Source organism: Nocardioides sp. FY1077 (genome assembly GCF_058681775.1).
This window is the reverse complement of the sequence record NZ_JBZWDB010000003.1, coordinates 342,482-400,152: the sequence shown is the minus strand read 5'-3', so window position 1 is coordinate 400,152 and position 57,671 is coordinate 342,482. Positions and strand designations below refer to the sequence as shown.

At 73.8% G+C, this 57,671-nt stretch carries 50 protein-coding genes and 1 tRNA gene; 46 read left to right on the top strand and 5 right to left on the bottom strand.

Translation table 11 applies throughout. From position 1 onward, the window contains the following. The first annotated feature begins 227 nt into the window (after nt 1-227). The 24 genes from AC4OR8_RS11400 (at nt 228) to AC4OR8_RS11285 (ending at nt 27,166) form a co-directional block, all read left to right on the top strand. Nucleotides 228-365, top strand: a complete 138-nt coding sequence (locus tag AC4OR8_RS11400; RefSeq protein ID WP_492165674.1) for a hypothetical protein — start codon at nt 228-230, stop codon at nt 363-365. Nucleotides 366-373: 8 nt separating this feature from the next. Continuing rightward, the gene (gene rsmH / locus AC4OR8_RS11395) at nt 374-1,363 is read left to right on the top strand and encodes a 16S rRNA (cytosine(1402)-N(4))-methyltransferase RsmH (protein WP_492165673.1); all 990 of its coding nucleotides are present in this window, start codon (nt 374-376) and stop codon (nt 1,361-1,363) included. After that, nucleotides 1,363-2,106, top strand: coding sequence for a cell division protein FtsL (gene ftsL / locus AC4OR8_RS11390; RefSeq protein WP_492165672.1), 744 nt, complete (start codon nt 1,363-1,365; stop codon nt 2,104-2,106). The genes rsmH and ftsL overlap by 1 nt, the downstream gene beginning before the upstream one ends. A gap of 99 nt (nt 2,107-2,205) precedes the next feature. Then, nucleotides 2,206-4,032: a peptidoglycan D,D-transpeptidase FtsI family protein gene (locus AC4OR8_RS11385; protein WP_492165671.1), complete on the top strand. Its 1,827-nt coding sequence runs from the start codon at nt 2,206-2,208 to the stop codon at nt 4,030-4,032. A 32-nt stretch (nt 4,033-4,064) separates the two neighbouring features. Continuing rightward, complete coding sequence (locus AC4OR8_RS11380; protein ID WP_492165670.1) at nt 4,065-5,603, top strand: UDP-N-acetylmuramoyl-L-alanyl-D-glutamate--2,6-diaminopimelate ligase; 1,539 nt, start codon at nt 4,065-4,067, stop codon at nt 5,601-5,603. Between the two features lie 156 nt (nt 5,604-5,759). Continuing rightward, nucleotides 5,760-6,836, top strand: coding sequence for a phospho-N-acetylmuramoyl-pentapeptide-transferase (gene mraY / locus AC4OR8_RS11375; protein WP_492165669.1), 1,077 nt, complete (start codon nt 5,760-5,762; stop codon nt 6,834-6,836). Continuing rightward, nucleotides 6,818-8,365 carry a UDP-N-acetylmuramoyl-L-alanine--D-glutamate ligase gene (gene murD, locus AC4OR8_RS11370; protein ID WP_492165668.1) on the top strand — a complete coding sequence of 516 codons (1,548 nt, stop codon included), beginning with the start codon at nt 6,818-6,820 and terminating at the stop codon, nt 8,363-8,365. The genes mraY and murD overlap by 19 nt, the downstream gene beginning before the upstream one ends. A gap of 35 nt (nt 8,366-8,400) precedes the next feature. After that, on the top strand, nt 8,401-9,723 hold the full coding sequence (gene ftsW / locus AC4OR8_RS11365) for a putative lipid II flippase FtsW (RefSeq protein ID WP_492165667.1): 1,323 nt from the start codon (nt 8,401-8,403) through the stop codon (nt 9,721-9,723). 64 nt (nt 9,724-9,787) lie between these two features. Continuing rightward, nucleotides 9,788-10,912: an undecaprenyldiphospho-muramoylpentapeptide beta-N-acetylglucosaminyltransferase gene (murG, locus tag AC4OR8_RS11360; RefSeq protein ID WP_492165666.1), complete on the top strand. Its 1,125-nt coding sequence runs from the start codon at nt 9,788-9,790 to the stop codon at nt 10,910-10,912. Further along, nucleotides 10,909-12,342, top strand: a complete 1,434-nt coding sequence (murC, locus tag AC4OR8_RS11355) for a UDP-N-acetylmuramate--L-alanine ligase (protein WP_492165665.1) — start codon at nt 10,909-10,911, stop codon at nt 12,340-12,342. Before murG ends, murC begins: the two co-directional genes overlap by 4 nt. Further along, nucleotides 12,339-13,124 carry a cell division protein FtsQ/DivIB gene (locus tag AC4OR8_RS11350; protein WP_492165664.1) on the top strand — a complete coding sequence of 262 codons (786 nt, stop codon included), beginning with the start codon at nt 12,339-12,341 and terminating at the stop codon, nt 13,122-13,124. The genes murC and AC4OR8_RS11350 overlap by 4 nt, the downstream gene beginning before the upstream one ends. A 308-nt stretch (nt 13,125-13,432) precedes the next feature. Continuing rightward, entirely contained in the window at nt 13,433-14,692 is a 1,260-nt protein-coding gene (ftsZ, locus tag AC4OR8_RS11345; RefSeq protein WP_492165663.1) for a cell division protein FtsZ, read from the top strand. 16 nt (nt 14,693-14,708) lie between these two features. Then, nucleotides 14,709-15,410 carry a purine nucleoside phosphorylase YfiH/LACC1 family protein gene (locus AC4OR8_RS11340; protein WP_492165662.1) on the top strand — a complete coding sequence of 234 codons (702 nt, stop codon included), beginning with the start codon at nt 14,709-14,711 and terminating at the stop codon, nt 15,408-15,410. Next, a complete protein-coding gene (locus AC4OR8_RS11335) occupies nt 15,407-16,108 on the top strand; it encodes a YggS family pyridoxal phosphate-dependent enzyme (RefSeq protein WP_492165661.1) in 702 nt (233 codons plus the stop codon). The genes AC4OR8_RS11340 and AC4OR8_RS11335 overlap by 4 nt, the downstream gene beginning before the upstream one ends. 80 nt (nt 16,109-16,188) lie before the next feature. Next, the gene (locus AC4OR8_RS11330) at nt 16,189-16,701 is read left to right on the top strand and encodes a cell division protein SepF (RefSeq protein ID WP_492165660.1); all 513 of its coding nucleotides are present in this window, start codon (nt 16,189-16,191) and stop codon (nt 16,699-16,701) included. A 48-nt stretch (nt 16,702-16,749) separates the two neighbouring features. Continuing rightward, nucleotides 16,750-17,046, top strand: a complete 297-nt coding sequence (locus AC4OR8_RS11325; protein WP_492165659.1) for a YggT family protein — start codon at nt 16,750-16,752, stop codon at nt 17,044-17,046. A gap of 149 nt (nt 17,047-17,195) precedes the next feature. Beyond that, a complete protein-coding gene (locus AC4OR8_RS11320) occupies nt 17,196-17,975 on the top strand; it encodes a DivIVA domain-containing protein (RefSeq protein ID WP_492165658.1) in 780 nt (259 codons plus the stop codon). Nucleotides 17,976-18,202: 227 nt separating this feature from the next. Beyond that, nucleotides 18,203-18,634, top strand: coding sequence for a TraR/DksA family transcriptional regulator (locus tag AC4OR8_RS11315; protein ID WP_492165657.1), 432 nt, complete (start codon nt 18,203-18,205; stop codon nt 18,632-18,634). Continuing rightward, the gene (lspA, locus tag AC4OR8_RS11310; RefSeq protein ID WP_492165656.1) at nt 18,607-19,227 is read left to right on the top strand and encodes a signal peptidase II; all 621 of its coding nucleotides are present in this window, start codon (nt 18,607-18,609) and stop codon (nt 19,225-19,227) included. Before AC4OR8_RS11315 ends, lspA begins: the two co-directional genes overlap by 28 nt. Next, nucleotides 19,224-20,159, top strand: a complete 936-nt coding sequence (locus AC4OR8_RS11305; protein ID WP_492165655.1) for an RluA family pseudouridine synthase — start codon at nt 19,224-19,226, stop codon at nt 20,157-20,159. Before lspA ends, AC4OR8_RS11305 begins: the two co-directional genes overlap by 4 nt. Further along, complete coding sequence (locus AC4OR8_RS11300) at nt 20,146-20,985, top strand: GNAT family N-acetyltransferase (protein WP_492165654.1); 840 nt, start codon at nt 20,146-20,148, stop codon at nt 20,983-20,985. The genes AC4OR8_RS11305 and AC4OR8_RS11300 overlap by 14 nt, the downstream gene beginning before the upstream one ends. 165 nt (nt 20,986-21,150) lie before the next feature. Then, the gene (gene dnaE / locus AC4OR8_RS11295; protein WP_492165653.1) at nt 21,151-24,702 is read left to right on the top strand and encodes a DNA polymerase III subunit alpha; all 3,552 of its coding nucleotides are present in this window, start codon (nt 21,151-21,153) and stop codon (nt 24,700-24,702) included. Further along, complete coding sequence (locus AC4OR8_RS11290) at nt 24,687-25,289, top strand: hypothetical protein (RefSeq protein ID WP_492165652.1); 603 nt, start codon at nt 24,687-24,689, stop codon at nt 25,287-25,289. Before dnaE ends, AC4OR8_RS11290 begins: the two co-directional genes overlap by 16 nt. Nucleotides 25,290-25,420: 131 nt before the next feature. Then, nucleotides 25,421-27,166, top strand: a complete 1,746-nt coding sequence (locus tag AC4OR8_RS11285) for a hypothetical protein (RefSeq protein ID WP_492165651.1) — start codon at nt 25,421-25,423, stop codon at nt 27,164-27,166. 76 nt (nt 27,167-27,242) lie between these two features. On the opposite strand, the gene ybaK is transcribed toward AC4OR8_RS11285, so the two are convergent. Both ybaK and AC4OR8_RS11275 read right to left on the bottom strand, forming a co-directional pair. After that, a complete protein-coding gene (gene ybaK, locus AC4OR8_RS11280; protein ID WP_492165650.1) occupies nt 27,243-27,731 on the bottom strand; it encodes a Cys-tRNA(Pro) deacylase in 489 nt (162 codons plus the stop codon). An 8-nt stretch (nt 27,732-27,739) separates the two neighbouring features. Beyond that, entirely contained in the window at nt 27,740-28,405 is a 666-nt protein-coding gene (locus AC4OR8_RS11275; protein WP_492165649.1) for an LON peptidase substrate-binding domain-containing protein, read from the bottom strand. An 83-nt stretch (nt 28,406-28,488) separates the two neighbouring features. Here AC4OR8_RS11275 and hisD point away from each other — a divergent pair, with 83 nt between their 5' ends. The 20 genes from hisD (at nt 28,489) to pyk (ending at nt 53,615) form a co-directional block, all read left to right on the top strand. After that, nucleotides 28,489-29,820, top strand: coding sequence for a histidinol dehydrogenase (hisD, locus tag AC4OR8_RS11270; RefSeq protein ID WP_492165648.1), 1,332 nt, complete (start codon nt 28,489-28,491; stop codon nt 29,818-29,820). 6 nt (nt 29,821-29,826) lie between these two features. After that, nucleotides 29,827-30,960 carry a histidinol-phosphate transaminase gene (locus AC4OR8_RS11265; protein ID WP_492165647.1) on the top strand — a complete coding sequence of 378 codons (1,134 nt, stop codon included), beginning with the start codon at nt 29,827-29,829 and terminating at the stop codon, nt 30,958-30,960. Next, complete coding sequence (gene hisB / locus AC4OR8_RS11260; protein WP_492165646.1) at nt 30,960-31,568, top strand: imidazoleglycerol-phosphate dehydratase HisB; 609 nt, start codon at nt 30,960-30,962, stop codon at nt 31,566-31,568. Before AC4OR8_RS11265 ends, hisB begins: the two co-directional genes overlap by 1 nt. Then, entirely contained in the window at nt 31,565-32,212 is a 648-nt protein-coding gene (gene hisH / locus AC4OR8_RS11255) for an imidazole glycerol phosphate synthase subunit HisH (protein WP_492166413.1), read from the top strand. Before hisB ends, hisH begins: the two co-directional genes overlap by 4 nt. 77 nt (nt 32,213-32,289) lie before the next feature. Then, nucleotides 32,290-33,039 (top strand): bifunctional 1-(5-phosphoribosyl)-5-((5-phosphoribosylamino)methylideneamino)imidazole-4-carboxamide isomerase/phosphoribosylanthranilate isomerase PriA, encoded by a 750-nt coding sequence (gene priA / locus AC4OR8_RS11250; RefSeq protein ID WP_492165645.1) that lies wholly within the window; start codon nt 32,290-32,292, stop codon nt 33,037-33,039. Then, complete coding sequence (hisF, locus tag AC4OR8_RS11245) at nt 33,036-33,797, top strand: imidazole glycerol phosphate synthase subunit HisF (protein WP_492165644.1); 762 nt, start codon at nt 33,036-33,038, stop codon at nt 33,795-33,797. The genes priA and hisF overlap by 4 nt, the downstream gene beginning before the upstream one ends. 285 nt (nt 33,798-34,082) lie before the next feature. Beyond that, nucleotides 34,083-35,408 (top strand): HNH endonuclease signature motif containing protein, encoded by a 1,326-nt coding sequence (locus AC4OR8_RS11240; protein WP_492165643.1) that lies wholly within the window; start codon nt 34,083-34,085, stop codon nt 35,406-35,408. 852 nt (nt 35,409-36,260) lie between these two features. After that, on the top strand, nt 36,261-38,144 hold the full coding sequence (locus AC4OR8_RS11235) for an ABC transporter ATP-binding protein (protein WP_492165642.1): 1,884 nt from the start codon (nt 36,261-36,263) through the stop codon (nt 38,142-38,144). Beyond that, nucleotides 38,141-39,991, top strand: coding sequence for an ABC transporter ATP-binding protein (locus AC4OR8_RS11230; protein ID WP_492165641.1), 1,851 nt, complete (start codon nt 38,141-38,143; stop codon nt 39,989-39,991). Before AC4OR8_RS11235 ends, AC4OR8_RS11230 begins: the two co-directional genes overlap by 4 nt. 65 nt (nt 39,992-40,056) lie before the next feature. After that, nucleotides 40,057-40,419 carry a phosphoribosyl-AMP cyclohydrolase gene (gene hisI, locus AC4OR8_RS11225; RefSeq protein WP_492165640.1) on the top strand — a complete coding sequence of 121 codons (363 nt, stop codon included), beginning with the start codon at nt 40,057-40,059 and terminating at the stop codon, nt 40,417-40,419. Continuing rightward, on the top strand, nt 40,412-41,074 hold the full coding sequence (locus tag AC4OR8_RS11220; RefSeq protein ID WP_492165639.1) for a Trp biosynthesis-associated membrane protein: 663 nt from the start codon (nt 40,412-40,414) through the stop codon (nt 41,072-41,074). The genes hisI and AC4OR8_RS11220 overlap by 8 nt, the downstream gene beginning before the upstream one ends. 80 nt (nt 41,075-41,154) lie before the next feature. Beyond that, nucleotides 41,155-41,352, top strand: coding sequence for an HGxxPAAW family protein (locus AC4OR8_RS11215; protein ID WP_492165638.1), 198 nt, complete (start codon nt 41,155-41,157; stop codon nt 41,350-41,352). Between the two features lie 74 nt (nt 41,353-41,426). Then, entirely contained in the window at nt 41,427-41,783 is a 357-nt protein-coding gene (locus AC4OR8_RS11210) for a DUF2752 domain-containing protein (protein ID WP_492165637.1), read from the top strand. A gap of 53 nt (nt 41,784-41,836) precedes the next feature. Beyond that, nucleotides 41,837-42,619: an indole-3-glycerol phosphate synthase TrpC gene (gene trpC / locus AC4OR8_RS11205; RefSeq protein ID WP_492165636.1), complete on the top strand. Its 783-nt coding sequence runs from the start codon at nt 41,837-41,839 to the stop codon at nt 42,617-42,619. Beyond that, nucleotides 42,616-43,950, top strand: a complete 1,335-nt coding sequence (gene trpB, locus AC4OR8_RS11200) for a tryptophan synthase subunit beta (RefSeq protein WP_492165635.1) — start codon at nt 42,616-42,618, stop codon at nt 43,948-43,950. The genes trpC and trpB overlap by 4 nt, the downstream gene beginning before the upstream one ends. Beyond that, complete coding sequence (trpA, locus tag AC4OR8_RS11195; protein WP_492165634.1) at nt 43,947-44,753, top strand: tryptophan synthase subunit alpha; 807 nt, start codon at nt 43,947-43,949, stop codon at nt 44,751-44,753. The genes trpB and trpA overlap by 4 nt, the downstream gene beginning before the upstream one ends. Then, entirely contained in the window at nt 44,743-45,747 is a 1,005-nt protein-coding gene (gene lgt / locus AC4OR8_RS11190; protein ID WP_492165633.1) for a prolipoprotein diacylglyceryl transferase, read from the top strand. Before trpA ends, lgt begins: the two co-directional genes overlap by 11 nt. A 227-nt stretch (nt 45,748-45,974) precedes the next feature. Further along, nucleotides 45,975-50,519, top strand: a complete 4,545-nt coding sequence (gltB, locus tag AC4OR8_RS11185) for a glutamate synthase large subunit (RefSeq protein ID WP_492165632.1) — start codon at nt 45,975-45,977, stop codon at nt 50,517-50,519. A gap of 62 nt (nt 50,520-50,581) precedes the next feature. After that, nucleotides 50,582-52,048 carry a glutamate synthase subunit beta gene (locus AC4OR8_RS11180; RefSeq protein WP_492165631.1) on the top strand — a complete coding sequence of 489 codons (1,467 nt, stop codon included), beginning with the start codon at nt 50,582-50,584 and terminating at the stop codon, nt 52,046-52,048. 100 nt (nt 52,049-52,148) lie between these two features. Continuing rightward, nucleotides 52,149-53,615, top strand: a complete 1,467-nt coding sequence (pyk, locus tag AC4OR8_RS11175) for a pyruvate kinase (RefSeq protein ID WP_492165630.1) — start codon at nt 52,149-52,151, stop codon at nt 53,613-53,615. A 49-nt stretch (nt 53,616-53,664) separates the two neighbouring features. Here pyk and AC4OR8_RS11170 read toward each other — a convergent pair whose 3' ends face one another. The 3 genes from AC4OR8_RS11170 to AC4OR8_RS11160 form a co-directional block, all read right to left on the bottom strand. After that, nucleotides 53,665-54,231, bottom strand: a complete 567-nt coding sequence (locus AC4OR8_RS11170; protein WP_492165629.1) for a hypothetical protein — start codon at nt 54,229-54,231, stop codon at nt 53,665-53,667. Between the two features lie 43 nt (nt 54,232-54,274). Beyond that, nucleotides 54,275-54,979: a transcriptional regulator gene (locus AC4OR8_RS11165; protein ID WP_492165628.1), complete on the bottom strand. Its 705-nt coding sequence runs from the start codon at nt 54,977-54,979 to the stop codon at nt 54,275-54,277. A gap of 142 nt (nt 54,980-55,121) precedes the next feature. Next, nucleotides 55,122-55,204, bottom strand: a tRNA-Leu gene (locus tag AC4OR8_RS11160). A 104-nt stretch (nt 55,205-55,308) separates the two neighbouring features. Between AC4OR8_RS11160 and AC4OR8_RS11155 the strand changes: the two genes are divergently transcribed. Together AC4OR8_RS11155 and AC4OR8_RS11150 are read left to right on the top strand one after the other, a co-directional pair. Beyond that, nucleotides 55,309-55,926 carry an ANTAR domain-containing response regulator gene (locus tag AC4OR8_RS11155; RefSeq protein ID WP_492165627.1) on the top strand — a complete coding sequence of 206 codons (618 nt, stop codon included), beginning with the start codon at nt 55,309-55,311 and terminating at the stop codon, nt 55,924-55,926. A gap of 274 nt (nt 55,927-56,200) precedes the next feature. Next, complete coding sequence (locus tag AC4OR8_RS11150) at nt 56,201-57,511, top strand: ABC transporter substrate-binding protein (RefSeq protein WP_492165626.1); 1,311 nt, start codon at nt 56,201-56,203, stop codon at nt 57,509-57,511. Nucleotides 57,512-57,671: the final 160 nt, after the last annotated feature.

The window sequence follows — 57,671 nt, the reverse complement described above, 5'->3', positions numbered from 1 at the left end:
GCCACAACTGCACAACGGATCCGCCGGACCTGGTCCCCGTCCGCCCCCCGGCCCTGAGGCACCTTCCCCTGCCGCAGGTCCACCCGGCCCTGGGACACCTTCCCCGGTTCCAGGACCACCGTCTCTTCCGGGAGCGGCCCGGGACCAGGTCCTGCGGATCCACCGTGCACCCCGCCCCACCCCCACCCGGCACCACCCGGCACCACCCACGAGCAGGGGTCGACCTGATGAGCACCACCCACGAGCCCGCGCCGCCGCGGGTGCGCCACCAGGCGCGCGACGCGGTGGTGCTGATGGCCTTCTCGGCCGCCGTGTCCCTCGGTGGCGCCACCGCGCTCCTGCTGCTCGCCAGCCTGGGCCGCTGAGGTCCACGATGGCCTCCCCGAGCCACGTCCCGGTGCTGCTCGACCGGGTCGTCGACCTCCTCGCGCCCGCGCTGCAGCGCGACGGCGCCGTGCTCGTCGACTGCACGCTGGGCCTCGGCGGCCACAGCGAGGCCGTCCTCGAGCGGCTGCCGAAGGCCCGCGTCGTCGGCATCGACCGCGACCCCGCCGCGCTCGACCTCGCCCGCCAGCGGCTCGCACCCCACGGTGAGCGGTTCACCGCCGTGCACGCGGTCTACGACGAGATCGCCGACGTGGTGGCCGACCAGGGCCTCGACGAGGTGGCCGCGGTGCTCTTCGACCTCGGCGTCTCCTCGATGCAGCTCGACGTGCGCGAGCGCGGGTTCGCCTACGCCGAGGACGCGCCGCTCGACATGCGGATGGACTCCTCCGCCGGCCCGACCGCGGCCGACGTGCTGAACACCTACCCCGCCGCCGAGCTCACCCGGGTGCTGCGCGACTACGGCGAGGAGAAGTTCGCCCGCAAGATCGCCGGTGCCGTCGTCCGTCGTCGCGAGAGCGAGCCGTTCACCACCTCCGCCGCCCTCGTCGAGCTGCTGTACGCCGAGATCCCGGCCCCGGCGCGGCGCACCGGCGGCCACCCGGCCAAGCGGACGTTCCAGGCGCTGCGCATGGAGGTCAACGACGAGCTCGCCGTGCTGCGCCGCGCCGTGCCGGCCGCCATCGACGCGATCGGCGTCGGGGGGCGCGTGGTCGTGGAGTCCTACCACTCCCTCGAGGACCGCCTGGTGAAGCAGGCCTTCACCGCCGCGACCCGCTCCACGGTGCCCGAGGACCTGCCCTTCGTGCCGGCCGGCAGCGAGCCCGCGCTGCGCCTGGTCACCCGCGGCGCCGAGAAGGCGAACGCCGCGGAGGTCGACGACAACCCGCGCGCGGCCTCGGTGCGGCTGCGCGCGCTCGAGCGGGTGCGCCCCCGCGACGCCCACCACCCGCACGCCCACCGAGGGGGAACCACCTGATGAGCAGCAGCCCGGCCCGCGCCTTCCCGACCCGTCTGCCGCGCATCGCCGGGGCGGCGGTGGAGCGCGCCCGCCTCACGGTGGTGCCCCGGGTCCGGACCCGGGCGGCCCGGATGCCGTTCGTGGTGCTCCTCAGCGTCCTCATGCTCGGCGGCGTCGTGGGGCTGCTGCTGTTCAACACCTCCATGCAGCAGTCGGCCTTCACCGCCACCACCCTCGAGCAGCGCGCCACCGTGCTCTCGGCGCGCCAGGAGTCGCTGTCGATGGAGCTGGAGCGGATGCGCGACCCGCAGGCCGTGGCGCGCCTGGCCCAGCAGCAGGGCCTGGTCATCCCCGCCGGCACGCCGCCGGTCATCCGGCTCTCCGACGGCACCGTCACCGGCGAGGCGCCGGCCGCGCCCGGCTTCCAGCTCCCGCTGGCCCCGCCGGCCGCCCCGCTGCCCGCCGAGCTCCAGCAGCAGACCACCGAGGGGGCTCGGCCCCCGGAGGGCCAGCTGCCCGGCTCGGGCGAGCGGGACACGGACGCCGACGGCGCCAGCGGCGCGAACGGCACCGGCAGCACGACCGGCGCCGGCACCCGTGGCGAGCAGGACCAGCAGGCCGGCGAGCAGGCCGGCGAGCAGGCCGGCGAGCAGGCGGGCCAGCAGGCGGGCCAGCAGGCAGGGGAGCGGGACGACGAGCAGGGGTCGGCCGACGCCCCGCGCGGCAACCGCGCGACGGCGTCCGGGAGCGGTAGGAACTAGTACCACCAGCCACATCAGCCTCATGCGTCACACGCTCCACCCCGAGCGTCAGCACTGCCGACACCGCCCCTGACCGCCAGCCCCGCCCGGAGGACCCGCGTGCGCCGTACCCGCCAGCCGATGCGTCAGGCCGCCCCTCGACCCCGCCCCGCGGGCGGGGGCCCCCGCGGCTCGCTGCGCGGCTCGCCGCAGGTGCGGCTGCGCATCGGCTTCGTGCTGATCGCGATGGTGCTGTCGGTCTTCGGCGGTCGGCTGGTGCAGCTGCAGGGCCTCGACCCCGCCTCCTACGCCACGATGGCGGCCGAGGAGGGCATGGAGGAGGTGGTGCTCCCCGCCGAGCGCGGCGAGATCCTCGACCGCAACGGCGAGCCGCTGGCCGAGTCGGTCGACGGGCTGATGGTGGTGGCCGACCCCGCGCTCACCGCGGAGGACGCCCCTGAGCTGGCCAAGCTGCTGGCCAACCGGCTCGACGTCGACTACTTCACGATCCTCCCGCGCCTGCGCGCCGAGGACAGCCGCTTCCAGTACGTCGCCCGCAGCGTGCCGGCGACGCTGGCCACCCAGGTCGTGACCCGCGCCCGGGCCCTGGGCTTCGACGGCCTGAGCACCCGGCGCGACCCGGTGCGGGTCTACCCCGCCGACGACGTCGCCGCCAACGTCGTCGGCTTCCTCGGCACCCCGCGCAAGGACGGCACCGCCAAGCCGCTGGCCGGCCTCGAGCGCACGTTCGACGACGTGCTCTCCGGCGTCGACGGCGAGGCGCGCTACAGCGTGGCGGCCGGCAACCGGGTCCCGCTGGGGGAGAACACCACGGTCGAGGCCGTCGACGGCCGGGACCTGCAGACCACCCTCGACCGCGACCTGCAGTGGTACACCCAGCGGGTGCTGCGCCAGACGGTGCTGCAGGCCCGCGCCGACTCCGGGGCCGCCGTCGTGCTCGACACCCGCACCGGCGACGTGCTCAGCCTGGCCGACTACCCCACCTTCGACGCCAACGCGCCGCTGGAGTCCGACCCCGACGACCTCGGCTCCCGGGCGGTCAGCGACGTCTACGAGCCCGGCTCGGTGCAGAAGGTGCTGACCGTGTCGGGCCTCGTCGACGCCGGCAAGGTCACCGCGCGCACCCGGCTCACCGTGCCCGGCGTCCTCCAGCGCGAGGGCGACAACCCCATCAGCGACTGGTGGTCGCACGACACCATCCGGCTCACGCTGGCCGGCGTCATCGCGCAGTCGTCCAACATCGGCACCGTCCTGGCCACCGACAAGTACGCCGACGGCGAGCTGCGCGGCTACCTCGACGCCTTCGGCCTCGGTCGCACCACCGGCGCCGGCATCCGCGGCGAGTCCGCCGGCATCCTGCCCGACCCCGCCGCGTGGACCGGTGCCCTGCAGGACCGCATCGCCTTCGGCCAGTCGGTCTCGGTCAACGCCCTGCAGATGACGGCTGCGATCAACACCATCGCCAATGACGGCGTGCACATCGACCCCAACGTCGTGCAGGGCTCGGCCACCACCGACTCCGGCGAGGAGGTCGGCACCGACACCGCGACCCGCACCCGCGTGCTCAGCGGCGAGGCCGCCCGGCAGACCACCCACATGATGGAGCGCGTCGTCGACCCCGACGTCGGCGTCGCGCCGGGCGCGGCCGTGCCCGGCTACCGGGTGGCGGGCAAGACCGGCACCGCCCAGCGCGCCAGCTCGGAGTGCCAGTGCTACGACGGCTCCTACACGGTGTCGTTCGGCGGCTTCGCCCCGGCCGACGACCCCCGGTTCACCATCTACGTCGTGGTGCAGAACCCGCGCAACGGCGGCGGCGGCGGCTCCGTGGGCGGCCCGGCCTTCTCCAGGCTGATGGGCTACGCCCTGCAGCGCTACGCCGTCCCGCCGACCGGCACCCCGGCCTCCCGGCTGCCCGTCGAGTGGTGACCGGCACCCCGGCCTCCTAGGCTGACCCGACCGTGACCGACCTGCCGCGCCCCCAGCACCCCCCGCGCACCCCCCTCGCCGACCTCGTCGACCTGCTCGCGCCGGACGCCGTCCGCCGCCCCGGCGGCGAACCCGATGGCGAGCCCGTGCTCACCGGCATCACGCTCAGCTCGGCCCGGGTGCAGCCCGGCGACCTGTACGCCGCGCTGCCCGGCGCCCGGGCCCACGGCGCCGACCACGCCGTGGAGGCCCTGGCCGCGGGCGCGGTGGCCGTGCTCACCGACCCCGCCGGCGCGGAGCGGCTGCCGCCGCGCACGCCCGCGGTGGTGGTGCCCGACCCGCGGGCCGTGCTCGGCGCCGTCAGCGCCCACCTCTACGGCCACCCCGCACGACGCCTGACGATGGTCGGGGTCACCGGCACCCAGGGCAAGACCACCACCACCCGCCTGCTCGAGGGGGCGCTGGAGCACGCCGGCGTCGTGGCCGCGGTGATCGGCACCGTCGGCACCCGCATCGCCGGCGTCGACGTCCGCACCGCGCTCACCACCCCCGAGGCGCCCGACCTCCACGGGCTGTTCGCGCTGATGGTGGAGCGCGGCGTCCAGGTGTGCGCGATGGAGGTCTCCAGCCACGCGCTCGTGCTCGGTCGCGTCGACGGCGTGCTGTTCGACGTCGCGGTGTTCCTCAACCTCGGGCGCGACCACCTCGACTTCCACGACACCGTGGAGGAGTACTACGCCGCCAAGGCGTCGCTGTTCACCCCCGCGCGCGCGAGGCGGGCGCTGGTGAACGTCGACGACGCCCACGGCCGGCGCCTGGCCGGGGAGACCTCGCTGCCGGTGGCGACGTTCTCCACCGAGGGCGCCGAGGCCACCTGGACGGCCGTCGACCTGGTGGCCGCACCGAGCCGCACCGACTTCCGCGTGCACGGCCGCGACCTGCGCGACGTGCCGGCCGGCGTCCCGCTGGCCGGGCGGTTCAACGTCTCGAACGCGCTGGCCGCCGTCGCCACGGCGGGGGAGGCCGGGCTCGACGTGCCGGCCGTCGCCGCCGGCCTGGCCGGGCTGGCCGGCGTGCCGGGCCGGCTGGAGAGCGTCGTGGCGGGCCAGGACTTCGAGGTGGTCGTCGACTACGCCCACAAGCCCGACGCCGTGGCCGCCGCCCTCGGGGCGCTGCGCCCCCTGACCGCCGGGCGGGTCCTGGTGGTGCTCGGCGCCGGCGGTGACCGCGACACCGGCAAGCGACCCGTGATGGGCGAGATCGCCGCCCGGCTCGCCGACCTGCTCGTCGTCACCGACGACAACCCCCGCACCGAGGACCCCGCCGCGGTCCGGGCAGCCGTGCTCGCGGGCGCCGCCGCCGTGGACGACGCGCAGCGGGCCGAGGTCGTCGAGGTCGGTGACCGGCGGGCGGCCATCGCGCTGGCGCTGTCGCGGGCCGGTCGCGGTGACATCGTGCTGGTGGCCGGCAAGGGCCACGAGACCGGGCAGGAGGTCGCCGGCGTCGTGCACCCCTTCGACGACCGGCTGGTCGCGCGGGAGCTGCTGGAGGCCAGCCGGCGCCAGGCGTGACGCCTCGCCCACCGCCGGCGTGACGGCAGACACCCGCACGGCGGGGCGAGGCCCGGCTCGGGCGCGACGTGGGCGAAGATGTCCGGGGCCCGACGCCGCGCGGTCGGCCCACCGGCACCCGTAGGCACGCGCACGACGAGGAGTGGACGAAGGCGCATGAGAGCGATCCTGATGGGAGGCGGCCTGGCCCTCCTGATCTCGCTGCTCGGCACCCGCGTCGCGATCCGGCGCTTCACCGAGTGGGGCTACGGCCAGGAGATCCGCGACGACGGGCCCACCAGCCACCACACCAAGCGCGGCACCCCCACGATGGGCGGGGTCGTCATCATCGGCGCTGCGGTCACGGGCTACTTCGTGGCCAAGCTGGCCACCCAGGACTGGCCCAGTGCCTCCGCGCTGCTGCTGATCTTCCTGTTCGTCGGCATGGGCCTGGTGGGCTTCCTCGACGACTTCATCAAGATCTCCAAGCAGCGCAGCCTCGGCCTGCGCAGCAAGGCCAAGATGGTCGGGCAGACCGTCATCGCGCTGGTCTTCGGCGTCCTCGCGCTCTCGCCGTGGCTCGAGGACGAGCGCGGCCAGCGCCCGGCGTCCCACAGCATCTCGTTCATCCGCGACTTCGACAGCTTTGCCCTGCCCACCGTGGTGGTGCTCGTGCTGATCTGGCTGGTCGTCACCGCGACCAGCAACGCCGTCAACCTCACCGACGGCCTCGACGGCCTCGCCACCGGCGCCTGCGTGATGGTGTTCGGCGCCTACACGCTGGTCAACATCTGGCAGAACAACCAGTGGTGCGGGCAGGACGACATCGCCTACGGCAAGTGCTACGAGGTGCGCGACCCCCTCGACCTCGCGATCATCGCGGCCGCGATCACGGGTGCCTGCTTCGGCTTCCTGTGGTGGAACGCCTCGCCGGCGCAGATCTTCATGGGCGACACCGGCTCGCTGGCGCTCGGCAGCGCGCTGGCCGGCTTCGCGATCCTCACCCGCACCGAGATCCTCCTGGTGGTCCTCGGCGGCCTGTTCGTCCTCGAGACGGTGTCGGTGATGCTCCAGGTGGGCTTCTTCAAGCTCAGCAAGGGTCGTCGCATCTTCCGGATGGCACCCATCCACCACCACTTCGAGATGCTCGGCTGGGACCAGGTCACCGTGGTCATCCGGTTCTGGATCATCACCGGTCTCTGCGTGGCAGGTGGGCTCGGCATCTTCTACGCCGAGTGGGTGGCCGGCACGTGAGCGACGCCCGGCACCCCCGCGACCTGGCAGCCCTGGGCCGGCACACCCCCTGGGACGGCGTGCGGGCGGTCGTCGCCGGCTTCGGTGTCTCGGGGTTCGCCGCGGCCGACAACCTCACCCACCTCGGTGCCTCGGTCACCGCGCTCGACGAGTCACCGGCCGGCAAGGAGGAGCGCGCCGAGCTGCTGGAGGTGCTCGGTGCGAGCGTCCGGCTGGGGGAGGGCGCCACGGCGGTCCTGCCCGACGACGTCGACCTGGTCGTCACCTCCCCGGGCTGGCACCCCGACGCGCCGCTGCTCGCCCAGGCCCGCTCCCGCGGCGTCCCGGTGTGGGGCGAGGTGGAGCTCGCCTGGCGCCTGCGCGACCCGGCGCACGCCGCTCCGTGGCTCGCCGTGACCGGCACCAACGGCAAGACCACGACCGTGCAGATGCTCGATGCGATCCTGCGCGCTGCCGGCCTGCGCAGCGTGGCCGCCGGCAACGTCGGCCTCCCGCTGGTCGAGGCCGTGATGGACCCCGTGCCCCACGACGTGCTGGCCGTCGAGCTGTCCAGCTTCCAGCTGCACTACACCGACTCGATGAGCGCGGAGTCGGCCGCGGTGCTCAACGTCGCCGAGGACCACCTCGACTGGTACCCCTCGATGGCGGAGTACGCCGCCGACAAGGGCCGCGTCTACGAGCGCGTGCAGCGCGCCTGCGTCTACAACGCCGCCGACCCCGAGACCGAGCGGTTGGTGCGCGCCGCCGACGTGCGCGAGGGCGCGCGGGCGGTGGGCTTCACCCTCGGCACGCCCGGTGTCGGCATGGTCGGGCTGGTCGAGGACATCCTGGTCGACCGGGCGTTCGTCGAGGAGCGCGCCACCAGCGCCGCCGAGCTGTGCACCGTCGGCGACCTCGCGGTCGACGGCCACCCCGCCGCCCCCCACCAGGTCGCCAACGCGCTCGCCGCGGCTGCCCTGGCCCGCGCCCACGGCGTCTCCCAGCAGGCCGTGCGCGACGGCCTGCGCGGCTTCCGCCCCGACGGCCACCGCATCGCCGTGGTCGCCGAGAGCGACGGGGTCACCTGGGTCGACGACTCCAAGGCCACCAACCCCCACGCCGCGCTGGCCTCGCTGCGCGCCTACGACGACGTGGTGTGGGTGGCCGGCGGGCTGGCCAAGGGTGCCGACTTCGACGACCTGGTGCGTGCCGTCGCCCCGCGGCTGCGCGCCGTCGTGCTGCTCGGGCGCGACCGCGACGTCGTGGCGGCCGCACTTCGCCGACACGCACCCGATGTGCGGGTCATCGACGTCGGCGACGGCCAGACTGACGACGCACCACGAGTCACAGGCACACCAGAGACACCAGCAGCACCAGCACCAACGCCAGGACATGCCGCGATGCGGCGCGTCGTCGACGCGGCGGCCGGGCTCGCCCGGCCGGGGGACACCGTCCTCCTCGCGCCGGGGTGCGCGTCGATGGACATGTTCGCCAGCTACGCCGCACGCGGTGACGCCTTCGCCGCGGCGGTCAGGGAGAGGACCGGCTGACCGGTCCTCGCGCACACGCCCGCAGGAGGGACACCGTGACCACCACCGCGGACCGAGGACCGTCCCTCACCGACGTGGCAGGCCCCACAGGCGCCCACCTCGACGACACCCAGGCCATGCGGGCCCCCGGCCGGCTGCGTCCGGTCTCCGACGCCGCCGCCTCGGTGCGCAGCGCGCTCGACACCGCGCGCGACGCCCTCGACCGTCCGCTGACGTCGTACTACCTGCTGCTCGGCGCCTCCACGCTGCTGCTCACCATCGGGCTGGTGATGGTGCTCTCGGCCTCGAGCGTCTACTCCTACACCCAGAACGACGGCGACTCCTACGCCGTGGTGCGCCGCCAGCTGATGTGGGTGGTGCTCGGCCTGCCGGTGGCCTTCCTCGCCAGCCGGCTGCCGCTGCGGGTCGTGCGGGCGCTGTCGTACCCCGGCTACCTCGTGTCGCTGGCGCTGCTGCTGCTCACCGCGTTCATCGGCGTCGCGGTCAACGGCAACCAGAACTGGCTGGCCCTCGGGCCGCTGCAGATCCAGCCCTCCGAGATCGCCAAGCTGGCCCTGATCGTCTGGGCCGCCCACATCTACGCCAACAAGGAGCGCCGCCTCGGCAGCCTCCACCAGGTGATGGTGCCGGTCGTGCCGGGTCTGCTGCTGGCCACCGCGCTGGTGGTCGTCGGTCGCGACCTCGGCACCGCGCTCGTGCTGTTCGCGATCCTGCTCGGCATGCTCTGGGTGGTCGGGGCGCCGCTGCGGTTCTTCGCCATGTGCCTCTCGCTGGTCGGCGTGGTGGCCCTCGGCCTGGCCGCCAGCGACCCCGAGCGCGTCGCGCGGCTCACGACGTTCGCCGACCCGTTCAAGGACTTCCACGACACCGGCTGGCAGCCGGCCCACGGCCTCTACGCGCTGTCCAGCGGCGGGTGGTTCGGCCAGGGCATCGGCGCCTCGCAGCAGAAGTGGGGCGACCTGCCCGAGGCCCACACCGACTTCATCTTCGCCGTGCTCGGCGAGGAGCTCGGCCTGGTCGGCACGCTGCTCGTGGTGGGGCTCTTCCTCACCATCGCCTACGCCGCCCTGCGGGTGGCCCGCCACACCGCCGACCCGTTCGTGCGCTACGCCACCTTCGGCATCGTGGTGTGGCTGGTGGGCCAGATGGTCATCAACGTCGGCATGGTGCTCGCGCTGCTGCCGGTGATCGGGATCCCGCTGCCGCTGGTGTCGTACGGCGGGTCGGCGCTGCTGCCGTCGCTGGTGGCGCTGGGGCTGCTGATCGGCTTCGCCCGTCGCGAGCCCGAGGCCGCCCGGGCGCTGGCCCAGCGCCGCCGCGGCCGGGCCAGCGGCGTCTCCGCGCGACCGGTGGGCTGAACCGGTGGCGGGACACGTCCGCGCCTGCGGCGTGCGGACGACGCCAGCGGTTAGGTTCTGACCGATGCGCGTACTCCTCGCCGGCGGCGGCACCGCCGGACACACCTCGCCCCTCCTCGCGACGGCCGACGCCCTGCGTCGTCTCGACCCCGACGTCTCCATCACCTGCCTGGGCACCCCCCGGGGCCTGGAGAACCGGGTGGTGCCCGAGGCCGGCTACCCCCTCGAGCTGGTGCCGCCGGTGCCGCTGCCGCGCCGCCCCGGTGTCGACCTGCTCAAGGTGCCCGGGCGCCTCGGCGGCGCCGTGCGCGCCGCGTCGCGGGTGCTCGACCGCGTCCAGCCCGACGTCGTCGTCGGCTACGGCGGCTACGTCTCGGTGCCGGCGTACCTCGCGGCCCGCCGCCGGGGCCTGCCGCTGGTGGTGCACGAGCAGAACGCGCTGCCGGGGCTGGCCAACCGCCTCGGCGCCCGCTTCGCCGACCGCGTGGCGGTCAGCATCCCCGGCACCGACCTGCCCGGCGCCGAGCTCGTCGGCCTGCCGATCCGGCGGATGATCTCCCAGCTCGACCGCGCCGCCACCCGCGCCGAGGCCCGCGCGTTCTTCGGCCTCGACCCCGACCGGCCCACCGTCGTGATCACCGGTGGCTCGCAGGGCGCCCGCCGGGTCAACCAGGCCGTCTCCGGCGCCGCCGCGGCCCTGGGCGCGGCCGGGGTGCAGGTGCTGCACGTCGTCGGCCCGAACGGCGAGGCGGACCCCGCCGCCACCTCCGGCACGACCGGCGCGCCGTACGTCGTGGAGCACTTCGTCGACCGGATGGACCTCGTGCTGGCCGCCGCCGACCTGATGGTCTGCCGCGCCGGTGCCTCCAGCGTCACCGAGGCCGCCGCCACCGGCCTGCCGGCCGTCTTCGTGCCGCTGCCGATCGGCAACGGCGAGCAGGAGCTCAACGCCCGCCCGGTTGTCGACGCCGGGGGAGGGCTGCTGGTGGCCGACGGCGACCTCACCAGCGAGTGGGTGGCCGACCACGTCGTGCCGCTGGCCCTCGACGCCGAGCGGCTGGCACGCATGGGCGCCGCGGCCGCCGCGCTGGTGCCGCGCGACGCCGACGACGTGCTGGCCGCCATGGTCCTCGCCGCCGCCCGCGAGCCCGGCCGCCGCCGCGGTCGCCGCAGTCGGAGCGCGTCGTGAGGGTCCCGGTGCCGCAGGAGATCCTGCCGGCCGAGCACCTCGGCCACGTCCACCTCGTCGGCATCGGCGGCGCCGGGCTGTCCGGCATCGCCCGCATCATGCTGGCCCGCGGCCTCGAGGTCAGCGGCAGCGACGGCGCCGACTCCCCGACGCTGGAGCGGCTGCGCGAGCTCGGCGCCCGGGTGCACGTCGGCCACGCCGCCGAGCAGCTGGGCGAGGCCACCACCGTCGTCGTCTCCACCGCCGTGCGCGAGGACAACCCCGAGGTGGTCGAGGCGCAGCGCCGCGGCCTGCGGCTGCTGCCGCGCTCGGCGGCGCTGGCCTCGGTGATGACGGGGCGCCGCGTGGTCGCGGTCGCCGGCACCCACGGCAAGACCACCACCACCTCGCTGCTGACCGTGGCCCTGCAGGCCGCCGGCGCCGACCCGACGTACGCCGTGGGCGGCGACCTCGCCCAGACCGGCACCAACGCCGCCGAGGGCACCGGCGACCTCTTCGTGGCCGAGGCCGACGAGAGCGACGGCGCGTTCCTGGTCTACGAGCCGACCGTGGCCGTGGTGACCAACGTGGAGGCCGACCACCTCGACAACTGGGGCACCGAGGAGGCCTACGCCGCGGCCTTCGACGAGTTCGTGGGCCACATCCGCCCCGGCGGGCTGCTGGTGGCCTGCGTCGACGACGACGGCGCGGCCCGCCTGCGCGCGGTCGCCAGCTCGCTGGGCGTCGCGTTCGTGGGCGTCGGGGAGAGCGACCTGGCCGAGGTGCGCGCCGTCGACCTCGCCTTCGAGGGCACCACCTCCTCCTTCACCGTGGTCGACACCGGCGTGGAGCTGGGTCGGGTGCGGCTGCAGATCCCCGGGCGCCACTACGTCCTCGACGCGCTCGCCGCGCTCACCACGGGCCTGCGCCTGGGCCACGACTTCGACGCGCTGCGCCGCGGCCTCGAGGGCTTCGGCGGCACCCGGCGCCGGATGGAGCGCAAGGGCGAGGTCGCCGGCGTGCGGGTCTACGACTCCTACGCCCACCACCCCGTCGAGATCACCGGCGACCTGCAGGCGGCCCGTGCCGTGGCCGGCGAGGGCCGCGTCGTCGTCGCCTTCCAGCCCCACCTCGTCTCGCGCACCCGCATCTTCGGCACCGCCATGGGCGAGGCGCTCGGCGCCGCCGACGAGGTCGTGGTGCTCGACGTCCACCTCGCCCGCGAGGACGCCGACCCCGCCGTGACCGGCGCGCTGGTGGCCGACGCCGTGCCGCTGCCCCCCGAGCGCGTCGCGTTCGTGCCCGACCTCGCCGACGCCCCGGCCGCGCTGGTGGCCCGTGCCCGCCCGGGCGACCTGGTGCTGACGCTGGGGGCCGGGTCGGTGACCACGCTCGGCCCGCTGGTGCTCGACCTGCTCGCCGAGCGCGACGCGGGCGGGGGAGCCCGATGAGCCAGTCGACCGCCGTGCGACGTCCCGCGGCCCCGCCCGTGCCCGACGACCGCAGCACGCGGCGCACCCGTCGCCGCTTCGCCCGGCGTCAGTGGGCCCGCCGCTGGCTCGCGCTGCGCCGCGTCGCGGTCGTGCTGGTGATCCTCGGGCTCGGCGCCGCCGCGGTCTGGGCGGTCTGGTACTCCTCCCTGCTCGACGTCGAGCAGGTCGAGGTCGACGGCGTCGGCCCCGTCGCGGGCGAGGCCGTGCTGGCCGCGGCGCGCGTGCCGGTGGGCGAGCCGGTGGCCGGGGTCGACCTCGACGTCGTGCGCGCCCGGGTGGAGTCGCTGTCGCAGGTGCGCTCCGCCGACGTCGTGCGCTCCTGGCCCGACGGTGTGCGCATCGAGGTGGAGGAGCGGGTGGCCGTCGCGGTCGTCGACCTCGGCGGCACCCTGCGCGGCCTCGACGCCGAGGGCGTCGCGTTCCGCTCCTACGCCGCCCCGCCCGCCGGCCTGCCGCGGGTGGAGAGCGGGCTCGACACCAGCGCCGAGGCGCTGCGCGAGGCCGCTGCCGTGGTCGACGCCCTGCCCGAGGAGCTCGCCGGCGACGTCGACCACGTCGACGTGGAGACCGTCGACCGGATCAGCCTGGTGCTCGCCGACGGGCGCACCGTGGCGTGGGGGAGCGCGGCCGACTCCGAGGAGAAGGCCGCGGTGGCGCAGGTGCTGCTCGGGGAGCCCGGCACGACGTACGACGTGAGCGTGCCCGGTCGCCCGACGGTGGCCGGCCCCGCCGTCGACTGAGCGATCCGCTCCGGTCTGCCGAGCGGCGGATTTCTCGGACACCGCGACGCGCGCCCGCGTGTCGTCGCCGCGGGGCGTGCCGTGGTGCCTACTGTCGTGCCCACGACGAGGTTGACATAACTATAACCCTCAGGTTGAGGGTAACGGTTGAGGTCGACCCGCAGGCCCGGCTCCGCCGGCTTCCCCGACCTGCATCGGACCCGCACCACCGGCAGCACCCCCGCAGTACCCCCGCAGCACCTGCAGCAGACCGGCCCAGCAGGGCCACCGACCAGCACCACCACCCGATCAGCGAGAGGCGAGCCGCCGTGGCAGCAGCACAGAACTACCTGGCCATCATCAAGGTCGTGGGCATCGGCGGAGGCGGTGTCAACGCCGTCAACCGGATGATTGACGTGGGGCTCAAGGGTGTCGAGTTCATCGCGATCAACACCGACGCCCAGGCCCTCCTCATGAGCGACGCCGACGTCAAGCTCGACATCGGCCGCGAGCTCACCCGAGGCCTCGGCGCCGGCGCCGACCCCGACGTGGGCGGCCAGGCCGCCGAGGACCACGCCGAGGAGATCGAGGAGGTCATGAAGGGCGCCGACATGGTGTTCGTGACCGCCGGCGAGGGTGGCGGCACCGGCACCGGCGGCGCGCCCGTCGTCGCGCGCATCGCCCGCTCGCTGGGTGCGCTGACCATCGGCGTGGTGACCCGCCCCTTCGCCTTCGAGGGCCGGCGCCGCGCCAACTCCGCCGAGGAGGGAATCGCCCAGCTGCGCGAGGAGGTCGACACCCTCATCGTCATCCCCAACGACCGGCTGCTCTCGATCAGCGACCGCAACGTGTCGGTCCTCGACGCCTTCAAGCAGGCCGACCAGGTGCTGCTGCAGGGCGTCTCGGGCATCACCGACCTGATCACCACCCCCGGCCTGATCAACCTCGACTTCGCCGACGTGAAGTCGGTCATGGCCAACGCCGGCTCGGCGCTGATGGGCATCGGCTCGGCGCGCGGTGAGGACCGCTCGGTGGCCGCGGCCGAGATGGCGGTCTCCAGCCCGCTGCTCGAGGCGTCCATCGACGGCGCCCACGGCGTGCTGCTCTCCATCGCCGGCGGCTCCGACCTCGGCCTGTTCGAGATCAACGAGGCGGCCGCGCTGGTCGCCGAGGCCGTGCACCCCGAGGCCAACATCATCTTCGGCGCCACCATCGACGACGCGCTCGGCGACGAGGTGCGGGTCACCGTCATCGCTGCCGGGTTCGACGGCGGCACGCCGAAGCGCCGCGACGAGGGCACCGTGCTGCGCCGCGAGCCCAAGGCCGTCCCGGCGCCCGTGGAGGCCCGCCCGGCGCCCGAGCCGCAGCTGCGTCGTCCCGCCGAGCGCGAGCCCGTCCCGGCCGGCGCGCGCACCGGTGGCGCCACGGCGGTCCAGCCGCCGCAGCAGGCGCTGCAGGGCCAGCAGCCGTCCGCCGAGCAGCCCCGCCCGGCCGCGCCGGCGCCGAGCCAGCCCGTCGCGCCGCGCCCGGCCCCGCGCCAGGTGCAGTTCGACGACGACGAGCTCGACGTGCCCGACTTCCTCAAGTAGTCGGCGACCGCAGTCGGTGTTCTGGTTCCGCGGGTCGGTGGAGGGCGACGTCCGGGTGGACGTCGCCTTCACCGACGCCACCCTCGACCTGCAGGGCCTGCGCCCGGCGTTCCCCGAGCAGCTCGGCCTGCTCGAGGAGAAGTGCGGGGTCCGCTTCGCCCGGATCAACCAGGTGCACGGCTGCGAGGTCGTGACCTCCGACGTCCCGGCCCGGGACGCCGCGGCGCTGCTGCCCAGCGCCGACGCGCTGGTCACCACCACCCGGGGCCTGGGGCTCATGGTGCGCGCCGCCGACTGCGTGCCGGTCGTCCTGGCCGACGCCCGGGCCGGCGTGGCCGGGGTGGTCCACGCCGGCCGGGGCGGGATGGTGCTCGACGTGACCACCCGTGCGGTCGAGCAGCTGGTGGCCCGTGGCGCCTCCCGCGACGACCTGCGCGCCTGGGTCGGTCCCCACGTGTGCGGCGGCTGCTACGAGGTGCCGGCGTCGATGCGCGACGAGGTCTGCGCGGTGGTGCCGCAGGCCTGGGCCGAGACCCGGTGGGGCACCCCGGCGCTCGACGTCGGCCGCGGCGTGCGCGCCCAGCTCCAGCGGGCCGGCGTCGAGGTCCTCGACGCCGAGGCCACCTCCGGCTGCACCCGCGAGGAGACCACGCTGCACTCCTACCGCCGCGACGGCGCCGACGCCGGCCGCCTGGCCGGGGTGGTGTGGCTCTCGTGAGCGCCCGCGCCGACGAGCTCACGGCGGGGCTGGCCCGGGTGCGCGAGCGGCTGGCCGCGGCCTGCCGCGACGCCGGGCGCGCCCCGGACGACGTGTCGCTCACCGTCGTCACCAAGTTCTTCCCCGCCTCCGACGTGCGGCTGCTGGCCGGGCTCGGGGTCACCGACGTGGGGGAGAACCGCCACCAGGAGGCCGAGGCCAAGGCCGCCGAGTGCGCCGACCTCGACCTGGCCTGGCACTTCATCGGCGGGCTGCAGAGCAACAAGGCGGCCGCGGTCGCGGCGTACGCCACGGTCGTAGAGTCGCTCGACCGGGCCAAGCTCGTGGGTCCCCTCGACCGGGGCGCGCAGGGGCGCGGCAGCCCGCTCGAGGTGCTGGTGCAGGTGAGCCTCGACGCCCCCGGCGCCGAGGGCCGCGCCGGCGTCGACCCGGCCGACCTCGCGGCGCTGGCCGAGCGCGTCGCCGCCGCCGACCACCTCGTCCTGCGGGGGCTGATGGCGGTGGCCCCGCGCGACGAGGAGCCCGCCCGGGCCTTCGACCGGCTGGTCGCCGTGCGCGAGCAGGTGCTGCGCGACCACCCCGGCGCGACGGTGCTCTCGGCCGGCATGAGCGGCGACCTGGAGGAGGCCGTCGCGGCCGGTGCGACACACGTGCGCGTCGGGTCGGCGGTCCTCGGTTCGCGGCCCCCGGTCGGTTAGGGTCCGACTACACGTCAAGCACGTCACGCGCCGCCCGACCCACCCGGGTCGAGGGTGCAGAGTTCCGGAGGACGACTGTCATGAGCGGCTCGATGCGCAAGATCGGCGAGTACCTCGGCCTGCTCGAGGACACCGGTCGGTACGACGACGAGTACGACGGCACCCAGGACCACACCCAGGAGACCCAGGCGGTCGCCGCCCCGCGTTCCGGGGCGACCCCGGTCGCCCGCCAGTCCACGGCCCGCGCCGCGTCCGTGTCCGACCTCGCCGAGCGCCGCCGTCCGGCCGCCGGCCCCACGGGAGTGGTAGCCGAATTGTCCCGCATCACGACGGTGCACCCGAGCACCTACAACGAGGCGCGCATCGTGGGGGAGAACTTCCGCGAGGGCGTCCCGGTCATCATGAACCTCTCCGAGATGGACGACGCCGACGCCAAGCGTCTCGTCGACTTCGCCGCCGGGCTGGTCTTTGCGACCCGTGGCACCATCGAGCGCGTCACCAACAAGGTCTTCCTGCTCTCCCCGCCCAACGTCACGGTCGCCGCCGAGGACAAGGAGCGGATCGCCGAGGGCGGGTTCTTCAACCAGAGCTGAGGCTCGTCACCGCGACGGGTCCGCCCGCCGACAGGAGTAGACACCGACGTGCAGATCGCCGGTTCCGTCATCCACTGGATCCTGTTCTTCTTCCTCGCCTGCATGTGGGTGCGGTTCGTCGTCGACTGGGTGATGGTGTTCGCCCGCTCGTGGAGTCCCCGCGGGCCCGTGCTGGTCGTGCTCGAGGCGGTCTACTCCGTCACCGACCCGCCCATCAAGGCGCTGCGCCGGTTCATCCCGCCGCTGCGGCTGGGGAGCATCGCCCTCGACCTGAGCTTCCTGCTGGTCCTCGTGATCGCGTGGCTGCTGCTCAACCTCAACGACTCGCTGTTCGGCGTCTACTGAGGGCCGCGCCGGGCCGCCGGTCCCGCCGACGACCCGCCTGTCCCACGCGCCCCACCTCAGGCGCTATTGTCTCCGGGAACGTCGCAGGCGTCGCCCACGTGACCCCTGCGATCCACACGCACACGACGAACTGAGAATTGGGTGAGGTCATGCCACTGACGCCTGAGGACGTGAGCAACAAGCGCTTTACGCCCGTCCGGCTGCGCGAGGGCTACGACATGGGAGAGGTCGACCAGTTCCTCGACGAGGTGGAGGCCGAGCTCGCCCGGCTGACCAACGAGAACGAGGAGCTGCGCGCCAAGCTCGCCTCGGCCCAGTCCGGCTCCGGGTCCTCGGCGCCGACGCCGGCCACCCAGGCCGTGCCCGTTCCCGAGTCGAAGCCGGAGCCGACCCCGGCCCCCGCCCCCGCCGCGGCGCCGCCGGTCACCCCTGCTCCCGTCGCCGCCCCGGTCGCTGCGACCCCTCCCTCGGAGACCATCCGGGTCCAGACGGTGCCGCAGGCCTCCAACGCTGCCGCCCGCCTGCTCGAGCTGGCCACCCGCAACGCCGACGAGCTCGTCGACGAGGCGAAGAACGACGCCGACAAGATCGTCGGCGAGGCCCGCACCAAGGCCGAGCGGCTCGAGTCGGAGTCGAAGTCCAAGGCCGACCGCATGGAGGCCGACGCCCGCACCCGCGCGTCGATGCTCGACTCCGAGACCGCCGAGCGTCGCCAGCAGATGTTCGGCGACCTCGAGCGCGAGCGCGACAAGCTCAGCAGCGAGGTGGAGAACCTGCGGTCCTTCGAGCGCGAGTACCGCTCGCGCCTGAAGAGCTACTTCACCCAGCAGCTCGAGGCCCTGCACAACGGCGCCGAGAGCGCCGCCCCGGCCGAGGAGGCGCCGGCGCCCAAGCGCCTGCGCTCCATCCTCGGCGAGGACGAGTCCTGACCCTGCGCCCCGGCGCACACGCACCACCGGCACGGCCGATCCCCTCGGGGGTCGGCCGTGCCGTCGTTCCCGGCCCGCCACCGCTGTCCCACCCCTCGGGGTGGCGGGGTTTCCCCCTGTCGCGAGCCCCCGCTACCCTCCTGCTCACCGCGGCCCGTCAGGTGGGTGATCCGCCGCGGTGACCCCGACCGAACCGGCGACCACCGCCCCTGCCCCGAAGGCGTCCCGTGAAGAAGGCAGCAGCCAAGACCAGCGCCACCCAGGCCGGCGACCTCGTCGTCCTCGAGGGCGAGAGCGACTGGACGCCCGACGAGCTCGCCGAGGTGCAGACCGAGCTGGCCGAGCAGCGCGCCCACGCCAGCGCCGTCGTCGAGCAGCAGGAGTCGGAGCTCAACGGGCTCATGCGCGATTCCGGTGACGGCTCCGGGCAGGACCAGGCCGACATGGGCGCCAGCAGCTTCGAGCGCGACCACGAGCTCACCGTGCTGAACGTGGAGCGCGACAAGCTCGCCCAGATCGACCGGGCCATGGGGCGCATCGACGACGGCACCTACGGTGTCTGCGAGTCGTGCGAGCAGGCGGTCGGCAAGAATCGGCTGATGGCTTTTCCGCGTGCCACACTGTGCATGACATGCAAGCAGCGCGAGGAACGTCGATAGGTCCCGACAGCACCACCGGTCGACCCTCGACGCGGGCCCGCAGCAGGCTGCTCCTGGCCGCGGTCGCCCTGGCGGCGTACGCCGTCGACCTGAGCAGCAAGGTGGTCGCCGCCGACCGCCTCGAGGGCCGCGCGGACGTCGAGGTGCTCGGCGAGGTGCTCCAGCTGCGGTTGATCAAGAACCCCGGCGCGGCCTTCGGCACCGGCACCGACTACACCGTCGTGCTGAGCTGCGTGGCCATCGTCGCGGTGGTCGTCGTGACGGTGCTGGCCCTGCGCGTGCGCACCCGGCTCTGGGCGGTGGCCCTGGGCCTGCTGCTGGCCGGCGTGGCCGGCAACCTCACCGACCGGCTGTTCCGCGAGCCCGGGCCGCTGCGCGGGCACGTCATCGACTTCTTCATGCTGCCCAACTGGCCGGTCTTCAACGTGGCCGACCTCTGCATCAACGCCGCCGCGGTGCTGATCCTGGTGCAGGCGTTCCGCGGGGTGCGGCTCGACGGCACCCGCGACGCCGACCACGAGGCGGAGGCCGACACGGGCACCGAGAACGACACCGAGACCGAGACCGCCGACGACACCGGGGACGTGCGATGACCCAGACCGAGCACCGCACGCTCAGCGTGCCCGACAGCCTGGGCGGCGAGCGGGTGGACGCCGTCATCGCGCGGCTGTTCGGCCTGTCGCGCACCCGCGCGGCCGACCTGGTCTCCCAGGGGCTGGTGCAGGTCGACGGCGTCGACGTCGGCAAGAGCGACCGGGTGATGCCCGGGGCGGTGGTCGCGGTGGCCATCCCGAGCACCGTCGACCCCCTCGTGGTGCGACCGGAGGTCGTCGAGGGCATCACGATCGTCCACGACGACGACTCCATCGTGGTGATCGACAAGCCCGTGGGCGTGGCCGTGCACCCCTCGCCGGGCTGGAACGGGCCCACCGTCGTCGGCCACCTCGCCGGCGCCGGGTTCCGCATCGCCACCAGCGGTGCCTCCGAGCGCCAGGGCATCGTGCAGCGTCTCGACGTCGGCACGTCGGGGGTGATGGTGATCTGCAAGTCCGAGCACGCCTACTCCGTGCTGAAGAACGCCTTCCGCCACCGCACGGTCGACAAGACCTACCACGCGCTGGTGCAGGGCCACCCCGACCCGCTGGAGGGCACCGTCGACGCCCCCATCGGCCGGCACCCGCGCTCGGACTGGAAGTTCGCGGTGATGGCCGACGGCCGGGCCAGCGTCACCCACTACGAGACCCTCGAGGCCCACCGGTTCGCGAGCCTGCTGGAGGTGCACCTGGAGACCGGGCGCACCCACCAGATCCGGGTGCACATGGCCGCCCTCAAGCACCCCTGCGTCGGCGACCTCACCTACGGCGCCGACCCCGTGCTGGCCAAGCGGGTCGGCCTGGAGCGCCAGTGGCTGCACGCCGTGCGGCTCGGCTTCGAGCACCCCGACACCGGCGAGCACGTGGAGTACGAGACCGGCTACCCCGCCGACCTCGCCCACGCCCTCGAGGTCGTGCGTGACGGCTCGTGAGCGCCCCGGGCGGCTGAGCGCCGCCGACGTGGTCGTGCGTCCCGGCACCACCGCCGACCTCGACGCCGTCGCCGAGGTGCACCTGCGCAGCCGGGCCGCCGCGGGTGCGGCGATGCCGCGCGGCGTGCACCCCGACGACGCCGTGCGCACCTGGTTCCGCACCTGGGACCTCACCGCGCGCGAGCTGTGGGTCGCCGAGACCGTCGACCCCGAGGGGCACGAGGAGGCCGGCGCGCCCGCTGGGCGCGGCGGAGCGGGTCGTGTCGTCGGCTACGCCGCGCTGGCCGGCGACTGGCTCGACGACCTGTACGTCGATCCCGTGGCGGCCCGCTCGGGGGTCGGCAGCCTGCTGCTCGACGTGGTGAGGTCGACCCGCCCCGACGGCTTCTGCCTGTGGGTCTTCGAGTCCAACGCCCCGGCCCGGGCGTTCTACCGCGCCCACGGCCTCGTCGAGCTCGAGCGCACCGACGGCTCGGCCAACGAGGAGCGCGCCCCCGACCTGCGGGTGGCCTGGCCCGGGCGCGACCCGCTGGCGTTCCTGCGCCGCCTCATCGACGAGGTCGACGAGCAGCTCGGCGACCTGCTGGCGCGCCGGGTCGCGCTCACCGCCGCGGTGCAGCCGCACAAGGTCGACCGCAGCCCGGGGGAGCGGGGCGCGGGGGAGAACCGCGACCCGGAGCGGGAGCGCGCCATCGCCGAGGCGATGGCCCGGCGTGCCCCGGCGCTCGGCGTCGAGCGGCTCGCGCGCATCGTCGACGTGGTGGTCGCCGAGAGCCTCGACGCCGCCGCCGCGGGGTGGGGCACGGGGTCCGTCGACCGGTCCTGAGCGGTCGCCGGACGGCACCGGGGTGTCGGTGGTCGCTGGCACGATCGGACCCGCGTTGACGTAGGCTTCGACTCCTTCCCCCAGGAGGTCGGTCGGCGCCGTTCGCCATGCCGCGCCCTGCTGCTCCACGCACCCGATCCCGACCCCGGAGGACTCCCGCACACGATGTCGACAGGCTCCCAGGACTCCTTCGTCCACCTGCACGTGCACACCGAGTACTCGATGCTCGACGGGGCCGCGCGGCTCGGCAAGCTCACCGACCGTGCGGCCGAGCTCGGCATGCCGGCGGTCGCGATGACCGACCACGGCAACCTGTTCGGGGCCTACGAGTTCTACGCCAAGGCCAAGGCGGCCGGGGTGAAGCCGATCATCGGCATCGAGGCGTACTTCGCGCCCAACATCTCCCGCAAGGAGAAGCGCGGGGTCAACTTCTACGACGGCGGGCCCGACGACGTCTCGGCCCGCGGCGCCTACACCCACATGACCCTGCTCTCGGAGTCCACCGAGGGCATGCACAACCTGTTCCGGCTCTCCACGGGCGCCTGGCAGGACGGGTTCTTCAAGCACCCGCGGATGGACCGCGAGCTGCTCTCGCAGCACGGCAAGGGCATCATCGGCACCACCGGCTGCCCGTCGGGCGAGGTGCAGGTGCACCTGCGCTACGGCCAGTACGAGGCGGCCCGCAAGGCCGCCGGCGACTTCCAGGACATCCTCGGCAAGGAGAACTACTTCCTCGAGCTGATGGACCACGGCCTCGACATCGAGAAGCGCGTCCGCGACGGCCTGCTGCGCCTCGGCGCCGACCTGAAGATCCCGCTGCTGGCCACCAACGACTCCCACTACGTCAACCAGGAGGACGCGAAGTCGCAGGAGCACCTGCTCTGCATCAACTCCGGCTCCACCATGGACATCCCGGCCGGTGACGGTCCCGGGCAGCGCTTCGCGTTCAGCGGCGACGGCTACTACCTGAAGTCGGCCGCCGAGATGCGCGAGGTGTGGCGCGACTTCCCCGAGGCCTGCGACAACACGCTGCTCATCGCCGAGCGCTGCGACGTGTCGTTCACCGAGGGCAACGGCACCTACATGCCGCGCTTCCCCTGCCCGCCCGGGGAGGACGAGAACTCCTGGCTGGTCAAGGAGGTCGAGCGGGGCCTGCGCGTGCGCTACCCCTCGGGCGTCCCCGACGCCGTCCGCACCCAGGCCGAGTTCGAGATCGGCGTGATCACCCAGATGGGCTTCCCGGGGTACTTCCTGGTCGTCGCCGACTTCATCAACTGGGCCAAGGACAACGGCATCCGCGTCGGCCCCGGCCGCGGGTCGGGCGCCGGCTCGATGGTGGCCTACGCGATGCGGATCACCGACCTCGACCCGCTCCAGCACGGCCTGATCTTCGAGCGCTTCCTCAACCCAGACCGCGTCTCGATGCCCGACTTCGACATCGACTTCGACGAGCGCCGTCGCGGCGAGGTCATCAAGTACGTCACCGACAAGTACGGCGACGACCGGGTCTCCTACATCGTCACCTACGGCACCATCAAGGCCAAGCAGGCCGTCAAGGACTCCTCGCGCATCCTGGGCTACCCGTTCGCGATGGGCGACCGCATCACCAAGGCCATGCCGGCCGCGGTGATGGGCAAGGACGTCCCGCTGCAGGAGATCTTCGACCCCCAGCACAAGCGCTACGGCGAGGGCGGGGAGTTCCGCCAGCTCTACGACGCCGACCGCGACGTGGCGCGCGTGGTCGACACCGCCATCGGCATCGAGGGCCTCAAGCGCCAGTGGGGCGTGCACGCCGCCGGCGTGATCATGTCCAGCGAGCCGCTGGTCGACGTGATCCCGCTGCTGCGCCGTCCCGCCGACGGCGCGATGATCACCCAGTTCGACTACCCCACGTGTGAGGGCCTCGGCCTGATCAAGATGGACTTCCTCGGGCTGCGCAACCTCACCGTCCTCGACGACGCGGTGAAGAACATCGCGGCCAACCGCGGCGAGACCGTGGTGCTCGAGGAGCTGCCGCTCACCGACGAGGCCACCTACCGCCTGCTGCAGCGCGGCGACACCCTCGGGGTCTTCCAGCTCGACGGCGGGCCGATGCGCGCGCTGCTGCGCTCCATGCGACCCGACACCTTCGAGGACATCTCCGCGGTGGGCGCGCTCTACCGGCCCGGGCCGATGGGTGCCGACTCCCACAACAAGTACGCGCGGCGCAAGACCGGGCGCGAGCCGGTGGAGGCCATCCACCCCGAGCTCGCCGAGCCGCTGCAGGACATCCTGGGCGAGACCTACGGCCTGATCGTCTACCAGGAGCAGGTGATGGCGATCGCCCAGAAGCTCGCGGGCTACAGCCTGGGCCAGGCCGACATCCTGCGGCGCGCGATGGGCAAGAAGAAGAAGTCCGAGCTGGACAAGCAGTTCGAGGGCTTCTCGCGCGGCATGCAGGAGCGCGGCTACTCGATGGCCGCGGTGAAGACGCTGTGGGACATCCTGCTGCCGTTCTCCGACTACGCCTTCAACAAGGCCCACTCCGCGGCGTACGGCCTGGTGTCCTACTGGACCGCGTACCTGAAGGCCAACTTCCCCGCCGAGTACATGGCGGCCCTGCTGACCTCGGTGAAGGACGACAAGGACAAGTCGGCCATCTACCTCAACGAGTGCCGACGGATGAAGATCCAGGTGCTCCCGCCCGACGTCAACGAGTCGGCGGCCACCTTCACCCCCGTCGGCCACGACGTCCGCTTCGGCCTGACGGCGGTGCGCAACGTCGGCGCCAACGTCGTCGACGGCATCGTGGCCGGGCGCGAGGAGAAGGGCCGCTACCTCGACTTCAACGACTTCATGGACAAGGTGCCGGCGCTGGTCTGCAACAAGCGGGTCATCGAGTCGCTGGTCAAGGCGGGCGCCTTCGACGAGATGAAGCACAAGCGTCGGGCGCTGGTGACCATCCACGAGACGGCCGTCGACCAGTACGTCGACATCAAGCGCAACGAGGCCATCGGGCAGGACTCCCTCTTCGGTGGCCTCGACGACGACGCGGGCGGGTCGTTCGGCATCACGGTCACGGTCCCCGAGATCGACGAGTGGGACAAGATGACGCTGCTGGGCCACGAGCGCGACATGCTCGGCCTCTACGTCTCCGACCACCCGCTGCTCGGCCTCGAGCACGTGCTGACCAACGCCAGCGACTGCAGCATCGGCCAGCTGATGCTCGACGAGGAGCGCTCCGACGGCTCCCCGATCACCATCAGCGGCCTGGTCACCTCGGTGCAGCGCAAGATCACCAAGCGCGGCGACGCCTGGGCGATGGTGACGCTGGAGGACCTCGACGGGGCCATCGACGTGCTGCTGTTCCCCAGCTCCTACCAGCTGGCCAGCACGCTGCTGGTCGAGGACGCGATCCTCACGGTGAAGGGCCGGCTCTCGCGCAGCAAGGACCAGCCCGAGATCCACGGCCAGGAGGTGTCGGTGCCCGACATCTCCGACGGCCCCGCCGGGCCGGTGGTCATCTCGATGCCCTCCACCCGGTGCACGCCGCCGGTGATCGAGCAGCTGCGCGACGTGCTGGCCACCCACCCCGGCCTCACCGAGGTGCGCCTGCGCCTGCTGACCCGCGAGGCCACCAAGGTGATGCGCCTCGACGACCGGCTGCGCGTCACGGTCACCCCGGCGCTCTTCGCCGACCTCAAGCAGCTGCTGGGGCCCGGGTGCCTGACCGGCTGACCAGCGGGTCGCCCGCCGGCGCCACCCCGGCCGGCGTCCCGGCCGGGGTCGCCGCGGTGGCCGGGGGCCGTGCCGGCTGGCGGCGCGCCGCGGTGGAGGCACTCGTCGTGGTGACGCTGTTCGCGCTCGCAGGCCTCGCCGGCGGCTGGCTGTGGCACCAGCTGTGGGAGCCCTCGGTCGGGCGGGTGGTCGAGGGCCGCTTCGCGATCGTCGACGCCGAGGGGTTCTACGACCTCCCGGGGCTGCGCAGCCAGTTCACCGGCACCGGCCTGTTCGTGGCCGTCGCGTTCCCGGCGGCCGTGGTCCTCGGTCTCCTCGCCAGCCTGTTCCTCGACCGGGTCGAGACGGTGACGCTCGCCGCGGTCGTGGTGGGCGCCTGCCTCGCCGCGGTGCTGATGTCGACGCTCGGCTCCGCGCTCGGCCCGCCCGACCCGACGGTGCTGGCCCGCTCCGCCGCCGAGGGTGACGAGCTGCTCACGTCCCTCGACGTCGCCGGCCCGGTGGCCTACCTGGTCTGGCCGGCCGGCGCCCTGGTCGGCCTGCTGCTCGCCTTCGTGGGCGTCGCCAAGCGGTCGCCGCGCGCCTGACCGGGCGCCCGCCACGGCGGAGGTGACGATCCGGTGAAGGCCGGGTTGGACCGGCCTTTCCTGGGTAGGCTTCGCGCGGCGTCACGACCTCGCGGACGCCGCCCGCCGTCCCCGAGCCAGGGAGCACCACCGTGTCGAACCAGTTCCCCACCGGCCCCCCGCCCCAGGGCCCGCCCCCCGGTCGTCCGGAGGTGCTCGAGAGCGGCGGCGGTGACCGCGTCCCGCGTCGCCGCGGAGGCAAGAAGGTCGCGGCGGTGGCCGGGGGAGGCGCGGCCCTGCTCGGTCTCGGCGGCGCCGCGGCGTTCGGCGCGATGTGGTACTTCGGCAGCGGGCCGTCGGCGGCCGAGGGCCTGCCGGCCACCACGATCGGCTACGTCGGCGTCGACCTCGACCCCAGCGGCGAGCAGAAGGTCGAGGCGCTCGAGACGCTGCGCAAGTTCCCCGCGCTGCGCGAGGAGCTCGACCTCGGTGGCGACGTCTCCGACATCGACGTCAAGCAGCGCCTGGTCGAGCTCGTGCGCGAGGAGGCCGACTGCGAGGCCCTCGACGCCGAGCAGGTCAGCGACGCCCTGGGCGACCGGGCGGCGTTCGGCGCCGTGCCGACCGGCGAGGACCAGCCGTCGCCCGTCGTGGTCGTCGAGGTGCAGGACTCCGGTGCCGTCGAGGACGCCATCGAGACGCTCGCCGAGTGCGACGCCGGCTCGAGCGAGGGCGACACCGGGGGCGAGACCGAGGACGACGAGCCGGCCGGCTGGGTGACCGACGGCGACTGGATGGTGGTCGCCGAGACCACCGAGATCGCCCAGGAGGTCGTCGACCAGTCCGGCGAGGGCCGGCTCTCCGACGACGAGGACTTCCAGCGCTGGACCGACGAGGCCGGCGGTGACGGCATCGTGACCATGTACGCCGCGCCCGAGGCCGGTGAGTACCTCGCGGAGGTGTCCGGCGGCCCGTTCGGCGGCGTCGTGCCCCCGATGGGCGCCACGTCGGGGGAGGCCCCGCTGTTCGGCTCCTCGACCAGCGCGGTCGAGGAGGACGACCTCGGCGGCGACGAGGTGCCGCCGGAGGTGGCCGAGCGGTTCGAGGACTTCGCGGGCGCCGCGGTGGTGGTGCGCTTCGAGGACGCCGCGCTCGAGGTGGAGTCGGCCGGTGACGCCGCCATGTTCGGCGGCGGCGCGTTGCTGGGCTCCGGGAGCGGGGGCGACATCGTCGACCAGCTGCCCGCCGACACCGTGGCCGCGCTCGGCGTGGGCTTCCAGGAGGGCTGGTTCGGCGACGCCCTCGACCAGGTCGAGACCCTGTCGGGCGGCATGCTCACCCGCGACAGCGTGGAGGAGATGGCCGGTGAGGTCGGCCTCGACCTGCCCGCCGACGTCGAGGCCCTGCTCGGTGACTCCGCCGCGCTCGTGCTCGGCAGCGGCTTCGGCCCCGACGACCTGTCCGGCGACGGCAGCAGCATCCCGGTCGCGCTCGCCGTCAGCGGCAGCGAGGAGGACGTCGACGCCGTCCTCCAGAAGCTGCAGGACGGCCCCCTGGGGGCCGAGGCCGAGACCCTGAAGTCGGCCTCCGGCGACGACGTGGTCGCGCTGGGCCTCGACGAGTCCTACCTCGAGACCGTCGTCGGCGGTGACGACCCGCTCGCCGACAGCGAGGTCTACCGCTCCGTGGTCAGCGAGGGCGACGCCGCGGCGTCCGTGCTGTTCGTCAACCTCGACGAGGTCACCCCCGTGGTGGAGGAGTTCCTGACCTCCCTCGGCGGCGAGGGCGACGACGAGCTGATGGACAACCTCGAGCCGCTGCGCGCCGTCGGCGTGACCGGCACCGTCGAGGACGACGTGCTGCACAGCGTGCTGCGCGTCTCCACCGACGAGGACTGACCCGCCCCGCCCCGGCCCGCCACGGCCGGAACGGGTCCTGCGCCCCGCCCACGACCTCGGTCGTGGGCGGGGCGTCTCACGTGCGGGCGACCGGCGCGGTGGTGGCGCCGGTGACGGCGACCAGGTCGCCGGGGGCCAGCTCGACGTCGAGCCCGCGCCGCCCCCCGGAGACGAAGACGGTGGGGTGGCTGAGCGCGGTGTCGTCGACGACGGTCGTCAGCGTGCGCCGCTGGCCCACCGGCGAGATCCCGCCCACGACGTAGCCGGTGGCGCGCTCGGCGTCGGCGGGCGGGGCCAGCGCCGCCCGGCTCCCGCCGACGGCACGGGCCAGGGCCTTCAGGTCGAGGCGGCCCGAGACCGGCACGACGCCGACCACCAGGCGCCCGTCCACGTCGGCCAGCAGCGTCTTGAGCACCCGCTCGGGTGCCACGCCGAGCGCCGCCGCGGCCTCCAGCCCGTACGACTCCGCGCGCGGGTCGTGGGCGTAGGGGTGGGCGGTGAACGCGATGCCGGCGCGGGTCAGCGCCAGCGTGGCCGGGGTGCCCCCGCTCGAACGCTTCGCCACGGCGCGCCTCAGTTCGGCGACCAGCGCGTGCGGGCCACCTGGGTGGCCGGCAGCGACGGGATCACGTTCATCGCCTGCAGCTCGGTGCGCAGCAGGTCGGTCACCAGGCCCAGCCGTGCGGCGGCGTCGTCGGCCTCGAGCAGCGCCTGACGCTCCGACATCGGCAGCGGGGCGCAGGCGGCCAGCGTCCACGACAGGTACGCCGGGTCGCGCGGCAGCGACCCGGTGTAGGGGTCGACGCTGATCTCGGCGAGCGCGGCGCGGTAGGCCGAGAAGGTCGCGCGGGAGCGCTCGAGCAGGTCGTCGGCCACCGGCGTACCGCCCTCGGGCAGGTCGTGCACGTGGCCCACGGGGAACGGCCCGGAGGTGTCGAGGCGGTCGAGGCCGATGCGGTCGAGGCCCACGGCGACGACGTCGAAGGTGCCGTCGGGGTGGGCCTCCACCTCGGTGAGCTGCACCCGCACGCCGACGCGGTAGAGCGACTGGGCGCCGTGGTCGCCCACCTCGTAGCCCTCACGGATGCCCACGGAGCCGAAGACCCGGGCGGTCGGGTCGGGCTCGCGCAGCAGGTGGTGCACCAGGGCGCGGTAGCGGTCCTCGAAGACCGTCAGCGGCACGCTGACACCGGGGAACAGCACCGAGTTCAGCGGGAACATCGGCAGCGCGTCGGTCACGTCCCGACCCTAGTGCCTCGGGTGTCGTTCCACGCCGGGTCGCCGGTTCGGGCCGTGCGGTGCGGTGCTCGTAGGATCGGGGCATGATTCGTCGGATCGACCTGCGTGGGGCTGCCGCCGACGGCGCCGCCCCCGTCGACTACCGCACGGCGGTGCCGCGTGCCGAGTTCGACGTCGAGGCCGCGATGCATGTCGTGCGTCCCATCTGCGACGACGTGCGCGAGCGCGGCGTCGCGGCGATCACCGAGTACAGCGAGAAGTTCGACGGCGTGCGCACCGACGACATCGTCGTGCCGCCGGCCGCGCTGGCCGAGGCGCTCGCCGGGCTCGACCCCGCGGTGCGCCGTGCGCTGGAGGAGTCGGTGCGCCGGCTGCGGATGACCTGCGAGGCCGAGATGGAGGAGTCGGGCACCGTCGAGCTGGCCCCCGGCGCCCGGGTCTCCAAGCGCATGGTGCCGATCACCCGGGTCGGGCTCTACGTGCCGGGCGGCATCGCCCCGCTGGTCTCCAGCGTCGTGATGAACGTCGTGCCGGCCCAGGTGGCGGGCGTGGAGTCCATCGCGCTCACCTCCAGCCCGCAGAAGGACTTCGGCGGCCTGCCCCACCCGACCATCCTCGCGGCGTGCGCACTGCTGGGCATCGAGGAGGTCTACGCCGTGGGCGGGGCCCAGGCGGTGGCCATGTTCGCCTACGGCGCCGGCCCGTGCCGCCGCGTCGACATGGTCACCGGGCCCGGCGCCATCTACACCGTGGCGGCCAAGCGCCTGCTCAAGGGCGTCGTCGGCATCGACTCCGAGGCGGGCCCCACCGAGATCGCCGTGCTGGCCGACGACACCGCCGAGGCGGCCTTCGTCGCCGCCGACCTGCTGAGCCAGTCCGAGCACGACCCGATGGCCTCCAGCGTGCTGGTCACCACCTCCGAGCAGCTCGCCGACGACGTCGAGGCCGAGCTCGACAAGCAGGTGGCGGTGACCCGCCACGCCGAGCGGGTGCGCACGTCGCTGTCGGGGGAGCAGTCGGGCATCGTGCTGGTCGACGACCTCGAGCAGGGCCTGGCCGTCGTCGACGCGTACGGCGCCGAGCACCTCGAGGTGCAGACCCGTGACGCCGCGTCGTGGGCCGCGCGGGTGCGCAACGCCGGCGCGATCTTCGTCGGGCCCTACGCCCCGGTCTCGCTGGGCGACTACTGCGCCGGCTCCAACCACGTGCTGCCCACGGCCGGCTGCTCCTGCCACTCCTCGGGGCTCTCGGTGCGCTCCTTCCTGAAGGCCGTGCACGTCGTCGACTACACCCGCGAGGGCCTCGCGGCGGTGGCCGACCACGTCGTCGACCTCGCCGAGGCCGAGGACCTGCCGGGCCACGGCGCGGCCGTGCGGGTGCGCTTCGACGCGACGTCGTCGCAGCCCGCCGGGTAGGGCGCGGTGTTCCCCCCGCTGCGCGAGGAGCTGCGCGGCCTCGAGCCGTACGGCGCCCCGCAGCTGACCCTCGACCAGGCGCCGGTCCAGCTCAACGTCAACGAGAACCCCTACGGCCCCTCGCCGGCCTGCGTGGCCGACATGGCCGACGCGGTGGCCCGCGCCGCGACCACGCTCAACCGCTACCCCGACCGGGAGGCGGTGGAGCTGCGCACCGCCCTGGCGGCGTACCTCTCGCGCGACACCCCCCACGGCGTCGTGCCGGAGCAGGTGTGGGCCGCCAACGGCTCCAACGAGGTGATGCTGCAGCTGCTGCAGGCCTTCGGCGGGCCCGGGCGCTCGGCGCTCAGCTTCGCCCCGACGTACTCGATGTACCCCGAGTACGCCCGTGACTCGCTCACCACCTGGGTGCAGGGACGCCGCGAGGACGACTTCACCCTCGACCTCGACCGCGCCCGCGACCTGGTGCTGGAGCAGCGTCCCGCCGTGGTGCTGCTGCCGAGCCCGAACAACCCCACCGGCACGGCGCTGCCGCCCGAGGCGGTCGGCATGCTGTGCGAGGCGCTGGTCGCCGACGGCCACGACGGCCTGCTGGTGGTCGACGAGGCGTACGGCGAGTTCCGCCGCGACGGCACCCCGAGCGCGCTCGAGCTGCTGCCGGACCACCGCAACCTCGTGGTGAGCCGCACGATGAGCAAGGCGTTCGCCCTGGCCGGGGCCCGCCTGGGCTACCTCGCCGCCGACCCCGCGATCTGCGACGCGATCCGCGTCGTGCGCCTGCCCTACCACCTCTCCGCGGTCACCCAGGCCGTGGCGCTGGCCGCGCTGCGGCACGCCCCCGAGCTGCTCGGGCGCGTCGACGAGCTGCGCGCCGAGCGCGACGCCACCGTCACCTGGCTGCGCGCGCAGGGCCACGAGGTCGCCGACACCGACGCCAACTTCGCGCTGTTCGGCCGCTTCGCCGACCGGCACGCGGTGTGGCAGGGGCTGGTCGAGCGAGGCGTGCTGATCCGCGAGGTGGGCCCGCAGGGGTGGCTGCGGGTCTCGATCGGAACACCCGCGGAGATGACGACGTTCAAGCAGGCGCTCGTGGAGGTCACGGGCACCGGCACCGGTCAGGGCAGGGAAGAGGTCAGCTGATGAGCAGGACAGGACGCGTCGAGCGCGCGACCAGCGAGTCGACCGTGGTGGTCGAGGTCGACCTCGACGGCACGGGGCGCCACGACGTCTCGACGGGCGTGGGGTTCTTCGACCACATGCTCACCGCCTTCTCCCGCCACAGCCTGGTCGACCTCACCGTGCGCACCTCCGGCGACGTGCACATCGACGCCCACCACACCGTCGAGGACACCGCGATCGCGCTGGGCCAGGCGCTGCGCCAGGCGCTCGGTGACAAGCAGGGCGTACGCCGCTTCGGCGACGCCACCGTGCCGCTCGACGAGGCGCTGGTGCAGGCCGTCGTCGACGTCTCCGGGCGTCCCTACTGCGTGCACACCGGCGAGCCCGAGGGCCAGGCCTACGTCTCGCTCGGCGGCTCCGGCGTGGGCTACCTCGGCTCGCTGACCCAGCACGTCTTCGAGTCGATCGCGTTCCACGGCCACCTCGCGCTGCACGTGCGGGTGCTGGCCGGGCGCGAGCCCCACCACATCGTGGAGACCCAGTTCAAGGCCTTCGCGCGCGCCTTCCGCGACGCGGTGGCCCTCGACCCGCGCGAGACCGGCGTGCCCTCCACCAAGGGCTCGCTCTGAGCGCCCCGACGGTCGTCGTCCTCGACTACGGCTCGGGCAACCTGCGCTCCGCGGTGCGCGCCGTCGAGCGCACGGGCGCCGACGTGGTGCTGACCTCCGACTTCGACACCGCGCTGGAGGCCGACGGCCTCGTCGTGCCCGGGGTCGGGGCGTACGCCGCCTGCATGGCGGGCCTGCGCGCGGTGCGCGGCGAGCGCATCATCGGGCGTCGCCTGGCCGGCGGACGTCCCGTGCTGGGCGTCTGCGTCGGCATGCAGGTGCTCTTCGCCCGCGGTGTCGAGCACGGCGTGGAGACCGCCGGTTGCGACGAGTGGCCCGGCGTGGTGGAGAAGCTGCAGGCACCCGTCGTCCCCCACATGGGGTGGAACGACGTGGAGGCGCCCGAGGGCTCGACGCTGTTCGCCGGCATCGAGCAGGAGCGGTTCTACTTCGTGCACTCCTACGGCGTGCGCGACTGGCGCCTGGTCACCAACGACCGCACCGCCGCGCCGCTGGTCACCTGGGCCGAGCACGGCGGCGACCGGTTCGTCGCCGCGGTGGAGAACGGCCCGCTGTCGGCCACGCAGTTCCACCCCGAGAAGTCCGGCGACGCCGGCGCCGCGCTGCTGCGAAACTGGGTCTCCGCGCTCGGCGCGGGGGCCTGACCCGTCCCCCTGACCCGTGCCTGGCCCGCCCCGCCGCGGATCCGCCGTACCCGCTGACGACCACTAGGAGCACCTCTGTGTCCGACCACCTCGAGCTCCTCCCCGCCGTCGACATCGCCGGCGGCCAGGCGGTGCAGCTGGTGCAGGGCGTCGCCGGCTCCGAGAAGCGCTTCGGCGACCCCGTCGAGGCCGCCCTGCGCTGGCAGGAGGCCGGCGCGGAGTGGATCCACCTCGTCGACCTCGACGCCGCCTTCGGTCGCGGCCACAACCGCGAGCTGCAGGCGCAGATCGTCGGCGCCCTCGACATCGACGTCGAGATGAGCGGCGGGATCCGCGACGACGAGTCGCTGGCGGCCGCGATGGCCACCGGCTGCCGCCGGGTCAACATCGGCACGGCCGCGCTCGAGCAGCCCGCGTGGTGCGCCCGGGCGATCGCCGAGCACGGCGACCGGGTGGCCGTGGGCCTCGACGTGCGCGGGCGCACGCTCGCCGCGCGCGGCTGGACGCGCGACGGCGGCGACCTGCACGACGTGCTGGCCCGCCTCGACGCCGAGGGCTGCGCCCGCTACGTCGTCACCGACGTCAACAAGGACGGCATGCTGCAGGGCCCCAACCTCGACCTGCTGCGCGAGGTCTGCGGCCTCACCGACCGCCCCGTGGTGGCCTCCGGCGGGATCACCGAGCTGGGCGACCTGGAGGCCCTAATGGGCCTGGTCGACCTCGGCGTCGAGGGCGCCATCATCGGCACCGCGCTCTACGAGGGCCGGTTCACCCTGGTCGACGCCCTCGCGCTGACCCGTCCCGACACCGCAGGGACCCGCCCGTGAGCCTGGCGGTGCGGGTCATCCCGTGCCTCGACGTCGACGGCGGCCGGGTGGTCAAGGGCATCAACTTCCTCGAGCTGCGCGACGCCGGCGACCCCGTGGAGCTGGCGCGCACCTACGACGCCGAGGGCGCCGACGAGCTGACGTTCCTCGACATCTCCGCCTCCCACCAGGGCCGTGCCACCACGATGGAGGTGGTCTCGCGCTGCGCGGAGGAGGTGTTCATCCCGCTCACCGTCGGCGGCGGCATCTCCTCGGTCGAGGACGTCGACCGGCTGCTGCGCGCGGGCGCCGACAAGGTGGCGGTCAACACCGCCGCGATCCGCCGTCCGGAGCTGGTCTCCGAGATCGCCGACCGCTTCGGCAACCAGGTGCTGGTGCTGTCGGTCGACGCGCGGCGTGCGCCGGGCACCGACTCGGGCTTCGAGGTCACCACCCACGGCGGACGGCAGTCGGCCGGCCTCGACGCCGTCGGCTGGGCCGTCCGGGCCGCCGAGCTCGGCGCGGGGGAGATCCTGCTCAACGCCATGGACGCCGACGGCACCCAGGACGGCTTCGACCTCGACCTGGTCGCGGCCGTGCGTCGCGAGGTCGGCGTCCCCGTGATCGCCTCCGGCGGCGCCGGGCGCCTCGAGCACTTCCCCCCCGCCGTCGACGCCGGCGCCGACGCCGTGCTCGCCGCCACCGTCTTCCACTTCGGCACCCTGCGCATCGGCGAGGTCAAGAACGCCCTCGCCGCCGAGGGCCACCCCGTCCGCTGACCCGACCGCCGCTCGCCGGTGTCGAGACCGCTGGACTGTCGCCGGTCGAGTGCCGAGGAGCCCGTCGAGACGCTCGCTGCGCTCGCTCCTCAGGAACCACGCCAGCGACGAGGTGTGTCGAGACCCCACGCCATTCGCTGGTCGAGGTGTATCGAAACCCCCAGGCCCCTCGTTGGTCGAGTGCCGAGGAGCGCCAGCGACGAGGTGTATCGAGACCCCGCAACCAGGGCGATCGACCGGTGGAGAACCACTGCACTCGAACGTGTGTTCGAGTAGAATGAGGGCATGCCCAGCCCCCTCCGCCACCGCCGCCAGGACGCGTCGACCGACGCGCTCCTGACCGCGGCGCTGGGCCACCGCCGGGCGGCTGATGCAGCGGAGACGGCCCTGATGGTGACCACGGTGAAGTGGGCGGCAGCCAACGCCCTGGAGCTGTACGACGACGTGCTCGAGGACGCAGCGACCGTGCCCGGCACCGACCGCCAGCTGGCGGTCGCCGGCGACGGCGCCCCGCTGGTCTCGGAGTTCGCGGTGGTGGAGCTGGCTGCCGCACTGGGCATGTCCAGCGACGCCGGGATGCGGTACGTCGGTCACGCCCTCGAGATCGCTCACCGTCTTCCGCGGCTGTGGTCCCGGGTGACCGCGGGTGACGTGCAGGTGTGGCGGGCTCGCCGGGTGGCGGAGCAGACGCTTGCCCTGTGCCCGTCCGCGGCAGCGTTCGTGGACCGCCACGTGGCCCCGGTGGCGTCCAAGACCGGGTACCGCGCGCTCGACCGGTTGGTCGACGAAGCGATCGTCCGTCACGACCCCGTGCAGGCGGGGGTGCGGGCCGCGAAGGCGGCCGACGACCGGTGCTTCGACGTGGACACCTCGCAGGTGTCGGTGTTCGGCACCATGCACGTGCAGGGCGACCTCGACCTCGCTGACGCGCTGGACCTGGATGCCGCGGTCGCGCACTGCGCGGCGCAGCTGGCCGACCTCGGGTGCACCGAGTCGCTGGACGCCCGCCGCGCGATGGCGGTCGGTGAGATCGCTCGCGCCCAGACGGCCCTCGACCTGACCCGCGACGACACCGAGGCAGACCGGACGCCGCAGCGGCGGCGTCCGGCGCGCCAGGTCGTGCTTCACGTCCACCTCAGCGAGGCCGCCCTCACCGACGACTCCGACCTGCACCTCGCCCGGGTCGAGAAGACCCGCTCGTTCGTGACCGCCGACCAGGTCAAGACCTGGTGCGCCGCCAGCGCCACCTCGGTGACCGTTCGCCCGGTCCTCGACCTCGCCGAGCAGGTGCGCACGGACGCCTACGAGGTCCCCGACCGACTCCGCGAGCAGGTGGTGCAGCGTGACGGCACCTGCCGCTTTCCGCACTGCACCCGCCCAGCCCGGTCATCCGACGTCGACCACATCAACCCGTACCGAGCGCTGAGTGACGGCGGCCCACCCGGCCAGACGGCTACTGCCAACCTGGCGTCGTTGTGTCGACGACATCACCGGGCCAAGACCCACGACGGCTGGACCTACACCCGCACCGCCGCCGCGGCTTACGAGTGGGTCAGTCCTCACGGGCACCGGTACGCCGTCGACCCGAGCGGCACCACCCACCTCACCTGACCGCGCCCTCGTCGGTCGTCGGTCGTCGCGTACGGCGCGCAGCGCCCGGCCCCCGTTCGTTGGTTGAGCAGGGCGCGCTAGCGCCCGTGTCGAAACCTCCGCAGCCCGCGCCGGTACCTGACCTGGGCGCGTCCCAGCGGATGGTTCCGTGGTCTCGATACACCTCGTCGCTGGCGTGGTTCCTGAGGAGCGAGCGCAGCGAGCGTCTCGAAGGGCTCCTCGGCACTCGACCACCGAAGTCAGCCCGTTGGTTGAGCAGGGCGTGCAGCGCCCGTGTCGAAACCCCTGTCGCCGGCGCTGGTACCTGCCTGGGGACAGCCCCCCCGCGGAGGGTCGGGTGGTCTCGATACACCTCGTCGCTGGCGCTCCTCGGCACTCGACCACCGAGGCGGGCGGCGGCTCGTTGGTTGAGCAGGGCGCGCAGCGCCCGTGTCGAAACCCCCGCAGCCAGCGCTGGTACCTGCCCCGGTCCAGTCCCCGGCGGACGGTAGTGGTCTCGATACACCTCGTCGCTGGCGTGGTTCCTGAGGAGCGAGCGCAGCGAGCGTCTCGAAGGGCTCCTCGGCACTCGACCACCGAGGCGAGCCGGGTCCGATGACGGGGCACGGCTCACCGCACCGGCCCCGTCGCAGGTCGAGCAGGGCGCGCAACGCAGGCCCCCCATCGTTTGGTCGAGCAGGGCGCGCAGCCCACGTCGAGACGCTGGGTGCCGCGCGGTGTCGCAGGGGCGTACGTCGTGGTCGACCACGGGGATGGCGGTGTCGTCGGTGGCGGGGAATACCGTGCCGAGGGCGGGGGGTTGACCCACGGCCCGATCGCACGACGCAGAGGAGCACGGCAGGTGTCACGACGGTGAGCGCGACCCAGGAGACGATCGACCGCGACGCCGCCGAGATGGCCGCCTCGCGGCGTTCGACCACCCGCGACGGCTTCGGCGTCCTGTGGGTTGCCATCCGGCGCGAGCCCTGGATCTTCACGCTCTCCACGCTGGGCAGCGTGCTGTTCGGCGCCCTCACCGTGGCCGACGCGTGGGTGCTCGGCTGGGCGACCGACAACGCCGTCCTGCCCGCGTTCCGCACCGGCGAGATCAGCGGCGGGCTGCTGTGGGCGGTGCTGGCGCTGTTCCTGGGCGTGGCCATCCTGCGGGCGGTCGGCATCGTGGCGCGTCGCCTCGGCGCCGGCATCATGCAGTACCGCATGCAGGCCCACACCCGGCGCGCGGTGACCCGGCAGTACCTCCGGCTGCCCATGGAGTGGCACCAGCGCCACCCCACCGGCCAGCTGCTCTCCAACGCCAACTCCGACGTCGAGGCCGCCTGGGGCCCCATCGCGCCGCTGCCGATGGCGGTCGGCACGGTGGCGATGATGGTGATCGCGGTGGTGCAGATGCTGGTCGCCGACCTGGTGCTCGCGATGGTCGGGCTGCTGGTGTTCCCGGCGGTCATTGCCGCCAACCTCGCCTACCAGCGGCTCGCCTCGCCGCTGATGACCCGCGCCCAGCAGCTGCGCGCCGAGGTCAGCGAGATCGCCCACGAGTCCTTCGACGGCGCCATGGTGGTCAAGACCCTGGGTCGCGAGCCGCAGGAGACCGCCCGCTTCGCCGCCAAGGCCGAGGAGCTGCGCGACGTCAACATCCGCGCTGGGCGCATCCGGGCGGCGTTCGACCCCACCCTCGCCGCGCTGCCCAACCTGGGCGTGCTGATCGTCCTCGCCGTCGGGGTGCAGCGGGTGATGACCGGCGCCACCGACGCCGGCGACGTGGTGACCGTGGCCTACCTGCTCACCATCGTGTCGTTCCCCATCCGCTCCATCGGCTGGCTGCTGGGGGAGTTCCCGCGCAGCGTCGTCGGGTTCCGCCGGGTCTCCTCGGTCATCGACGCCACCGGCGAGATGCAGTACGGCGACGCCGTGGCCGCCGGTCCCGGGCGGCCGCACGCCGACGCCGGGTCGCCGGGCGGTGCCCGGCTCGAGGTCGACGGGCTCGCCTACGCCTACGACCCCGCCCAGCCCCTGCTGCGCGACGTGTCGTTCACCGTGGAGCCCGGTCGCACGGTCGCCCTCGTCGGCGCCACGGCCTCGGGCAAGAGCACCCTCACCTCCCTGGTCACCCGCCTGGTCGACCCCGACGCCGGCCGCGTCGTCCTCGACGGCACCGACCTGCGCGACCTCGCCGCCGGCGAGCTCGCCCGCACCGTCTCGGTCGTGCCGCAGACCGCCTTCCTGTTCGACGACACCGTGCGCGGCAACGTCGCGCTCGGTGCCGACGTCGACGACGAGCAGGTGTGGGCCGCGCTGCGGGCCGCGCAGGCCGACGGCTTCGTCGCCGCGCTGCCCCACGGCCTCGACACCCGCCTCGGCGAGCGCGGCACGTCGCTGTCCGGCGGCCAGCGCCAGCGGCTGTCGCTGGCCCGCGCGCTCGTCCGTCGTCCGCGCCTGATGGTGCTCGACGACGCCACCTCGGCGGTCGACCCCGAGGTCGAGGCGCGCATCCTGGCCGCCCTGCGCGGCGGCGCCGGCGGGGCGAGCGGCGCCAGCCTGCTCGTGGTGGCCTACCGCAAGGCCACCATCGGCCTGGCCGACGAGGTGGTGCACCTCGAGGGCGGTCGCATCGTCGACCGCGGCACCCACCGCGAGCTCCTCGGCCGCAGCCCGGCCTACGCCGAGCTCGTCAACGCCTACGAGCAGGCGCCCGACGGCGACCTGCCCACCGACGTCCCGACCGGAGCCACCTCGTGAGCGCCACCGACACCAGCCGCGCCGCCGCCGACCCCGCCGACCCCGCGCCCGACGCCGCCCGGGTGACCACGTCCCTCGACACCGGCGAGGAGATGGGGGCGATGGAGACCATCCGTCGCGGCGTGCACCACTCACCCGAGCTCACCGACGGCATCCGCGGCACCCTGCTCCTCGCGGTGCTGGCCTCCGTGGGCCAGGTCATCGTGCCGGTGGCGGTGCAGCAGACCCTCGACCGCGGCCTCGGCTCCGCCGGCGGACCCGACGTGTCGTTCACGGTGTGGATGGGTGTCGCGGCGGCCCTGGCGCTGGTGGTCACCAGCTGGGCCTCCTACGCCATGACGACCCGGCTCTTCACGGTCTCCGAGCGCGGCCTGGCCACGCTGCGGGTCAAGGCGTTCCGCCACGTGCACGACCTGCCGCTGCTCACCCAGGACACCGAGCGCCGCGGCGCGCTGGTCTCCCGCGTCACCAGCGACGTCGACCAGGTCAGCCAGTTCCTGGTCTTCGGCGGGCTGCTGTTCGTCGTCAGCGTCGGGCAGGTGCTCATCGCCACGATCGTCATGGTCGTCTACAGCTGGCAGCTCGCCGCCGTCGTGTGGCTGGCCTTCGCCCCGCTGTTCCTGTCGCTGCGCTTCTTCCAGCGCAAGCTGTCGGAGGCCTACGGCACCGTACGACGCCAGGTCGGCCTGATGCTGTCGGCGATCGCCGAGCCGGTGGTCGGCGCCGCCGTCGTGCGCTCCTACGCCGTGCAGGCCCGCACCCAGCGCCGCATCGACGAGGCCATCGACGCCCACAAGGCCGCCAGCACCCGCGCCCAGGGCTTCACCGCCGTGTCGTTCTCCCTCGGCGGTGTCTCCGCCGGGCTGGCCAACGCCGGCGTGATCGTTGTCGGCATCTGGCTGGGCTTCGCCGACGACATCAGCGCCGGTGAGGTGCTGGCGTTCGCCTTCCTCGTCACGCTGTTCGTCGGGCCCGTGCAGCTCGGCACCCAGATCCTCACCGACGCCCAGAACGCCATCGCCGGCTGGCGCCGCGTCATCGGCATCCTGGACACGCCCGCCGACCTCGTCGACCCCGGCGCCGACGGCGTCGACCTGCCCCTCGGCCCCATCGACGTGCGCTTCGACCACGTCACCTTCGCCTACCCCACCGGCCCGCCGGTGCTGCACGACGTCAGCCTCGAGGTCGCCGCCGGCCTGCGGGTGGCGATCGTGGGGGAGACCGGGTCGGGCAAGTCGACGTTCGCCAAGCTGCTCACCCGGCTGATGGACCCCTCCGAGGGCCGGGTGCTGCTCGACGGCGTCGACGTCCGCGACCTCGCCGAGGCCACCCTGCGCAGCAGCGTCGTGCTGGTGCCGCAGGAGGGCTTCCTGTTCGACGACACCATCGCGGCCAACGTGCGCTACGGCCGCCTCGACGCCGGGCGCGACGACATCGTGGCCAGCGCCGACGAGCTCGGCCTCGGTGACTGGCTCGCGGGGCTCCCCGACGGCCTCGACACCCGTGTGGGCCAGCGCGGTGAGTCGCTGTCGGCCGGTGAGCGCCAGCTCGTGGCGCTGCTGCGCGCCCACCTCGCCGACCCCGACCTGCTGGTGCTCGACGAGGCCACCAGCGCCGTCGACCCGGCGCTCGAGATGCGGATCGGGCGCGCCCTGGAGCGGCTGATGAGCGGACGCACGTCGGTCACCATCGCCCACCGGCTCTCCACGGCCGAGGGTGCCGACGAGGTGGTGGTCGTCGACCAGGGCCGCGTCGTGCAGCGCGGTCCCCACCGCGAGCTGGTCGGCCAGGCCGGCTCGATCTACGCCGGCCTGCACGCCTCCTGGGTGGCGCAGCAGTCCCACTGACCCCGCCGAGCGGTCCGGTCCGGCCGGCGTGGGGGAGGGGTGGCCCGGTCCGCGATACTGGCGGGGTGACCACCCTCGACCCCGACATCGCCGCCCGCCTCAAGCGCACCACCGACGGGCTGGTGCCGGCCGTGGTGCAGCAGCACGACACCGGCGAGGTCCTGATGCTCGGGTGGATGGACGACGAGGCCCTGGCCCGCACCCTGACCACCGGGCGGGCGACGTACTGGTCGCGCTCGCGCGGGGAGTACTGGGTGAAGGGCGACACGTCGGGCCACCTGCAGTGGGTCCACGAGGTGCGCCTCGACTGCGACGGCGACACGCTCCTGGTGAAGGTCGACCAGGTCGGGGTGGCCTGCCACACCGGTGACCGCACCTGCTTCGACGCCGACCTGCTGCCGGCCGCCGTCGAGGCGTCCCGTGGCTGAGGCCTCCGGCCCCGCCCCGACCTCGCCGTCCGAGCCCACCCGGCCCACCGCGGACGCGCCCCGCAGTACCGCCCGTCGCCTGTTCGGTCCCTCGGTGCTGGTCGGCCTCGCCTCGGCCGGCCTGGCCGCGGTGGCCGGCGCCCGGGCGTGGGTGGTGCCGCAGGACGGCAGCGTCTCGGCCCTCGACGCCGCCGTGGGCCAGGCGGCGACCGGTGTCGAGGCGGGGGAGGCGCCGGTCGTCACGTCGTTCGCCCTGGTGGTGCTGGCCTGCTGGGGCGTGCTGCTGGTGACCCGCGGCCGGGTGCGGCGGGCCGTCGCGGTGCTGGGGGCGCTGGCCGCGGTGGCGGCGCTGGTGGCCGCCGGGTCGGCGTGGCTCACCCTCGACGACGCCGTGCGCGACGCCCTCGGCGGGGGCGCGGCCGCCTCGGCGACCCCCACCGAGCACACCGCGTGGGCGGTCGGCGGCGTGGTCGGCGCGCTGCTGGCGGTGCTGGCGACGGTGCCGGCGGTCCGTCTCGTCAGGGGCTGGCCCGAGATGGGCAGCCGCTACGACACCCCCCGCGGCGGGAGCGCACCGGCCCGGGTCGCCCCCGACGAGGCGAGCAACCTCGACCTGTGGAAGGCCATCGACGAGGGCCGCGACCCGACCGCCTGAGACCCCGGGCGAGCGCCCTACACTGACCCCGACGTCCAGCGTCGACACCGACCCGAGCGCCGCACCCCGAGGAGCCCCTGATGTCTGACAACCACGGCAACACCCCCGCAGCCTGGAGCGCGGTCGTGGTGGGTCTGATCGGCTTCGTGGTGGGCGGCGTGGGCCTGATGCTGCAGCCGGTCAGCATGACCATCTTCTACATCGGTCTGGCCATCGTGCTGGGCGCCGGCGTGGTCTTCGTGGTCATGAGCAAGCTGGGCTTCCACGAATCGCACTGACGCCCGCGGCGGCGGTCCGGCGGACCCCACCGGGTCGCGTCCGGCGCATCGGCGCCCCGGTCGCCACGGCCGGGGTGCTGGCGCTCGCCGCGCTGGCCCTGCGCCTGCGTGACCCCCATGTCCAGGGGAGCTGGGGCTTCTGCCCGAGTGCGCTGCTGGGGGTGTCCTGCCCCGGCTGCGGCGGCCTGCGGGCCGTGCACGACCTGACCCGCGGCGACCTGGGCGCCGCCGCCTCGAGCAACCTGCTGGTCGTGGTGGCCGCCCCCCTGGTGGTGGGACTGCTCGTCGCCTGGGGCGTACGCCGGTGGCGCGGCAGACCGGGCCCGCGCCCGTGGGAGGCCCCGTCCTGGCTGCTGCTCGCGGCCCTCGCCGCCGTCGTGGTGTTCACGGTGGTGCGCAACCTGCCGGTGGGGGCCTGGGCGGCGCCCTGACGGCACACCGTGACAGACTCGGAGTGCCCATCCGCCTGGACGAAGGACTGCTCATGTCCGTGCTCGACGACATCGTCGACGGCGTGCGCAGCGACCTCGGCGCCCGCGAGCAGGCCGTGCCGCTGGCCGACCTGCGGGCCGCGCTGGCCGACGTCGACCCCCCGCGCGACCCGATGCCCCACTTCCGCGCGGCCGGGTCGAGCGTGATCGCCGAGGTGAAGCGGCGCAGTCCGAGCAAGGGCGCGCTGGCCGACATCGCCGACCCCGCCGAGCTGGCTGGGCGCTACGCCGCCGGCGGCGCCGCGGCGATCAGCGTGCTGACCGAGGAGCGCCGCTTCGGCGGCAGCCTCGCCGACCTGCGCGCGGTGCGCGCCGCCGTGGACACCCCGCTGCTGCGCAAGGACTTCATCGTGACGTCCTACCAGCTCGTGGAGGCCCGGGCCGCGGGTGCCGACCTGGCGCTGCTCATCGTCGCCGCCCTCGACCACGACACCCTCCACCGCCTCCACGACGAGGCCCGCGAGCTGGGCCTGACCGTGCTGGTGGAGGTGCACGACGAGGCCGAGACCGAGCGCGCCGTCGAGCTGGGCGCCGAGCTGGTCGGCGTCAACGCCCGCAACCTGAAGACCCTCGCCATCGACGCCGGGGTCTTCGCGCGACTGGCCCCGCTGGTGCCCGACGACCGGGTGCTGGTCGCCGAGTCGGGCATCTCCGGGCCGCCCGACGTCGCCCGCTTCGTCGCGCAGGGCGCCCGCGCCGTGCTGGTCGGCGAGGCCCTCGTGAAGGACGGCGACCCCGAGGCCGCCGTACGCCGGATGACAGGAGTCACCGCATGACCGCCCAGGTCCACCGCCCCACCTCCCACGACGCCGACGACCGCGGCTGGTTCGGCGACCCCGCCGACGGCGGGTTCGGCGGCCGGTTCATGCCCGAGGCACTGGTCGCGGCGCTCGACGAGCTCACCGTCGCGTGGCACGAGGCGATGGCGGACCCGACCTTCGTGGGGGAGTTCGAGGCGATCCTGCGCGACTACGCCGGCCTGCCCAGCCCGCTCTACCACGCCGAGCGGCTGAGCAAGAAGGTCGGCGCCCGCATCCTGCTCAAGCGCGAGGACCTCAACCACACCGGCGCCCACAAGATCCGCAACGTGCTCGGCCAGGCCCTGCTCACCAAGCGGATGGGCAAGACCCGCGTGATCGCCGAGACCGGCGCCGGCCAGCACGGCGTCGCCAGCGCCACCGCGGCGGCGTACTTCGGCCTCGACTGCACCGTCTACATGGGCGCGGTCGACACCCGTCGCCAGGCGCTGAACGTCGCGCGCATGCACCTGCTCGGCGCCAAGGTCGTGCCGGTGGAGTCGGGCTCGGCGACGCTGAAGGACGCGATCAACGAGGCCCTGCGCGACTGGGTCGCCAGCGTCGACCACACCGCCTACCTGTTCGGCACCGCCGCCGGCCCCCACCCGTTCCCGAGCATGGTCCGCGACTTCACCCGCGGCATCGGCGACGAAGCCCGCGCGCAGTGCCTCGAGCAGTACGGCGTGCTGCCCGACGCCCTCGCGGCGTGCGTGGGCGGCGGCTCGAACGCGATCGGCCTGTTCACCGCGTTCCTCGACGACGACGTCGCGATCTACGGCTTCGAGCCGGGCGGGGAGGGCGTGGACACCCCGCGCCACGCCGCCACGATCCACGCCGGCGCCCGCGGGGTGCTGCACGGCGCGCGCACCTACGTGCTGCAGGACGACGACGGCCAGACCGTGGAGAGCCACTCCATCTCGGCCGGGCTCGACTACCCCGGCGTCGGCCCGCAGCACGCCCACCTCGCCGCCACCGGGCGCGCGACGTACCTGCCGGTCACCGACGACGAGGCGATGGCCGCGATGGCGCTGCTGAGCCGCACCGAGGGGATCATCCCCGCCATCGAGACCGCTCACGCGGTCGCCGGGGCGATCCGGGTCGCCGAGCGGCTCGGGGCCGAGAAGGGCCCGGACGCCACGGTGCTGGTGAACCTCAGCGGCCGCGGTGACAAGGACATGGGCACCGCGATCGAGTACTTCGGCCTCACCGACCCCGAGCAGGTCACCGAGGCCCCGGTCGGCGAGCCCGACACCGCGGCCCCGGTCGAGCGCGAGCAGGGCGACGGCAGCGGCGCGGGGGAGCAGCTGTGAGCGCGACCGTCGCCACGGCCTTCGCCGCCGCCCGCGCCGAGGGCCGCGCCGCGCTGGTGGGCTACCTGCCGGCCGGCTACCCCGACGTGGCCGGTGGCATCGAGGCGCTGCGGGTCATGGTCGACGCCGGCTGCGACGTGATCGAGGTGGGTCTGCCCTACTCCGACCCGGTCATGGACGGACCCACCATCCAGGCCGCGGCGCAGCAGGCCCTCGAGGGCGGCGTGCGCACCACCGACGTCGTGCGCACGGTCGAGGCGGTCGCCGCCACCGGCGTGCCGACCGTCGTGATGACCTACTGGAACCCCGTCGAGCGCTACGGCGTCGACCGGTTCGCCGCCGACCTCGCCTCGGCCGGCGGCGCCGGGCTGATCACGCCCGACCTCACCCCCGACTCCGCGCCCGAGTGGATCGCCGCCGCCGACGAGCACGACCTCGACAAGATCTTCCTGGTCGCGCCGTCGTCGACGCCGGAGCGCATCGCGATGACCACCGCCGCCTGCCGCGGCTTCGTCTATGCCACAGCGGTCATGGGCGTCACCGGCGCCCGCACGACCAGCAGCGACCTCGCCGGCCCGCTCGTCGCACGCACCCGCGCCGCGACCGACCTGCCCATCGGGGTCGGCCTCGGCGTCAGCACCGGCGACCAGGCCGCCGAGGTGGCGGCGTACGCCGACGGCGTGATCGTGGGCTCGGCCTTCGTGCGCACCCTGCTCGACCACCCCGACGACCGCCGGGCCGGCCTGGCCGCGCTCGGCGCGCTGACCGAGGAGCTCGCCGCGGGGGTGCGTCGTGGTCGCTGACCTGCTCACCGGGCTCGCCGACCTGACCGGGCTCGCCGGGACGGCGGGGGTCGTGCCGCTGTCGATCCCCAGCCCCTCCGACGGCACCTGGAACCTCGGGCCCGTGCCGATCCGCGGCTACGCGCTGTCGATCATCCTCGGCATCGTCGCCGCCATCTGGATCGGTGAACGCCGCTGGGTGGCCCGCGGCGGACGCCCCGGCGAGGTGCAGGACCTCGCGGTGTGGGCGGTGCCGTTCGGCCTCGTCGGCGCCCGGATCTACCACGTCGCGACCGACAGCGGGCTCTACTTCGGCGAGGGCCGCGACCCCGTCGAGGCGCTCTACCTCTGGAACGGCGGCCTCGGTGTGTGGGGCGCCGTCGCCCTCGGTGCGGTGGGCGCGGTCATCGGTGCGCGGGTGGCCGGCATCCGGCTGCTGCCGGTGCTCGACGCGATGGCGCCGGGCGTGCTGGTGGCGCAGGCGCTCGGCCGCTGGGGCAACTGGTTCAACCAGGAGCTCTTCGGCGGTCCCACGGACCTGCCCTGGGCCCTCGAGGTCAGCGACGCCACCGCCCGCGCCGCCGGCTACGCACCCGGCACCACCTTCCACCCGACGTTCCTCTACGAGGTCGTCTGGAACCTGCTGGCCTTCGCCGTGGTCGTCTGGGCCGACCGGCGCTTCCGGCTCGGCCACGGCCGCGTCGTCGCCCTCTACGTGATGGCCTACACCGCCGGGCGCGGCTGGATCGAGATGCTGCGCATCGACGACGTCGAGCTCTCCGACGTCGGCGGCCTGCGGTTCAACGTGTGGGTCTCGATCGTGCTGTTCCTCGCCGCGCTCGCCTACTTCGTGCTCAGCGCCCGTCGCGACCCCGGGCGCGAGGACGACGTCTACCGCCCGGGCCGCGGCCCCGCCGCCGACGAGGTCGACGAGACCGACGCAGGCGACGCAGGTGACGCCGCCGCGACGGACGACGCGGACGCCGCCGCCGGCGACCGCCCGACGTCCGGCTGAGCGCCGTCCGCCACGGCTCGCGGGCGAGACCGCCCCGAAACGCAGTGGTAACCTGAGGTCACCGCGAGGGCCAACGTCGTCCCCGCAGCGCGGTCCGGGGTCGTGCGGCTGACCGTCACGCACCCCATCGCCCCACCCCTCGCCGGCTCCTCCGCTCCACCACCACGGCCGTCCCGGTCCTGACGTGGTGAGGACGCCCGGCACAGACGACGACGGGAGAACGCCCGGTGCCCTACCAGCACGCATTCCCGCCGCCGCAAGGCCTCTACGACCCCGCCCACGAGCACGACGCGTGCGGTGTGGCCTTCGTAGCGACCCTGACCGGCGTCGCCAGCCACGAGATCGTCCGCAAGGGCATCATCGCGCTGCTCAACCTCGACCACCGCGGCGCCGCCGGCGCCGAGCCCAACTCCGGTGACGGCGCCGGCATCCTGATCCAGGTGCCCGACGCGTTCCTGCGCGAGGTGGTCGACTTCGACCTGCCGCCGCAGCACGCGTACGCCGTCGGCACCGCCTTCCTGCAGGGCGACGCCGACCACGTGGCCGCCACCCGCCGCGCCGTCGAGACGATCGCGGCGGAGGAGGGCCTGGAGGTCCTCGGCTGGCGCGACGTGCCGGTCGACCCGAGCTCGCTGGGCCGCACCGCCCGTGGCGTGATGCCGAGCTTCGCCCAGGTCTTCGTCGCCGGCGCCGGCATCCGCGTCACCGGGATGGGACTGGAGCGCCTCGCGTTCTGCCTGCGCAAGCGCGCCGAGCGCGAGACCGACGTGTACTTCCCTTCGCTGTCGTCGCGCACCCTGGCCTACAAGGGCATGCTCACCCCGGCCCAGCTCGACGAGGTCTACCCCGACCTCAAGGACGAGCGGGTCATGTCGGCGATGGCCGTGGTGCACTCGCGCTTCTCGACCAACACCTTCCCGAGCTGGCCGCTGTCGCACCCGTTCCGGTTCATCGCCCACAACGGCGAGATCAACACCGTGATGGGCAACCGCAACTGGATGCGGGCCCGCGAGACGCTGCTGCGCTCCGACCTGATCCCCGGCGACCTCGAGCGGCTCAACCCGATCTGCACGCCGGGCGCCTCCGACTCCGCGTCGTTCGACGAGGTCCTCGAGCTGCTGCACATGGGCGGGCGCTCGCTGCCGCACGCGGTGCTGATGATGATCCCGGAGGCCTGGGAGAACCACACCGAGATGGACCGCGCCCGCCGCGCGTTCTACTCCTTCCACTCCAGCATGATGGAGCCCTGGGACGGGCCGGCCTGCGTGGTCTTCACCGACGGCTCCCAGATCGGCGCCGTGCTCGACCGCAACGGCCTGCGCCCCTCGCGCTACTGGGTGACCGACGACGGCCTGGTCGTGCTGGCCTCCGAGGTCGGCGTCCTCGACCTCGACCCCGCCACGATCGTGCGCAAGGGCCGGCTGCAGCCGGGCCGGATGTTCCTCGTCGACACCGACGAGCACCGCATCGTCGAGGACGAGGAGATCAAGGCCGAGCTCGCCGCGGAGCACCCCTACGAGGAGTGGCTGCACGCCGGGCTGATGCACCTCGACGACGTGCCCGACCGCGAGCACGTCGTGCACACCCACGCCTCGGTCACCCGGCGCCAGCAGATCTTCGGCTACACCGAGGAGCAGCTGCGGGTGCTGCTGACGCCGATGGCCAACGGCGGTGCCGAGCCGATCGGCTCGATGGGCACCGACACCCCGATCGCCGCGCTCAGCGAGAAGCCGCGGCTGTTGTTCGACTACTTCACGCAGCTGTTCGCGCAGGTCACGAATCCGCCGCTCGACGCGATCCGCGAGGAGCTCGTCACCTCGCTGAACGGCACGATCGGCCCGGAGGCCAACCTGCTCGACCCCACCCCGGCGTCGTGCCGCCAGCTGGTGCTGCCGTTCCCGGTGATCTCGAACGACGACCTCGCCAAGATCCGTCACATCAACCGTGACGGCGACATGCCGGGCTTCATCACCCACGTGGCCCGCGGCACCTACGAGGTGGAGGGCGGGGGCACGGCGATGGCCGCGCGCCTCGACGAGATCTGCGCCGAGGTCAGCGCCGCGATCGCCGACGGCGCCCGCATCATCGTGCTCTCCGACCGCCACGCCACCGCCGAGCTCGCGCCGATCCCGTCGCTGCTCCTCACCGGCGCCGTGCACCACCACCTGGTGCGCGAGAAGACCCGCACCCAGGTCGGGCTGCTGGTCGAGGCCGGCGACGTCCGCGAGGTGCACCACGTGGCGCTGCTGGTCGGCTACGGCGCGGCCGCGGTCAACCCCTACCTGGCGATGGAGTCGGTCGAGGACCTCGCCCGCGAGGGCTTCTACGTCACCCAGGAGCCCGAGCAGGCCGTCGCCAACCTGGTGAAGGCGCTGGGCAAGGGCGTGCTGAAGGTCATGTCGAAGATGGGCGTGTCCACGGTGGCCTCCTACACCGGCGCCCAGATCTTCGAGGCCGTCGGGCTGTCGCAGTCGGTGGTCGACCGCTACTTCACCGGCACGACGTCCCAGCTCGGCGGCATCGAGCTCGACACCGTCGCCGAGGAGGTCGCCCGGCGCCACGCCACGGCGTACCCCCGCGGCGGCGTGCCGGCCGGACGCCGCGAGCTGGAGTCGGGCGGGGAGTACCAGTGGCGCCGCGACGGCGAGCCCCACCTCTTCGACCCCGAGACCGTCTTCCGCCTGCAGCACGCCACCCGGGCGGGCCGCTACGACGTGTTCAAGCAGTACACCGAGCGCGTCGACCAGCAGGCCGAGCGGCTGATGACGCTGCGCGGGCTGTTCCGCTTCAAGGACGCCACGTCGGCGGGACGCGCGCCCGTGCCGATCGAGGAGGTCGAGCCGGTCTCCGAGATCGTCAAGCGCTTCTCCACCGGCGCGATGTCGTACGGCTCGATCAGCGGCGAGGCCCACGAGACCCTCGCGATCGCGATGAACCGGCTGGGTGCGAAGTCCAACACCGGTGAGGGCGGCGAGGACGCCGACCGGCTGCAGGACCCCGAGCGGCGCAGCGCGATCAAGCAGGTGGCCAGCGGCCGCTTCGGCGTCACTTCGGAGTACCTCACCAACGCCGACGACATCCAGATCAAGATGGCGCAGGGCGCGAAGCCCGGCGAGGGCGGCCAGCTGCCGGGTCACAAGGTGTACCCGTGGATCGCCAAGACCCGGCACTCCACGCCCGGCGTCGCGTTGATCAGCCCGCCGCCGCACCACGACATCTACTCCATCGAGGACCTCGCCCAGCTCATCCACGACCTGAAGAACGCCAACCCGCAGGCGCGGGTGCACGTGAAGCTGGTCTCGGAGACGGGCGTCGGCACGGTCGCGACGGGGGTGTCCAAGGCCCACGCCGACGTGGTGCTGATCTCCGGGCACGACGGCGGCACCGGCGCCTCCCCGCTCACCTCGCTCAAGCACGCCGGCGGTCCCTGGGAGCTCGGCCTCGCCGAGACCCAGCAGACCCTGCTGCTCAACGGGCTGCGCGACCGCATCGTCGTGCAGGCCGACGGGCAGCTGAAGACCGGGCGCGACGTCGTCATCGCCGCGCTGCTGGGCGCCGAGGAGTTCGGGTTCGCCACGGCCCCGCTGGTGGTCTCGGGCTGCATCATGATGCGGGTCTGCCACCTCGACACCTGCCCGGTCGGCGTCGCCACGCAGAACCCCGTGCTGCGCGAGCGGTTCTCCGGCAAGCCGGAGTTCGTCGTGACGTTCTTCGAGTACATCGCCGAGGAGGTGCGCGAGCTGCTCGCCGAGCTCGGGTTCCGCACCCTGGAGGAGGCCGTGGGCCAGGTCTCGGCACTCGACGTCGAGCGCGCGGTCGACCACTGGAAGGCCGCCGGCCTCGACCTCGCCCCGGTGCTGCACGCACCGGCGCTGCCCGAGGGCGCCGCGCTGCACAACACCACCACCCAGGACCACGGCCTCGAGAAGTCCCTCGACGTCCTCGAGCTGCTGCCCCTGGCCGAGCCCGCCCTCGAGCGGGGCGAGCCGGTGCGGGCGCAGGTCACGATCCGCAACGTGCACCGCACGGTCGGCACGATCCTGGGCCACGAGGTCACCAAGCGCCACGGAGGCGCCGGGCTGCCCGACGGCACCATCGACCTGACGTTCCTCGGCTCCGCCGGGCAGTCGTTCGGGGCGTTCCTGCCCCGCGGCGTCACCCTGCGCCTCGAGGGCGACGCCAACGACTACGTCGGCAAGGGGCTCTCGGGCGGGCGGATCGTCGTGCGCCCCGACCGCTCCGCGCAGTTCCGGTCGCAGGACCAGGTCATCGCCGGCAACACGATCGCGTACGGCGCCACCTCGGGCCAGGCGTTCATCCGCGGCGGCGTCGGCGAGCGGTTCGCCGTGCGCAACTCCGGGGCCTGGCTGGTCACCGAGGGCGTGGGCGACCACGCCTGCGAGTACATGACCGGCGGGCGCGTCGTCGTCCTCGGCGCGACCGGTCGCAACGTCGCGGCCGGCATGTCGGGCGGCGTGGCGTGGATCCTCGACCTCGACCCCGCCCGGGTGAACACCGAGCTCGTCGAGCTCGGTCCCGTCACCGGCGAGGCGGCTGGCGAGCTGGAGTCGATGGTGCGCGGTCACCTCGAGGAGACCGGGTCGGAGGTCGCCGGCGAGCTGCTCGCCGACTGGGCGACGTCGTTGACCCGCTTCACCGAGGTCATGCCGCGCGACTACCGCACGGTGCTGGAGGCCAAGGCGAAGGCCGAGGCCGACGGCCTCGACGAGTCGCGGGTCGCCGACGCGATGATGGCGGCGCTCCATGGCTGAGCACGGGACCACCCACGAGACGACCCACGAGACGACCCACGAGATGACGGAGGGCCGCGCCGATGGCTGACCCCAAGGGATTCCTCAAGGAGGGGCGCAAGGTCGCGCCCCGCCGCCCGGTGGAGGAGCGCGTCCAGGACTGGAACGAGGTCTACCCCGACGGGGTCGGCCGCGCGCTGCTGCCGATCATCTCGCCCCAGGCGGGTCGCTGCATGGACTGCGGCATCCCGTTCTGCCACCAGGGCTGCCCGCTGGGCAACCTCATCCCCGAGTGGAACGACCTGGTGTGGCGCGACGACTGGGAGGGTGCCATCGAGCGCCTGCACGCCACGAACAACTTCCCGGAGTTCACCGGCCGGCTCTGCCCGGCGCCCTGCGAGACCGCCTGCGTGCTGGGCATCAACCAGGACCCGGTCACCATCAAGAACGTCGAGGTCTCGATCATCGACAAGGCGTGGGAGTCGGGCTTCGTGCGCCCGCAGCCCCCGGAGTGGCTCTCGGGCCGCACCGTCGCCGTCGTCGGCTCGGGCCCGGCGGGTCTCGCCGCGGCGCAGCAGCTCACCCGCGCCGGGCACACCGTGGCGGTCTACGAGCGCGCCGACAAGGTGGGCGGGCTGATGCGCTACGGCATCCCCGAGTTCAAGATGGAGAAGAAGCACCTCGACCGCCGCCTCGACCAGATGCGCCGCGAGGGCACCGTCTTCCGTGCCGGGGTCGACGTCGGCGGCGAGCTGACCTGGGACCGGCTCAAGGAGCGCTACGACGCCGTCGTGCTCGCCATGGGCGCGACCACCGCCCGCGACCTCGACGTGCCGGGACGCGACCTCGACGGCATCCACCAGGCCATGGACTTCCTGCCCCAGGCCAACCGCGCCGCGCTCGGGGAGCAGGTGGAGGGGCAGGTGACCGCCACCGGCAAGCACGTCGTGATCATCGGCGGCGGCGACACCGGCGCCGACTGCCTCGGCACCTCCACCCGCCACGGCGCGGCCTCGATCACGCAGCTGGAGATCATGCCCGAGCCGCCCGGCGCCCGGCCGGCGGGCCAGCCGTGGCCGACGTACCCGATGACCTTCAAGGTCTCCTCGGCCCACGAGGAGGCCGGTGAGCGGGTCTACTCGGTCTCGACCAAGCGCTTCGTCGGCGACGACGAGGGCAGGGTCACCGGCCTGGTGCTCAGCGACGTCGTCTTCGAGGGCGGCCGGCTCACCGAGGTCGAGGGCACCGAGCGGGAGATCCCGGCCGACCTGGTGCTCTTCGCCATGGGGTTCACGGGCCCGGAGACCACCGGCGTCGTCGAGCAGCTGGGCGTCGACCTCGACGAGCGCGGCAACGTCGCCCGCGACGCGTCGTACATGTCCTCGGTCGAGGGCGTGTTCGTGGCCGGGGACGCCGGTCGCGGCCAGTCGCTGATCGTGTGGGCCATCGCCGAGGGCCGCGCGGCCGCCGCGGGGGTCGACACGTTCCTCACCGGCTCCACGACGCTGCCGGCGCCGGTGCGCCCGACCGACCGGCCGCTCACGGTCTGAGTCCCACCCGGTCGCGGTGCGGGGTCCCCACGGGGCCCCGCACCGCGATTTCACGTGGCAGAGGTGTTGGAACGTTCAAACCACTCGCTAGGGTGAGGGGGTGCGTAGAGCAAAGATCGTCTGCACCCTCGGCCCCGCGACCTCGTCGCCGCGCCGGATCCGCGAGCTCGTCTACGCCGGGATGGACGTGGCGCGGCTGAACATGAGCCACGGCAGCCACGCCGACCACGCCGAGAGCTACCGGCTGGTGCGCGAGGCGGCCGACGCGAGCGGTCACGGCGTCGGCATCTTCGCCGACCTGCAGGGCCCCAAGATCCGCCTCGAGCGCTTCGCCGACGGCCCCGTGGTGCTGCGACGGGGGCAGGTGTGGACCATCACCACCCGCGACGTGCCCGGCGACATCGAGAGCTGCGGCACGACGTACAAGGGCCTGCCGGGCGACGTCGCCGTCGGCGACCCGATCCTCATCGACGACGGCAAGGTCCGCCTGCGGGTGACCGGGGTCGACGACACCGACGTCACCACCGAGGTGCTGGTCGGCGGCAAGGTCAGCGACAACAAGGGCATCAACCTGCCCGGCGTCGCGGTCTCCGTGCCGGCGCTGTCGGAGAAGGACAAGGCCGACCTGCGCTTCGCGCTGCACCTCTCGGTCGACTTCATCGCGCTCTCGTTCGTGCGCGACGCCAAGGACGCCGACGACGTGCGGGCGATCATGCGCGAGGAGGGCGTGCTCGTCCCGGTCATCGCCAAGATCGAGAAGCCCCAGGCCATCGAGAACCTCGACGAGGTGATCGCGGCGTTCGACGGCGTGATGGTGGCCCGCGGCGACCTCGCGGTGGAGTGCCCGCTCGAGGACGTGCCGTTCCTGCAGAAGGAGATCGTGCAGAAGGCCCGGCTGAACGCCAAGCCGGTCATCGTCGCCACCCAGATGCTCGAGTCGATGATCTCGAGCCCCTCGCCCACGCGCGCCGAGGCCTCCGACGTCGCCAACGCCGTGCTCGACGGCGCCGACGCCGTGATGCTGTCGGGCGAGACCGGCGTGGGGGAGTACCCCGTGGTCACCGTCGAGACGATGGGCCGCATCATCGCCTCCACCGAGCGCCAGGCCCTCTCGGCCGGTGCGGTGGCCGGCGTGAAGGCCATCGACTGGGACCCCCACACCAACGGCGGTGTGATCGCCAAGGCCGCCGGCGAGGTGGCCGAGCGGGTGGGCGCGAAGTACGTCGTGGCGTTCACCCAGTCCGGTGACTCCGCGCGCCGCATGTCGCGCCTGCGCGGCCCCATCCCGATCCTGGCCTTCACCCCCGAGGCCGTCGTGCGCTCGCAGCTCTCGCTCACCTGGGGCGTGGAGACGTTCAAGACCGCCTCGGTCGAGCACACCGACGAGATGGTGCGCCAGGTCGACGAGCAGCTGCTGCGCATCGGTCGCGTGCAGGAGGGCGACCTGGTGGTCATCATCGCCGGTGCTCCTCCGGGCATCCCCGGCTCCACCAACGCGCTGCGCATCCACCGCATGGGCGACGCGATCAACGAGGTCACCCCGGCCTACCGCCGCGTCGCACCCTGAGGGCCCGCTGTCCCGCCCCGCCGGCCCGGCCCGGCGGGTCGGGGCGGGTCTAGCGGCGCTCCACGTCCTCCACGGTGCACAGCGCGCCGGGGGGCTTGACCAGCACCGGCTGCGCCAGCGCGACCCCGTCGGGCTCGTCGTCCGCGCCGGTCCACGCCACCTCGACCCCGTCGACCCGTCCGTCGCGCGTCGGGTCGACGAGGCGCACGGCGAGCAGCACGGCGTGCCGGCCGTCGGCGGGGCCCAGCGCAGCGCCCTCCAGCGCGACGCGCTCGTCCCAGCTGGCCAGGGAGTCGGCGAGGCCGGCGGTGGCCAGCGGCGGGTAGTCGAGCACGATGCCGGTGATGTCGGCGCGCCCCGAGAAGGGCGTGACGGCGACCTCCACCACCTCGAGGTTGTCGGCGCCCACGAGCCGCGCCTCGCCGAGGCGCCACGGGCCGGTCGCGGTCAGCGCGCCGGGCTGGAGAATGAGCTCGCCCTCGGGGTCGGCCACCACGCAGCGCCGGGGCTCGGTGTGCGTCGGCGACGGCGCCGGGTCACCCGGCTGCCCGGTGCTCGTGCTGCAGGCGGCCAGCAGCGCCAGGCCGCCCGCGCCGAGAGCGGCGTGTCGTCCCATGCCCGCAGGCTACGACGCCGCCCCGCTCAGGCCTTGAGCCCGATCAGGACGTCGAGGCGCGCGACGGCGTTGCGCCGCGAGACGCTGATGGTGCGGATCGCCGACCGGCGCCAGGGGACGTCGACGAGGTCGAGCGCCCAGCAGCCAGCCCGCGGATGTCGTCGGAGGCGTTGACGAACTGCCAGCGGGGGTAGTCGTGTCGCCGCACGGTGCCGTCGGCCGAGGTGCGCTGGGCCCAGTTGGCGCTTCGGCACCCGTCGGAGTGGAACAGGCCGCGCAGGAAGGCCGCGGGGTGCTGCTCCACCACCGCGCGCTGCCACTGCTCCAGCACGATCAGCCGCTCGTGCTTGCGACCTGGGCCGTGCTGGGGGAACAGACAGGGCCAGTGCTTCCACGACACGGTGGTGATGACGGCGCCCGATCGGTGGCGTGCGTGGGGGCGTCCGCCCGGCTTGACCGCCGCCATCAAGGTGGCCACCCGCGCGTTGGCCTCCGGGTACCGCTGGTCGTTGTGGACGTGCAGGCCGAACACGGAGCGGCGCTGCGTGGAGATGTACCCGTCGCCGAGGTACCAGCCGAGGAGCTCCGCATACGCCGCGTCGTCGAGCACCCCGCCCTCGCACCGCGGACAGGGCACGCTGGTGTGGCCCTGTCCGCGCTGCTTCCCACGACGTCGGTAGTCGCGACGCCACCGCCGCAGCGTCGTCAGCGCCACCCCGTGCTGGGCTGCGTTCACTGCGTCGGGCATGACCGCGTCGAAGGCGGCCAACGCGTCCGCGACCGTCGCAGCGGGGCGGACGTGGGGAGTCACACAGACATCGTCCGGCAGACCGCCGACAGCCCGCGGACGACGCCACGGTGGTGCGACGGCGGCGTACGACGTCGTGCGGTGCCGGGTGTGGGACTCGAACCCACACGCCCTCTCGGACAATGGCTTTTGAGGCCACAGCGTCTGCCATTCCGCCAACCCGGCTGAGCGAGGCAGAGCCTAGCCGCTCCGGGGTCCGGCGCCGGAGCGGGCGTCGACGACGGTCGCCTGGCGCTCCCTCGGGCCGCGGTGGCCGATAACCTGTCGCCGTGACCGAGCCCGCCGCCCCCGCCTCGCCCCGCACCCGCACGGTGGTCATCGCCGAGGACGAGGTGCTGATCCGCATGGACCTCGCCGAGATGCTCAGCGAGGAGGGCTACGACGTCGTGGGTCAGGCGGGCGACGGGGCACGGGCCGTCGAGCTGGCCGAGCAGCTGCGACCCGACCTGGTGATCCTGGACGTGAAGATGCCGGTGCTCGACGGGATCGCGGCCGCGGAGTCCATCGCGGGGCAGCGGATCGCGCCCGTGGTCATGCTGACCGCGTTCTCGCAGCGCGAGCTGGTCGAGCGCGCCCGCGACGCCGGTGCGATGGCCTACCTGGTCAAGCCGTTCACCCAGAGCGACCTGGTGCCGGCCATCGAGATGGCGGTCAGCCGGTTCGCCGAGGTGCAGCAGCTGGAGGCCGAGGTCGCCGACCTCACCGACCGGCTCGAGACGCGCAAGGCCGTCGACCGCGCCAAGGGCATCCTGCAGGCGCAGCTCGGCATCTCCGAGCCCGACGCGTTCCGCTGGATCCAGAAGACCGCGATGGACCTGCGTCTCTCGATGCGTCAGGTCGCCGACGGCGTGGTCACCCACGGCCCCGGCCTGGCGGCCGGCTCCTGACGTCACGGCGCCTCGCGCCCCCGCACGACCGGCCGCGACCCGGCGTACGACGCCCCACGACCGGTCGTCGACGACCTCGTGGTTCGTCGCCGGAGGGCGTCCGGGGTGCCACAGGCAGGTCACAACTTGACAACGAGGTAGGAGCAGGCCCTGCGAGGGCACCCGGTGACGCTACTTTGACCAGGATCACCGGCGATCGTGCCGCTGACCCCAGACACAAACCGGAGGGTTTATGAACCGCCCCACCAAGATTGCGCGACTCGGGCTCGTGTCGATGTCGACCATGCTGGTGCTCGCCGCGTGCGGCAGCGACAGCAGCGACGAGGGTTCCGAGTCCACGCCCAGCGCGGACTCGAGCTCCTCGACCAGCGCCTCCGCGGACGCCGGCGCCGGCATGCAGCTGTACTTCGTCGACGGCAACACCGCGAACTACAGCGAGGACTTCGAGGGGGGCACGCTCGAGGGCGTGAAGGCCACCTACCCCGGTGCCGAGCTCGGCGACGACTTCCGCAAGCGGATGCTCGAGATCAACCCCAAGCTCAAGGACTTCACCTACGGTCCCGAGTCCTACGACGCGACCATCGTCGGCGCCCTCGCCGCGATCGCCGCCGACAACGACTCCGGCACGGCCGTGGGCAGCGAGATGCAGGCCGTCACCTCCGAGGGCGAGAAGTGCACCGAGTTCAAGGCGTGCGCCGACCTCCTCGCCGACGGCACCGACATCGACTACGACGGTGTCTCGGGCCCCATCGACCTGAACTCGACCGGTAGCCCCTCGGCGGCCACCATCGGCGTCTTCGAGTACGGCGCCGACAACAACTACGCGCCGGTCGACTTCATCACCGGTGAGATCCCCGACGAGGCCGAGGTCAAGCCCGAGCAGCAGATCCAGGGCCAGCCGGCCAAGGGCGACGGCACCTTCACCGTCGGCACCCTGCTGCCCTCGAGCGGTGACCTCGCCTTCCTCGGCCCCCCGGAGTTCGCGGGCGTCGACCTCGCCATCGAGGAGATCAACGCCGGCGGCGGCGTCCTCGGCAAGGACGTCCCGGACGCCGTGCGCGCCGACTCCGGCGACGGCACCCCGAACATCGCCCCCTCGTCGGTGGACAGCCTGCTCGGCAACGACGTCGACATCATCGTCGGTGCCGCGTCGTCCTCGGTGTCGCTGAGCGTCATCGACAAGATCACCCAGGCCGGCGTCGCCCAGATCTCCCCGGCGAACACCTCCACGGCGTTCGACACCTACGACGACCAGGGCCTGTACTTCCGCACCGCGCCCTCCGACGTGCTGCAGGGCCAGGTCATGGCCTCCACGCTCATCGGTGACGGCAAGCAGAACATCGCGATCCTGGCCCGCCAGGACTCCTACGGCGAGGCGCTGGCCGAGAACGTCCAGAACTTCTACGAGGAGGCGGGCGGCACGGTCGTGTCGAGCCAGCTCTACGCCCCCGACGCGGCGACCTTCAGCTCCGAGGTCCAGGCCATCGCGGCCGAGGACCCCGACGCGATCGTCCTCATCGCCTTCGACGAGACGAAGAAGATCGTCCCCGAGCTCATCAAGGCCGGTCTCGGCCAGGGCGAGTGACCTGCTGAACCACTGATCCACCGTTCCACCACCAGGGCCCCGGGCGCGCGAGCACCCGGGGCCCTCGTGCGTCCCCGGGCCCCGTGCCGCGGCGTCGTACGCCAGCAGGACACGTCGGCTGGCCGTGCAGCTGGGGCAGCAGCCGGGCGGCCGCGCAGCA

Excerpts from the sequence above, each read along its gene's own strand:
- trpB (WP_492165635.1), top strand. The coding sequence starts at position 42,616 with ATGACCGCCCAGGTCCACCGCCCCACCTCCCACGACGCCGACGACCGC.
- AC4OR8_RS11305 (WP_492165655.1), top strand. The coding sequence starts at position 19,224 with ATGACCCAGACCGAGCACCGCACGCTCAGCGTGCCCGACAGCCTGGGC.
- AC4OR8_RS11350 (WP_492165664.1), top strand. The coding sequence starts at position 12,339 with ATGAGCCAGTCGACCGCCGTGCGACGTCCCGCGGCCCCGCCCGTGCCC.
- AC4OR8_RS11215 (WP_492165638.1), top strand. The coding sequence starts at position 41,155 with ATGTCTGACAACCACGGCAACACCCCCGCAGCCTGGAGCGCGGTCGTG.
- lspA (WP_492165656.1), top strand. The coding sequence starts at position 18,607 with ATGCAAGCAGCGCGAGGAACGTCGATAGGTCCCGACAGCACCACCGGT.
- dnaE (WP_492165653.1), top strand. The coding sequence starts at position 21,151 with ATGTCGACAGGCTCCCAGGACTCCTTCGTCCACCTGCACGTGCACACC.
- AC4OR8_RS11165 (WP_492165628.1), bottom strand. The coding sequence starts at position 54,979 with ATGCCCGACGCAGTGAACGCAGCCCAGCACGGGGTGGCGCTGACGACG.
- AC4OR8_RS11150 (WP_492165626.1), top strand. The coding sequence starts at position 56,201 with ATGTCGACCATGCTGGTGCTCGCCGCGTGCGGCAGCGACAGCAGCGAC.
- AC4OR8_RS11320 (WP_492165658.1), top strand. The coding sequence starts at position 17,196 with ATGCCACTGACGCCTGAGGACGTGAGCAACAAGCGCTTTACGCCCGTC.
- hisB (WP_492165646.1), top strand. The coding sequence starts at position 30,960 with ATGAGCAGGACAGGACGCGTCGAGCGCGCGACCAGCGAGTCGACCGTG.
- hisD (WP_492165648.1), top strand. The coding sequence starts at position 28,489 with ATGATTCGTCGGATCGACCTGCGTGGGGCTGCCGCCGACGGCGCCGCC.
- trpC (WP_492165636.1), top strand. The coding sequence starts at position 41,837 with ATGTCCGTGCTCGACGACATCGTCGACGGCGTGCGCAGCGACCTCGGC.
- murG (WP_492165666.1), top strand. The coding sequence starts at position 9,788 with ATGCGCGTACTCCTCGCCGGCGGCGGCACCGCCGGACACACCTCGCCC.
- rsmH (WP_492165673.1), top strand. The coding sequence starts at position 374 with ATGGCCTCCCCGAGCCACGTCCCGGTGCTGCTCGACCGGGTCGTCGAC.
- AC4OR8_RS11330 (WP_492165660.1), top strand. The coding sequence starts at position 16,189 with ATGAGCGGCTCGATGCGCAAGATCGGCGAGTACCTCGGCCTGCTCGAG.
- ftsL (WP_492165672.1), top strand. The coding sequence starts at position 1,363 with ATGAGCAGCAGCCCGGCCCGCGCCTTCCCGACCCGTCTGCCGCGCATC.
- AC4OR8_RS11400 (WP_492165674.1), top strand. The coding sequence starts at position 228 with ATGAGCACCACCCACGAGCCCGCGCCGCCGCGGGTGCGCCACCAGGCG.
- AC4OR8_RS11170 (WP_492165629.1), bottom strand. The coding sequence starts at position 54,231 with ATGGGACGACACGCCGCTCTCGGCGCGGGCGGCCTGGCGCTGCTGGCC.
- AC4OR8_RS11240 (WP_492165643.1), top strand. The coding sequence starts at position 34,083 with ATGCCCAGCCCCCTCCGCCACCGCCGCCAGGACGCGTCGACCGACGCG.
- AC4OR8_RS11180 (WP_492165631.1), top strand. The coding sequence starts at position 50,582 with ATGGCTGACCCCAAGGGATTCCTCAAGGAGGGGCGCAAGGTCGCGCCC.
- mraY (WP_492165669.1), top strand. The coding sequence starts at position 5,760 with ATGAGAGCGATCCTGATGGGAGGCGGCCTGGCCCTCCTGATCTCGCTG.